At 74.9% G+C, this 55,788-nt stretch carries 50 protein-coding genes (2 of these 50 cut by a window edge); 29 read left to right on the forward strand and 21 right to left on the reverse strand.

What is annotated here, in order from left to right:
* From thiC to ACRB68_RS35645, 3 genes are all read left to right on the forward strand, one after another.
* On the forward strand, window positions 1-1,239 hold the 3' portion of the coding sequence (thiC, locus tag ACRB68_RS35635) for a phosphomethylpyrimidine synthase ThiC (protein WP_153540400.1). 498 nt of this gene lie to the left of the window's left edge; the window shows 1,239 of its 1,737 coding nt (coding positions 499-1,737); its start codon lies beyond the left edge, outside the window; the stop codon is at window positions 1,237-1,239.
* 121 nt (window positions 1,240-1,360) lie between these two features.
* A complete protein-coding gene (locus ACRB68_RS35640; RefSeq protein WP_328595198.1) occupies window positions 1,361-2,590 on the forward strand; it encodes an FxsB family cyclophane-forming radical SAM/SPASM peptide maturase in 1,230 nt (409 codons plus the stop codon).
* Window positions 2,590-3,900 (forward strand): HEXXH motif domain-containing protein, encoded by a 1,311-nt coding sequence (locus ACRB68_RS35645; protein WP_153540402.1) that lies wholly within the window; start codon window positions 2,590-2,592, stop codon window positions 3,898-3,900. Before ACRB68_RS35640 ends, ACRB68_RS35645 begins: the two co-directional genes overlap by 1 nt.
* Window positions 3,901-3,904: 4 nt before the next feature.
* On the opposite strand, the gene fxsT is transcribed toward ACRB68_RS35645, so the two are convergent.
* Entirely contained in the window at window positions 3,905-6,496 is a 2,592-nt protein-coding gene (gene fxsT / locus ACRB68_RS35650) for an FxSxx-COOH system tetratricopeptide repeat protein (RefSeq protein WP_328595199.1), read from the reverse strand.
* Window positions 6,497-6,858: 362 nt separating this feature from the next.
* Between fxsT and fxsA the strand changes: the two genes are divergently transcribed.
* Window positions 6,859-7,095 (forward strand): FxSxx-COOH cyclophane-containing RiPP peptide, encoded by a 237-nt coding sequence (fxsA, locus tag ACRB68_RS35655; protein ID WP_153540403.1) that lies wholly within the window; start codon window positions 6,859-6,861, stop codon window positions 7,093-7,095.
* A 177-nt stretch (window positions 7,096-7,272) separates the two neighbouring features.
* On the forward strand, window positions 7,273-9,234 hold the full coding sequence (locus tag ACRB68_RS35660; protein WP_153540405.1) for a tetratricopeptide repeat protein: 1,962 nt from the start codon (window positions 7,273-7,275) through the stop codon (window positions 9,232-9,234).
* Here the strand turns inward: ACRB68_RS35660 and ACRB68_RS35665 are convergent.
* Window positions 9,186-9,854, reverse strand: coding sequence for a hypothetical protein (locus tag ACRB68_RS35665; protein ID WP_153540407.1), 669 nt, complete (start codon window positions 9,852-9,854; stop codon window positions 9,186-9,188). The genes ACRB68_RS35660 and ACRB68_RS35665 overlap by 49 nt on opposite strands.
* 44 nt (window positions 9,855-9,898) lie before the next feature.
* Window positions 9,899-10,963 carry an ROK family transcriptional regulator gene (locus ACRB68_RS35670; RefSeq protein WP_328595200.1) on the reverse strand — a complete coding sequence of 355 codons (1,065 nt, stop codon included), beginning with the start codon at window positions 10,961-10,963 and terminating at the stop codon, window positions 9,899-9,901.
* 74 nt (window positions 10,964-11,037) lie between these two features.
* Between ACRB68_RS35670 and ACRB68_RS35675 the strand changes: the two genes are divergently transcribed.
* Both ACRB68_RS35675 and ACRB68_RS35680 read left to right on the forward strand, forming a co-directional pair.
* Window positions 11,038-12,231 carry an MFS transporter gene (locus ACRB68_RS35675; RefSeq protein WP_235960689.1) on the forward strand — a complete coding sequence of 398 codons (1,194 nt, stop codon included), beginning with the start codon at window positions 11,038-11,040 and terminating at the stop codon, window positions 12,229-12,231.
* Between the two features lie 52 nt (window positions 12,232-12,283).
* A complete protein-coding gene (locus ACRB68_RS35680; protein ID WP_153540413.1) occupies window positions 12,284-12,556 on the forward strand; it encodes a GlsB/YeaQ/YmgE family stress response membrane protein in 273 nt (90 codons plus the stop codon).
* Window positions 12,557-12,626: 70 nt separating this feature from the next.
* On the opposite strand, the gene ACRB68_RS35685 is transcribed toward ACRB68_RS35680, so the two are convergent.
* A complete protein-coding gene (locus ACRB68_RS35685) occupies window positions 12,627-13,292 on the reverse strand; it encodes an ArsR/SmtB family transcription factor (RefSeq protein ID WP_194293569.1) in 666 nt (221 codons plus the stop codon).
* Between the two features lie 36 nt (window positions 13,293-13,328).
* Here ACRB68_RS35685 and ACRB68_RS35690 point away from each other — a divergent pair, with 36 nt between their 5' ends.
* Complete coding sequence (locus ACRB68_RS35690; RefSeq protein ID WP_153540417.1) at window positions 13,329-14,558, forward strand: MFS transporter; 1,230 nt, start codon at window positions 13,329-13,331, stop codon at window positions 14,556-14,558.
* A 10-nt stretch (window positions 14,559-14,568) separates the two neighbouring features.
* On the opposite strand, the gene ACRB68_RS35695 is transcribed toward ACRB68_RS35690, so the two are convergent.
* Window positions 14,569-15,438 (reverse strand): NAD(P)H-binding protein, encoded by an 870-nt coding sequence (locus ACRB68_RS35695; protein WP_153540419.1) that lies wholly within the window; start codon window positions 15,436-15,438, stop codon window positions 14,569-14,571.
* An 82-nt stretch (window positions 15,439-15,520) separates the two neighbouring features.
* Here ACRB68_RS35695 and ACRB68_RS35700 point away from each other — a divergent pair, with 82 nt between their 5' ends.
* The 5 genes from ACRB68_RS35700 to ACRB68_RS35720 all read left to right on the forward strand — a co-directional run bounded on the left by ACRB68_RS35700 (window position 15,521) and on the right by ACRB68_RS35720 (window position 18,493).
* Window positions 15,521-16,450 (forward strand): AraC family transcriptional regulator, encoded by a 930-nt coding sequence (locus tag ACRB68_RS35700; RefSeq protein WP_153540421.1) that lies wholly within the window; start codon window positions 15,521-15,523, stop codon window positions 16,448-16,450.
* A gap of 94 nt (window positions 16,451-16,544) precedes the next feature.
* Window positions 16,545-16,775 (forward strand): EF-hand domain-containing protein, encoded by a 231-nt coding sequence (locus tag ACRB68_RS35705; protein ID WP_153540423.1) that lies wholly within the window; start codon window positions 16,545-16,547, stop codon window positions 16,773-16,775.
* 13 nt (window positions 16,776-16,788) lie between these two features.
* Window positions 16,789-17,139: a hypothetical protein gene (locus tag ACRB68_RS35710; protein WP_153540425.1), complete on the forward strand. Its 351-nt coding sequence runs from the start codon at window positions 16,789-16,791 to the stop codon at window positions 17,137-17,139.
* Between the two features lie 89 nt (window positions 17,140-17,228).
* Window positions 17,229-17,492, forward strand: coding sequence for a DUF4235 domain-containing protein (locus ACRB68_RS35715; RefSeq protein WP_153540427.1), 264 nt, complete (start codon window positions 17,229-17,231; stop codon window positions 17,490-17,492).
* An 11-nt stretch (window positions 17,493-17,503) separates the two neighbouring features.
* On the forward strand, window positions 17,504-18,493 hold the full coding sequence (locus ACRB68_RS35720) for a YihY/virulence factor BrkB family protein (protein ID WP_153540429.1): 990 nt from the start codon (window positions 17,504-17,506) through the stop codon (window positions 18,491-18,493).
* A 16-nt stretch (window positions 18,494-18,509) separates the two neighbouring features.
* On the opposite strand, the gene pgi is transcribed toward ACRB68_RS35720, so the two are convergent.
* Entirely contained in the window at window positions 18,510-20,153 is a 1,644-nt protein-coding gene (pgi, locus tag ACRB68_RS35725; RefSeq protein ID WP_153540431.1) for a glucose-6-phosphate isomerase, read from the reverse strand.
* 223 nt (window positions 20,154-20,376) lie between these two features.
* Between pgi and ACRB68_RS35730 the strand changes: the two genes are divergently transcribed.
* Window positions 20,377-21,369: a lactonase family protein gene (locus ACRB68_RS35730; protein WP_153540433.1), complete on the forward strand. Its 993-nt coding sequence runs from the start codon at window positions 20,377-20,379 to the stop codon at window positions 21,367-21,369.
* A 73-nt stretch (window positions 21,370-21,442) separates the two neighbouring features.
* A complete protein-coding gene (locus ACRB68_RS35735; RefSeq protein ID WP_153540435.1) occupies window positions 21,443-22,819 on the forward strand; it encodes an NADP-dependent succinic semialdehyde dehydrogenase in 1,377 nt (458 codons plus the stop codon).
* On the opposite strand, the gene ACRB68_RS35740 is transcribed toward ACRB68_RS35735, so the two are convergent.
* Window positions 22,816-24,321, reverse strand: a complete 1,506-nt coding sequence (locus ACRB68_RS35740) for a serine/threonine-protein kinase (protein ID WP_194293570.1) — start codon at window positions 24,319-24,321, stop codon at window positions 22,816-22,818. The two genes, ACRB68_RS35735 and ACRB68_RS35740, sit on opposite strands and share 4 nt — an antisense overlap.
* 121 nt (window positions 24,322-24,442) lie before the next feature.
* A complete protein-coding gene (locus tag ACRB68_RS35745; RefSeq protein WP_153540438.1) occupies window positions 24,443-24,640 on the reverse strand; it encodes a hypothetical protein in 198 nt (65 codons plus the stop codon).
* A 171-nt stretch (window positions 24,641-24,811) separates the two neighbouring features.
* Between ACRB68_RS35745 and ACRB68_RS35750 the strand changes: the two genes are divergently transcribed.
* Window positions 24,812-26,326: a N,N-dimethylformamidase beta subunit family domain-containing protein gene (locus ACRB68_RS35750; RefSeq protein ID WP_194293571.1), complete on the forward strand. Its 1,515-nt coding sequence runs from the start codon at window positions 24,812-24,814 to the stop codon at window positions 26,324-26,326.
* 15 nt (window positions 26,327-26,341) lie between these two features.
* On the opposite strand, the gene ACRB68_RS35755 is transcribed toward ACRB68_RS35750, so the two are convergent.
* Window positions 26,342-26,836, reverse strand: a complete 495-nt coding sequence (locus tag ACRB68_RS35755; RefSeq protein ID WP_153540440.1) for a hypothetical protein — start codon at window positions 26,834-26,836, stop codon at window positions 26,342-26,344.
* Window positions 26,837-26,980: 144 nt separating this feature from the next.
* Here ACRB68_RS35755 and ACRB68_RS35760 point away from each other — a divergent pair, with 144 nt between their 5' ends.
* Entirely contained in the window at window positions 26,981-27,406 is a 426-nt protein-coding gene (locus ACRB68_RS35760) for a hypothetical protein (RefSeq protein WP_328595201.1), read from the forward strand.
* A gap of 4 nt (window positions 27,407-27,410) precedes the next feature.
* Here the strand turns inward: ACRB68_RS35760 and ACRB68_RS35765 are convergent, their stop codons facing one another.
* Entirely contained in the window at window positions 27,411-30,620 is a 3,210-nt protein-coding gene (locus tag ACRB68_RS35765; protein WP_153540442.1) for a HEAT repeat domain-containing protein, read from the reverse strand.
* Between the two features lie 135 nt (window positions 30,621-30,755).
* Between ACRB68_RS35765 and ACRB68_RS35770 the strand changes: the two genes are divergently transcribed.
* From ACRB68_RS35770 to mgrA, 3 genes are read left to right on the forward strand one after another with little or no spacing between them, the layout of a single operon-like run.
* Complete coding sequence (locus tag ACRB68_RS35770) at window positions 30,756-31,226, forward strand: hypothetical protein (protein ID WP_153540444.1); 471 nt, start codon at window positions 30,756-30,758, stop codon at window positions 31,224-31,226.
* Complete coding sequence (locus tag ACRB68_RS35775; RefSeq protein ID WP_153540446.1) at window positions 31,223-31,630, forward strand: hypothetical protein; 408 nt, start codon at window positions 31,223-31,225, stop codon at window positions 31,628-31,630. Before ACRB68_RS35770 ends, ACRB68_RS35775 begins: the two co-directional genes overlap by 4 nt.
* A complete protein-coding gene (mgrA, locus tag ACRB68_RS35780; protein ID WP_153540448.1) occupies window positions 31,627-32,652 on the forward strand; it encodes an L-glyceraldehyde 3-phosphate reductase in 1,026 nt (341 codons plus the stop codon). The genes ACRB68_RS35775 and mgrA overlap by 4 nt, the downstream gene beginning before the upstream one ends.
* A 7-nt stretch (window positions 32,653-32,659) precedes the next feature.
* Here mgrA and ACRB68_RS35785 read toward each other — a convergent pair whose 3' ends face one another.
* Window positions 32,660-33,526: a helix-turn-helix transcriptional regulator gene (locus tag ACRB68_RS35785; protein WP_328595202.1), complete on the reverse strand. Its 867-nt coding sequence runs from the start codon at window positions 33,524-33,526 to the stop codon at window positions 32,660-32,662.
* Between the two features lie 102 nt (window positions 33,527-33,628).
* On the opposite strand from ACRB68_RS35785, the gene ACRB68_RS35790 reads away from it, so the two are divergent.
* Entirely contained in the window at window positions 33,629-35,041 is a 1,413-nt protein-coding gene (locus ACRB68_RS35790; protein ID WP_207709939.1) for an MFS transporter, read from the forward strand.
* A 26-nt stretch (window positions 35,042-35,067) separates the two neighbouring features.
* The gene (locus tag ACRB68_RS35795) at window positions 35,068-36,042 is read left to right on the forward strand and encodes a Gfo/Idh/MocA family protein (protein WP_153540451.1); all 975 of its coding nucleotides are present in this window, start codon (window positions 35,068-35,070) and stop codon (window positions 36,040-36,042) included.
* A 26-nt stretch (window positions 36,043-36,068) separates the two neighbouring features.
* Here ACRB68_RS35795 and glpK read toward each other — a convergent pair whose 3' ends face one another.
* Window positions 36,069-37,586, reverse strand: a complete 1,518-nt coding sequence (glpK, locus tag ACRB68_RS35800; protein ID WP_153540453.1) for a glycerol kinase GlpK — start codon at window positions 37,584-37,586, stop codon at window positions 36,069-36,071.
* A 36-nt stretch (window positions 37,587-37,622) separates the two neighbouring features.
* Window positions 37,623-38,471, reverse strand: coding sequence for an MIP/aquaporin family protein (locus ACRB68_RS35805; protein ID WP_153540455.1), 849 nt, complete (start codon window positions 38,469-38,471; stop codon window positions 37,623-37,625).
* A 124-nt stretch (window positions 38,472-38,595) separates the two neighbouring features.
* On the opposite strand from ACRB68_RS35805, the gene ACRB68_RS35810 reads away from it, so the two are divergent.
* Window positions 38,596-39,528, forward strand: a complete 933-nt coding sequence (locus tag ACRB68_RS35810) for a tellurite resistance/C4-dicarboxylate transporter family protein (protein ID WP_328595203.1) — start codon at window positions 38,596-38,598, stop codon at window positions 39,526-39,528.
* Here ACRB68_RS35810 and narI read toward each other — a convergent pair.
* From narI to ACRB68_RS35830, 4 genes are read right to left on the reverse strand one after another with little or no spacing between them, the layout of a single operon-like run.
* Window positions 39,515-40,243 (reverse strand): respiratory nitrate reductase subunit gamma, encoded by a 729-nt coding sequence (gene narI, locus ACRB68_RS35815; RefSeq protein ID WP_153540457.1) that lies wholly within the window; start codon window positions 40,241-40,243, stop codon window positions 39,515-39,517. The genes ACRB68_RS35810 and narI overlap by 14 nt on opposite strands.
* Window positions 40,240-40,845 (reverse strand): nitrate reductase molybdenum cofactor assembly chaperone, encoded by a 606-nt coding sequence (narJ, locus tag ACRB68_RS35820; RefSeq protein ID WP_328595204.1) that lies wholly within the window; start codon window positions 40,843-40,845, stop codon window positions 40,240-40,242. The genes narI and narJ overlap by 4 nt, the downstream gene beginning before the upstream one ends.
* Window positions 40,842-42,494, reverse strand: coding sequence for a nitrate reductase subunit beta (gene narH / locus ACRB68_RS35825; protein ID WP_153540459.1), 1,653 nt, complete (start codon window positions 42,492-42,494; stop codon window positions 40,842-40,844). The genes narJ and narH overlap by 4 nt, the downstream gene beginning before the upstream one ends.
* A gap of 1 nt (window position 42,495) precedes the next feature.
* Entirely contained in the window at window positions 42,496-46,092 is a 3,597-nt protein-coding gene (locus ACRB68_RS35830; protein WP_153540461.1) for a nitrate reductase subunit alpha, read from the reverse strand.
* A 224-nt stretch (window positions 46,093-46,316) separates the two neighbouring features.
* Here ACRB68_RS35830 and ACRB68_RS35835 point away from each other — a divergent pair, with 224 nt between their 5' ends.
* Window positions 46,317-47,456 carry a serine hydrolase domain-containing protein gene (locus ACRB68_RS35835; RefSeq protein WP_153540463.1) on the forward strand — a complete coding sequence of 380 codons (1,140 nt, stop codon included), beginning with the start codon at window positions 46,317-46,319 and terminating at the stop codon, window positions 47,454-47,456.
* 35 nt (window positions 47,457-47,491) lie between these two features.
* Window positions 47,492-48,340 (forward strand): siderophore-interacting protein, encoded by an 849-nt coding sequence (locus tag ACRB68_RS35840; RefSeq protein WP_153540465.1) that lies wholly within the window; start codon window positions 47,492-47,494, stop codon window positions 48,338-48,340.
* A 2-nt stretch (window positions 48,341-48,342) separates the two neighbouring features.
* Here the strand turns inward: ACRB68_RS35840 and ACRB68_RS35845 are convergent, their stop codons facing one another.
* Together ACRB68_RS35845 and ACRB68_RS35850 are read right to left on the reverse strand one after the other, a co-directional pair.
* Window positions 48,343-49,185: an alpha/beta fold hydrolase gene (locus ACRB68_RS35845; RefSeq protein WP_153540467.1), complete on the reverse strand. Its 843-nt coding sequence runs from the start codon at window positions 49,183-49,185 to the stop codon at window positions 48,343-48,345.
* Window positions 49,182-49,775 carry a TetR/AcrR family transcriptional regulator gene (locus ACRB68_RS35850; protein ID WP_153540469.1) on the reverse strand — a complete coding sequence of 198 codons (594 nt, stop codon included), beginning with the start codon at window positions 49,773-49,775 and terminating at the stop codon, window positions 49,182-49,184. The genes ACRB68_RS35845 and ACRB68_RS35850 overlap by 4 nt, the downstream gene beginning before the upstream one ends.
* Before the next feature lie 146 nt (window positions 49,776-49,921).
* Here ACRB68_RS35850 and ACRB68_RS35855 point away from each other — a divergent pair, with 146 nt between their 5' ends.
* Genes ACRB68_RS35855 through ACRB68_RS35870 form a run of 4 tightly spaced genes read left to right on the forward strand, consistent with a single transcriptional unit; the run spans window position 49,922 to window position 53,748 of the window.
* Window positions 49,922-50,335, forward strand: a complete 414-nt coding sequence (locus ACRB68_RS35855; protein ID WP_153540471.1) for a hypothetical protein — start codon at window positions 49,922-49,924, stop codon at window positions 50,333-50,335.
* A 46-nt stretch (window positions 50,336-50,381) separates the two neighbouring features.
* On the forward strand, window positions 50,382-51,950 hold the full coding sequence (locus ACRB68_RS35860; RefSeq protein WP_207709940.1) for a carboxylesterase/lipase family protein: 1,569 nt from the start codon (window positions 50,382-50,384) through the stop codon (window positions 51,948-51,950).
* Window positions 51,947-53,086 (forward strand): sensor histidine kinase, encoded by a 1,140-nt coding sequence (locus ACRB68_RS35865; protein WP_153540475.1) that lies wholly within the window; start codon window positions 51,947-51,949, stop codon window positions 53,084-53,086. Before ACRB68_RS35860 ends, ACRB68_RS35865 begins: the two co-directional genes overlap by 4 nt.
* Window positions 53,086-53,748: a response regulator transcription factor gene (locus ACRB68_RS35870; protein ID WP_153540477.1), complete on the forward strand. Its 663-nt coding sequence runs from the start codon at window positions 53,086-53,088 to the stop codon at window positions 53,746-53,748. Before ACRB68_RS35865 ends, ACRB68_RS35870 begins: the two co-directional genes overlap by 1 nt.
* 19 nt (window positions 53,749-53,767) lie before the next feature.
* Here ACRB68_RS35870 and ACRB68_RS35875 read toward each other — a convergent pair whose 3' ends face one another.
* Both ACRB68_RS35875 and lysX read right to left on the reverse strand, forming a co-directional pair.
* Window positions 53,768-55,114 (reverse strand): ABC1 kinase family protein, encoded by a 1,347-nt coding sequence (locus ACRB68_RS35875; protein WP_328595205.1) that lies wholly within the window; start codon window positions 55,112-55,114, stop codon window positions 53,768-53,770.
* Between the two features lie 85 nt (window positions 55,115-55,199).
* Window positions 55,200-55,788 carry the end of a bifunctional lysylphosphatidylglycerol synthetase/lysine--tRNA ligase LysX gene (gene lysX, locus ACRB68_RS35880; protein WP_153540479.1) on the reverse strand. Its footprint extends 2,681 nt past the window's final position, so 589 of the gene's 3,270 nt are visible here — the last part of the coding sequence; the start codon falls outside the window, past its right edge — the gene reads right to left on this strand; the stop codon is at window positions 55,200-55,202.

Raw genomic sequence — 55,788 nt, forward strand, 5'->3', positions numbered from 1 at the left:
ATCGGGCGGAACTTCCTGGTCAAGGTGAACGCCAACATCGGCAACTCGGCGGTCGCCTCCTCGATCGAGGACGAGGTCGACAAGATGACCTGGGCGACCCGCTGGGGCGCCGACACGATCATGGACCTGTCCACCGGCCGCGACATCCACACCACCCGCGAGTGGATCCTGCGCAACTCCCCCGTCCCGGTCGGCACCGTGCCGCTCTACCAGGCGCTGGAGAAGGTCGGCGGGAACCCCGCCGAGCTCACCTTCGAGGTCTTCCGCGACACCGTCGTCGAGCAGGCCGAGCAGGGCGTCGACTACATGACGGTGCACGCGGGCGTGCTGCTGCGCTACGTCCCGCTGACGGCCCGGCGCAAGACCGGCATCGTCTCGCGCGGCGGGTCGATCATGGCGGCGTGGTGCCTGGCGCACCACGAGGAGAACTTCCTCTACACCCGCTTCGACGAGCTGTGCGAGATCTTCGCGGCCTACGACATCACCTGGTCGCTCGGCGACGGGCTGCGCCCCGGCTCCATCGCCGACGCCAACGACGAGGCCCAGTTCGCCGAGCTGCGCACCCAGGGCGAGCTCACCGCGATCGCGGCCCGGCACGGCTGCCAGGTGATGAACGAGGGCCCCGGGCACGTGCCGATGCACAAGATCAAGGAGAACGTGGACCTGCAGCGCGAGTGGTGCGCCGACGCGCCGTTCTACACGCTCGGCCCGCTCACCACCGACATCGCGCCCGGCTACGACCACATCACCTCCGCGATCGGCGCCGCGATGATCGGCTGGTACGGCACCGCGATGCTGTGCTACGTCACGCCGAAGGAGCACCTCGGGCTCCCCGACCGCGACGACGTCAAGGCGGGCGTGATCGCCTACAAGATCGCCGCGCACGCCGCCGACCTGGCCAAGGGCCACCCGGGCGCGCAGGCGTGGGACGACGCCCTGTCGGACGCCCGGTTCGAGTTCCGCTGGGAGGACCAGTTCAACCTGGCCCTCGATCCCGGCACCGCGCGGGCGTTCCACGACGAGACGCTGCCGGCCGAGCCCGCCAAGACCGCGCACTTCTGCTCCATGTGCGGGCCGCACTTCTGCGCCATGAAGATCACCCAGGACGTCCGCCGGTACGCCGGCGAGCAGGGCCTGGACGAGCGGGAGGCCCTCGCCGAGGGCATGCGGGCCAAGTCCGCGCAGTTCCGCGAGTCCGGCGGCCGGGTCTACCTGCCGCTCGCCCCCGCCGAGGAGTGACCGGCCGGGCCGGGGACGCGGCGCGTCCCCGGCCCTTGACCGCCCAGGTGCGCTCTTCTTTACTGTGGCGATAACGGCGAAGCCGGACACGGCGCCGCGATCCGTACGGGGATGATCAAGCGTGACGGTGGACCTCGGTGCGCCCGGCACCGGCGCGGGGGCGGAGTGGCCGCGCACGCTCGACCTGCCGGGGCTGCTCGCCACGGGCTGGCGGCCGGTCCCCTTCCGCGAGTTCGTGCTGAAGATCCACAGCCGCTGCGACCTGGCCTGCGACTACTGCTACGTGTACGAGATGGCCGACCAGAGCTGGCGCGGCCGGCCCCGGGCCATGTCCGGCGCGGTGCTGGACCGCGCCGCCCGCCGCGTCGCCGAGCACGCCGCCGCGCACGGCCTGGAGACGGTCGAGCTGGTCCTGCACGGCGGGGAGCCGCTGCTGGCCGGACCCGGCCTGCTGGCCGACGCGGTCACCGCCGTCCGGCGGGCCGCCCGGGGCGTCCGCGTCGAGGTGACGGTGCAGACCAACGGGGTGCGGCTGGACGAGTCCTTCCTCGCCCTGTTCGAGCGGCTGGGCGTGCGCGTCGGGGTCAGCCTGGACGGCGGCGCGGCCGCGCACGACCGGCACCGGCGCGACGCCGGCGGTCGCGGCAGCCACGCGCGGGTGAGCCGGGCCCTGGAGCTGCTCGCCGGGGACCGCTACCGGCACCTGTTCAACGGCCTGCTCTGCACGGTCGACCTGCGCAACGACCCGCACGCCGTCTATGACGCGCTGATGGCCTGGGAGCCGCCCGCCGTCGACTTCCTGCTGCCGCACGGCAACTGGGCCGCGCCGCCGCCCGGCCGGGAGCCCGGCTCCCCCGCGACGCCCTACGCCGCATGGCTCGTCCCGCTGTTCGACCGCTGGTACCGGGCCGCGCCGGCGGGCCGGGTGCGGCTGTTCGCCGAGCTGGTGCGGCTGCTGCTCGGCGGCGCGTCCGCCTCCGAGGCGGTCGGGCTGTCGCCGGTCGGCACCGTCGTCATCGAGACCGACGGCGCGATCGAGCAGTCCGACCTGCTGAAGTCGGCCTACCCCGGCGCGGCCGAGACGGGCCTGCACGTGGACCGCGACCCGCTGGACGCGGCGCTGCGGCTGCCCTCGGTCGCGGCCCGCCAGCTCGGCGAGCGCGCCCTGGCGCCCGAGTGCCGGGCCTGCGGCGTCCGCGCGGTGTGCGGCGGCGGCCTGTACGCCCACCGGTACCGGCCCGGCCGCGGGTTCGCCAACCCGTCGGTCTACTGCCCCGACCTGTACCGCCTGGTCCACCACGTCCGCGACACCGTCCGGTCCGATCTGGCCGCGCTGCGCCGGGGAGGGTGATGCAGTCCCGCCGTCACCACGTCCCCGCGGAGGACCTGGCCGCCCTCGCCGCCGGCCACGGCGGCGAGGGCGCGGTCCGCCGGCTCGTGGCGATCCAGTACAGCCGGCACGTGCTGCTCGTGCGCGGCGTCGCCGACGCCGCCGCCGAGGCGGGCCACCCCGGCGCGGCGCGGGTCCGCGCCGCCTACGACCTGCTCGCCGGGATCCAGCACCGGGCGCCCGGCGCCGTCGACGCGGTGCTGCGCCATCCCGCCGTCGGGGCGTGGGCGCTGCGGGCGCTGACCGGCGAGGCCGACCCGCTCCTGCTGTCGGGCCTCGCGGCCGCGGCGGCCGTGCGCGGCGGCGTGCCCTGCGCGGTGGAGGTCCCGGTGCGCCGGGGCCGGGTGACGCTGCCCTCGCTCGGGCAGGCCGCGGTGCCGGGCGGCGACGGGACGGCCGAGGTCCGGGTGACCGGTACCGGCGCCGTGGTCGCCGGCACTGTGGTCGTCGGCACTGGGGCCCGCGTCGCCGTCCCCGCCGACCCGCACACCGACGCCCCCGGCTGGCAGGGCCTGCGCCGTCTTTCGGCCGGTACCGGCGACGGCGCGATCGGGCTGCTGATCGACGACCTGGACCCCTGGCGCTTCCCCGGCGCGGGCGTGCGCGGGCGGCTCGGCGCGGCCGAGGCCGCCGCGTGGTCGGCCGCGCTGGAGGACGCCTGGGGGCTGCTCCGCCGCCACCACTGGACCACCGCCGCCGAGGTCCGCACCGCGATCCGGGTGCTGACCCCGCTGACGCCGCCCGCGCGGGACCACATCAGCGCCACCTCGCCGACCGCGTTCGGGTGCACCGCCCTGTCCGACCCCGGCGACGGCCTCACCCTCGCCGGGACGCTCGCGCACGAGGTGCAGCACGCCAAGCTCGCGGCGCTGCTGAACGCCGTCCCGCTGATCCGGCCGGGCGACGACCGCCGGTTCTACGCGCCCTGGCGCGACGACCCGCGCCCCCTGGCCGGCCTCCTGCAGGGCGCCTACGCCTACCTCGGCGTCAGCGGCTTCTGGCGCCGGCAGCGCCACCACGAGACGGGCGGGCGGGCGACGCTCGCGCACGCCGAGTTCGCCCGCTGGCGCGCGGCCGCGTTCCAGGTGACGCGGACGCTGCTGGCCAGCGGCGGCCTCACCCCCGCGGGCGAGGCCTTCGTCGCCCAGATGCGCCGCACCCTGCTCGGCTGGCAGCAGGAGGCGGTGCCGCCCGACGCCGCCGGGCTCGCCCACCGGTCCGCGCAGCGCCACCGGATGCGCTGGCACCGCGACCACGCGCGCCGCCCCTGACCCCCTAGATCGGCGGCGGGTCGAAGTCGAAGTCCAGCCGCCGCTGCCGCCGCGCGGCCTGCGTGTCGGGGTGGTTGCGGCCCACCATGCGGTCGTAGCGGGCGATGGTGTCCTCGAACAGCTTGGCGGCCTGGTCGGCCTCGCCGAGCTCGCGCAGGTCGACCGACAGGTTCGCCGCGCACCCGAGCGTCATCGGATGGTCCTCGCCGAGCAGCAGGCACAGCCGCCGCAGGGTGTCCTCGCCGAGCGCGCGGGCCCGCTCCACGTCGCCCATCTCGTACAGGTCCGAAGCGAGGTTGGTGGCGACGGTGAGCGGATAGTGGTGGTCCTCGCCGAGCGCGGACCGCAGCCCGGCCAGCGCTTCCTCGTTGAGGAAACGGGCTTCGCGCAGGTTGCCGTTGACCCGGCTGAGCAGGGCCAGGTTGCCGACGCAGCCGTGGTTGTAGGGGTGGTCCTCGCCGTACACGCGCGGGTAGCGCTCGACGGTCTCCTGGGCCAGCTCGTACGCCTCGACGATCTTGCCGGTGGTGCGCAGGACGTTGGCCAGGCCCATCGCCGCCGCGAGGGTGTCGGGGTTGCCCGGGCCGTACAGCCGCAGGAACCGCTCGTGCACCTCGCGCGCCAGGACGAGCGCCTCCTCGTACTCGCCGGCCCGGCGCAGCGCGATCGACAGGTCCTTGGCGGTGCGCAGCGTGGTGAGGTGCTCGGGCCGCATGAACCGGCTGCCGTACTCGTAGGCGTCGCGGCCGACGTCGCGGGCCTCCTGGTAGTAGCCGCAGAGCCGCACGGCGCGCGCGAGCCCCGTCCAGGAGCTCAGCACATCGGCGCGGCTGACGCCCCCGGCCGCCTTGCTCTGCGCGTTGAAGGCGAGCTCGTGCAGTTCGCGCGAGGTCTGGTACCCGCTGTTCAGGCCGTGGTCCAGCGCGAGGTTGTTGATGGTGCGCAGGGTGCGCGGATCCTGCTCGCCGAACACCTCGGCGTGGCGCCGCCGGGAGATCTCGTCGTGCTCGAGGGCGCGCGCGAACTCGCCGCGGGCGCGCAGGTCGGCGCCGAAGCTGTTGATGATCGGCAGCATGTCCTGCTCGGACAGGCCCGCGGCCTCCCCGATCCGCCGCACCAGCGCCTCGTCGATCTCGTAGGCGCGGGCGTACTCGCCGCGCTCGCGCAGGATGGAGGCGCGCAGCGCCTCCATCCGCACCACGTCGGCGCGGTCGTCGCCGCCCTCGTCGCGCCGCCAGCGGGCCAGGAACTGGCCGGCGAAGGCCAGGCCGAGCTCGTGGTCGCCGGACCGGTACAGGTAGCGGACGACCCGGCGGGCGAACTCGCGGACCTGCGGGTCGGTGCTGTCCACCACGCGGGCGGGCTCGACGTGCGGGATGAGCTCCTGGAAGCGCGTCCACTCCCGCTCGTCGTCGGGGTCCACCCGGGCCTGCGCGGCGAGCAGCAGGTGCACGTCGCGCCGCAGCCGGTCCGCGGCGTCCTCGTCGACCTCCTCGCGCAGCAGCGCCTGGATCAGCCGGTGCACCTGGATCGTGCGCGCCTGCGGGTCGATCCGGGCGAGGGCGAACCTGCCGAGGGTGCGCTGCGCGCGGGCGCGCAGGATCTGGTCGTCCAGCAGCGCGGCGAGCTCGGCGTCGGCCAGCCGCGCCTCGCGCCGGAACACGTCCACAGGGATCGGCTCGGGCCCGAAGAACGCGCAGGCGCGCAGCAGCACGACCGCCGCAGGCAGGGTGGCCTGCAGCAGCGACACCGACAGCTGCCAGACCGCGGTCATCGACCGCGGATACTCGGCGGGGTTGTTCTCCTGCAGCAGCGCGGCGGGCTGCTCCTTCAGCAGCTGCAGGTACTCGTCCACCGACATGCCGGTCTCGTACTGCAGGGCGCCGGCCTGCTCCAGGGCGAGGGGCAGGTCGCCGAGGCTCTCGGCGAGCCGCACGGCGTCGGCCTCGCTGATGACGTTCAGCACCCGGCGGCCGAGGAACTCCACGCTCTCGGGGCGGTCGAACACGTCGACGGCGATGGTCTCGAAGCGCTGCCGCCACGCCTGGTTGCGCGAGGTGATGATGACGTGCCCGGGACCGCCGGGGACGAGGCCGACCAGATCCTCGGGCTCGTTGGCGTTGTCGTAGACGAGCAGCCAGCGCGCGTAGGGGTCGCCGCGCCGCAGCGCGTCCAGCACGCTCTGCGCGGTGTCGGCGGTGCCGGTCGAGGTCGTGCTGAGCCCGAGCGGCTTGGCGAGCCCGGCGAGCGCCGCGGCCACCAGCTTCGGCTGATCGGCCGGGATCCACCAGATCAGGTCGTAGTCGTCCTGGTAGCGGTGGATGTACTCGATGGCGATCTGGGTCTTACCGACCCCGCCCATGCCCTGCAGCGTCTGCGGGGTGCCGGTGGCGGCCTGCACGTCCGACACGACGGCGGTCACCCCGGAGCCGTCGTCACCGGCGTCGGGCGCGGACCGGTTCAGTTTCTCGTGCAGCTGCGTCAGCTGCTCGTCGCGCCCGGTGAAATCCCGGTTCTGCAGGGGGATGCGGCTTCCCCATACTTGCGGACCACGTCCCGCGGCCGGCCTGCCCTCTGAGGATCGCCCATCCGTCACGTGCCGCCTCCGCGTTCTCGCCGCTTCGCGCTCGCCCACATCCTAATCGCAGAATAGGCCCGCCCTCCGCGCGCCTTACAAGGGCAGGTCCCGATATCCGCCTGGACGTTCCTCGCCCCTCGGCGAACAAGGGACGAACCCGACTCAGCACACACAGAACGGCATTATCGCCCCATTGTCATATTTCCGGATGGGCCGGGTTCCGGGCGCCTTACGGGCGGCCCCGTCCTGTCGACAGGGGCGTACGGTGACAGGTATGACTGTGCGGAGGCAGTCTCCGGCAGCCGCAGGGCGAGGTTGCCCCGCCTGACCCGGGGGAATGCCCCGGTCGAGCAGGACGACGGCAGGCTGAGGAGTAGTGCATGGGCGACGCCACGACGCCGCAGGACGGGCCCCTCGACCTCGGCGGGATCCCGTTGAGCCGGCTCGGCGAACTCGGCGACACCGTGCTCGCCCGGGAACTGCGCAAAGTGCGCGACGAGGCCGGCGCCCCGGTGCAGGCCATCGCCGGTTTCCAGGCGAAACTCGGGCCGCCGCCGGAGATCTCCGGTGCGGCCTCCCCCGGCCCGGAGACCGGCACGGCCGGCGGCGAGGAATGATCGCCATGCGGCCACCGGCGGGCGAATCGACGGCGGCGCACGATAGTGCCGAATTTCCCGCCCGGCCGGAACATCTCCTCACCGGGAATTCCCTCCGACGTTATGGGAACCGGGGTCCGACCGAAAGCGGGAAGCGATGACCATTACCGGCCACTCGCGGCGGATCGGCCTGTTCCCATGACCGTCGACGCCCTCGGGCTCCCGCCACGCGACCGGCCCTTCGCCGGGCCCCGGCCGTTCGGTCCCGGCGACGCCGCGCGCTTCTTCGGCCGGGCGCGGGCGAGCGCGCAGGTCGCCGGGCTGTGGCGGTCGCGGCGCGTCACCGTGCTGTCCGGGCCGTCCGGGGCGGGCCTGACCTCGCTGCTCGGCGCCGGGGTGCTGCCGCTGCTCGCACGGGACGGCGCCGACGTGCTGCCGGTCGGGCGGGTCGCCGCCTCCCCCGCCGTGGTCCCCTTCCTCACGCCCGCGGGCCGCAACCCGCTGGTCACGGCACTGCTGGACTCGTGGACACCGCCGGGAGGGCGCACCGGCCCGGCCGCCGGGCGGACGATCGGCGAGTTCCTGCGCGTTCTCCTGCGCGATCGCGCGGCGGAGGTTCCGCTCCTGGCGGCGATCGACCGGGCCGAGGACCTGCTCGCCGTGCCCGGCGGGCAGCGCGGGCATCTGGGCGACCTGCTGGAGCAGCTGTCCGGCGCGCTGCACGAGCATCCGCGGCTGCACCTGCTGCTCGCGGTGCGCGAGGCGCACCGGCCGGCCCTGCGGCCCCTGGCGGCGCGGCTGTCGGGGGACGAGCCGGCCGAGGCCGGGATCGGCTTCCTGGAACGGGACACGGCGCTGGAGGCCGTCCGCCGCCCGCTGGAGAGCACCGACCGGCAGTTCGCGCGGGGCGCGGCCGAGTACCTGCTCGACGAGCTCGCCGTCCCCCCGGAGGACGGGCTGATCGCCCCGGCGCTCCTGCAGGTCTGCTGCGTGCGGATCTGGAGCCGCGTCCCGGCCGAGGTGCGGTCCATCACGGCCGAGCACATCCACGCCTACGCCGACGTCGGGCGGTCGCTGACCGACTTCGTGGCGCGGGTGCTCGCCGAGACCGCCGCCGAGCACCGGATCGGCGTCGGCGACCTGCGGGCCTGGCTGCAGCGCGCCTTCGCCGGGGAGCACCGCGCCGCGTCGGGGGTCTCCGCGGCCGCCGCGCAGGCCGGCGGCATCCACCCCGGCGTGCTGGCGACGCTGGAGGACCGGCACCTGCTGCGCTCGGCGCACGGGCCCGGCGGCGTCCGGTTCGTCCTGTACCACGAGCGGCTGGCCGGGCCGCTGGCCGAGGTCCCCGGCTCCTTCACCGCGGGCGACTACCTGCGGTCGGCCGAGCTGGCGCTCGCCGCCGGGGAGCTGGAGCTGGCCGACAAGCACGTGGCCGAGGCCGAGGCGGCGGCGCCCGCGGGCGACCGGCGGCTGCGCGCCGACGCCGAGCGGCTGCGCGGCGACATCGCGGCCGAGCGCGGCCGTCCCGAGACCGCCGAGGGCCACTACCTGAGCGCCGCCACGCTGCTGGAGGCGCTGCAGGACACCCCCGGGGTCGGGCTGCTGCTCGCCGCGATCGGCCGGCTCCAGCTCGCCCGCGGCCTGACCGTCGAGGCGTTCGACAAGCTGCGCGCCGCCGCCGACCGGCTGCCCGCCGACCCCGGCGTGCAGATCTCGCTGGCCCGCGCGCTGTGGGGCATGGGCCGGCCGCAGGCGGCGGTGAGCGTGCTCACCGGGCTCCTGTCGGCCAACGGGGACACGCCGGACGCGCTGCGCGCCCGCGGGGAGTTCCTGGCCGACCTCGGCGAGGCGCAGCGGGCGCTGCGCGACCTGGACCGGGTCCCGCGCAACCCCGGCCCGGCGGCGCGGGCCGCCCGCGCCCTCGCGCTCGCCACGCTGCAGGACTGGGACCACGCCCGCGAGGAGATCGACGCGGCGCTCGCCGCGGCCCCGGGCAACGGCCCGGTGCTGCTCTACGCGGCCCGGATCGCCGAGCTGCGCGGCGACCGGGCGGCCGCCGCCGACCGGGCCGGGCGCGCCAAGGACGCCACCGCGCCGCGGCTCCCGCGCCATCAGGGCGAGGAGGCCGACCGGCTCCTCGGCCGGCTCCACGGCCACTGACGCCGGGCGCGGACGGGGCCGGCGAGTGCGCTCTCGTCCGGCGCCTCCTCCTCCGGCGCGTCCCCGCCCGCCAGCACCGGGCCGAGGGCGCGCTGGAGCTCGACCGTCCAGGTGTCCAGCCCGGTGAAGTCGACCTCGCCGTTGACGTTGCCGCCCGCCGCCGGCTCACCGTTCTGCGGCTCGTCCCAGACGATGGCGTTCCCGAGCGCGACGACGAGCCCGGCGGTCGCCGCGGCGACCTGGCGGGCGGCGTGCGCGGCCCGCTCGCCGCCGGGCCCGGCGGCGTACAGCGCGGCGGCCAGCGCCGTCTCCTCGGCCACGGTCACCGCCTCGTCGTGCAGGACCGCCATCCGGGCGCGCAGGTCGGCCCGGTAGCCGTCGCCGAGCATCCGCACGTCGGCCTCGACCCGGGCCGAGGTCTTCAGCACCCGGCTCCACAGGGCGCGCCGCTCGGCGTCCAGCTCGGCGCGCCGGGCGCGGCGCCGGGCGGCCTCCTTCTCCTCCTGCTGCCTGCGCTCGCGCCGGTTCGCCTGCCGGTCGGCCAGGGCGACGGCGCCGAGGGCCGAGCCGGCCGCCCCGGCGGTGGTGACCAGCGTGGTCCACAGGACGACATCGGGCATGGGCGCAGCCTCCCACCGCCGTGCCGGCGGCACCGCGCCACCGGTCACATTTGGACGGCGTCTTCCGGCCCGGAGTTCCGCGGCGGGCCGAAGACGTCGTCGCGGGCGTGGTCGAGCGCGGTCAGCACGGCGCCCTGCAGGACGGCGTTGCCTTCCACGGCGCTCGTGCGGATCTCGGTCGGCGCGGGCGACAGGGCGGCCAGGTGCCCGGCGACGGCGGCGGCGAGGGCCTCGCCGCCGCCGCGCCCGAGGGAGCCGCCGAGCACGACGAGGCCGGGGTCCAGGACGGCGACGAGCGCGAAGACGCCCTTGGTGATCCGGGCGGCGAACTCGGCCTCGCCGAGGAGGCCGGCCGTGCGGGCCTCCAGCGCGTGGCAGAACATCTCGCCGTCGACGTCCAGCAGCCCGACCTCGCCCGCGCCGCCGGACGCGCCGCGCCGCACCCGGCCGCCGAGCACGACGGCCGCGCCGACGCCGTCGTCCAGCCAGAGCAGGGCGAAGTCGGCGCGGCCGGCGGCCGCGCCGGCGCGCTGCTCGGCGACCGCGGCGAGGTTGACCTCGTTGTCCAGCAGCACCCGGACGCCGAGGCGCTCGCGCAGCGCGGCGGCGAGGTCGGGGCGCCAGCCGGGCATGCCGTTGTCGGCCGCCAGGCCGGTCGCGGGGTGGACGAGGCCGGGGGCGCCGAACACGACGGTGTGCAGGTCGCGCCCGCCCGCCGCCTCGCCGACGGCGTCCGACAGCAGCGCGGCCAGGTCGGGCGTCCCGGCGGCGGGCAGGGGGCGCGAGACCGCGCCGACCTCGGCGCCGGTGATGTCGGCGGCCGTCACGTGGACGGCGCCGCGGCGCACGTCGACCCCGGCGACGTGGGCGCGGCCGGCCACCAGGCCGTACAGGCGCGCGTTCGGGCCGCGCCGGTCGGCGCCGGTCTCGCCGGCCGCCTCGACGAGCCCGCCCGCGCAGAGCCGCTCGACCAGGTCCGACACCGTGGGCCGGGACAGGCCGGTGAGCGCGCGCAGCTGGGGCGCGGTCAGCGGGCCGCGCTCCAGCAGCAGGTCCAGCGCGAGCCGGTCGTTGATCGCGCGGGCCAGCGTGGGGGTGGCGGTCTTCACCCCGGCCATATTAGTCAGGGAACCTGCCTGATGCTCTTTTCATCAGGAACCCTGCCTGTTAGTTTCTGGGAACCATGAACCGGCACCATCGCGCCATCACCCTCGTCTTCGCCCTGCACGGCGCCGTCTCCGGCAGCCTCGCCACCCGCGTCCCCTGGCTGCAGGACCATCTCGGCCTCGGCCCGTCGGTGCTCGGCCTCGCCCTGCTCTGCCCGTCGGTGGGGGCGTTCCTCGGCATGCCGACGGCCGCGCGGCTCTCCCACCGGCTCGGCGGCGCGGCCACCACCCGCATCCTGATCGCCCTGTGGTGCGCCGGCCTCGCGCTGCCCGCCCTCGCCCCGGCGCCCGCGTGGCTGTTCGCGGCGTTCCTGCTGTACGGCGCGACGGCCGGCATGTCCGACGTGGTGATGAACGGCCACGCGGTCGACCTGGAACGGCACCTCGGCCGCTCCATCATCTCCGGGCTGCACGGCATGTGGTGCGTCGGCAGCCTCGCGGGCGGCGGCATCGGCATGCTCGCCGCGCACGCGCACCTCGACGCCCGGATCCACCTCGGCGCGATGTCGGCGGCGCTGCTGGCGGCGGGCCTCGCCGCCGGGCGCGGCCTGTTCACCGGCGGCGGTGAGGTCGGCGCGCCGGTGCCGCGCCGCTTCGCGCTGCCGTCACGGGCCGTCCTCGGCATCGGGGTGCTCGGGTTCTGCGGCACCTTCGCCGAGGGGGCGAGCGCGGACTGGGCGGCGGTGTACCTCACCGAGGTCACCGGCGCCGGGCCCGGTCTCGCCGCCGGCGGCTTCCTGGTCTTCGTGCTGTGCATGGCCGCGACGCGCCTCGCGGGCGACCGGCTGATCCGGCGCTTCGGGCCGGTGGCGGTGGTCCGCGGCGGCGGGGCGGCGGCCGTCCTCGGCGGTGCGCTGGTCGTCACCGCCGTCTCCCCCGTGATGGGCGCCGCCGGGTTCGCACTGGTCGGGACGGGCGTCGCGACGGTCGTGCCGCTGGTGTTCGCGGCGGCGGGCGCCAGCGGGCCGGCCGCGAGCGAGGGCGTCGCCGGGGTCGCCACGATCACCTACCTGTCCGGGCTGACCGCGCCCGCGGTCACCGGCTGGGTCGCGGGCGCCGCGTCCTATCCGGCCGCGTTCGCGATGATCACCGCGATGGCCGGGGCGACGGCGCTGCTGGCCGGCGCGCTGCGTCCGCGCCCCGCTCCCCCGGCGGCCCTCGGCACCCCTTGCGAGCAGGGCGAACGCGAAACTTCGCCGCGGGACGTGTAGGCGGCGGCCAGCGCGGTACAGCCAGGACCGCCCCAGAGGAAAGGCGGATCGCATGCACGTCACCGGGATCATCACCGCACTCGTCATCGGCCTGATCATCGGCGCGCTCGGGCGCCTGGTCGTCCCCGGCCGGCAGCACATCCCGATCTGGCTCACGATCGTCATCGGCATCGTCGCCGCGCTGATCGGCACCGCCATCGCGGCGGGCCTCGGCGTGGCCGACACCAACGGGATCGACTGGGTCGAACTGGCCATCCAGGTCGTGCTCGCGGCGGTGGGGGTCTTCGCCGCGGCCGCCCTGTACGCCCGCCGAGGGTCCCACTAGCCCTCGGCCAGGAAAGACGGCCGCCGCCCCACCTCCCGGGGGCGGCGGCCGTCCGCCGTTCCGGGGGCGGCTAGCACCCGGCGATCAGCGCCTCGGCGGCGGGGCCCGGGACCAGGACCCGGTCGGCCGGTCCCGGGCGCAGCAGCCCCCGGGCCGTCAGGGACCGCAGGATCTCGGCGCCGAGCGCGCCGCCGAGGTGCGGTGTCCCGGAGGTGGAGTCCAGGCAGCCGACGGCCGGGCGCCGCCGCCCGGCGTCCGGCGGCGCGACGCCGAGCCGGCCGAGTTCCGCCGCGAGCGCGGGCCCCGGCGCGAGCGGCGACTCGGGGCCGGGACCGGGGACCAGGGCGCCGGCCTCGACGAGACGCCGGTACAGCAGGACGCCGAGCTCGCCGGCGAGATGGTCGTAGCAGGTCCGGGCCCGCGCGAAGCCCGTCGTCGCCGCCGGGGCGGCCCCGCCGTCCCCGGCGAGGGCCTCCACCGCCCGGATCAGGTCGGCGGTCCGCTCGGGGTCGGTCAGCCGGTAGAGCGCGGCGCGGCCGACCCGCCGTGTGGCGACCAGCTCCGCGTCGCGCAGCACGGCCAGGTGGTTGGCGAGGCGCGGTGCGGACACCGCGAAGCGCTCGGCGAGCGCGCTCGCGGGCAGCTCGCGTTCGCGCGCCAGCTGCCGCAGGACGCCGAAGCGCAGCGGGTCGGCGACGGCGGCGAGCAGCCGCTCGGCCCGTCCGGCGCCGTTCACTTGACAATCCGCCCTACATTCATAGTTCATATTAACATGAATCGTGACAGCGGCAGGATCGTCCGGCGGCTGCTGCTGGGCAGCGGGATCAACGGGGTCGGCGGCGGCGTCTGGTTCACGGTGTGGGCGCTGTACCTCACCCGTGACCTCGGCATGCCCCCCGGCCGCGTGGGCCTCGCGCTGATGGCGGCGGGGACGGCCGGCCTCGTGCTCGCGCTGCCGACCGGCGCGCTCGCCGACCGGCACGGCGCGCGCCGCGTGCTGATGCTGCTCCACCTGGTGCGGGCCGCCGCGGCCCTCGCCTACCTGCTGGTGGACGGCCTGGCCGGGCTCATCGCCGTCGCCGCGGTGTTCAACGGCGCGCAGGTCGTCGGCACCGGCGTCAACGGGGCGCTCGTGGCGGGGCTGTTCGAGGGCGCCGGGCGCATCGGCGTGCTGGCCCGGATCCGGGCGGTGGTGCACGGCGGCAACACCCTCGGCGCGGCGGGCGGGGCGCTGGTGCTCACGGTCGACGAGCACTGGGCCTACGTCGCCGCCATCGTCTTCAACGCGGCCACCTTCCTCGCCGCGGCCGCCCTGCTGCGCGGGGTGCCCGAGGCCGCCACCACCGGGCGCACCGCGCGCTGGGCGGGCCTGCGCGGCGCGGCGATCCGCGACCTGCCCTACATCGCGGTGATGGCCCCGGTGGCGGGGCTGTCGCTGTGCTGGGCGATGCTGTCCACCGGCGTCCCGCTGTGGGTGTCGGAGCACACCGCCGCGCGGCCCGCCGTCGCCGCCGGGGCCGTCGTGGTCAGCTCCCTGCTCATCGCCGCGCTGCAGACGCCGGTCAGCGTCCGCGTCCGCGACACCGCCCGCGCGGCCCGCGCGGCGGCGCTCGCCGGGGTGCTGCTGGCGGTCGGCTGCCTGCTGCTGACCGGCGCGTCCGGGACGACCGCCGCCGTCGCCGTGGTGGTCGTCGCGCTGGCGGTGCTGGCGCACGTGGCCGGCGAGCTGCTGTTCGTCGCGGGCCAGTGGCAGCTGTCGCTGGCGCTCATGCGCGAGGACCGCCGGGGCGAGTACCAGGGGCTGAACGCCGCGCTCACCGGCGTCGTGCAGACCTTCGCCCCGGCCCTCGTCGCGGCCCTGGTCGGCGGCCTGGCCGGCGTGGGCTGGGTGCTGCTGGCCGCGGTCTTCCTGGCGTGCGGCGCGCCCGTCGTCCCGCTCGCCCGGCGGGCGGCGCGGTCCCGGCCCGCCGCGGCCGGGGCGCCGCCGGCCCCGGTCGGGTGAGCCGGGCCCGTCAGGCGTTCCAGACGCCGGTCGCCGCGGCCGCCGCGGCGAAGTCGGCGAAGTCGGTGGCCTCGCGGCCGAGGGCGCGCCGGACCCCGTCCTGCGGCTCGGCGTTGCGGCCGTCCAGGACGGTGCCGAACAGGTAGGTCAGGAACCCGACGTACTCCTGCGGCACCTGGTGCTCCTTCAGGACGGCCGCGTAGTCCTCCAGCGGGACCGGCACGTAGGCGATCTCCCGCCCGGCGGCCCGGCCGATCTCGGCGACGGCCTCGGCGAAGGTGAGGGCGCGCGGCCCGGTCAGCTCGTAGACCCGGCCGGCGTGCCCGTCCTCGGTGAGCGCGGCGACCGCGACGTCGGCGATGTCCCCGGCGTCCACGAACGGCTCGGGGACGTCGCCGGCGGGCAGCACGACCTCGCCGCCGAGGACCGGCTCCAGCAGGTAGTCCTCGGTGAAGTTCTGCGCGAACCAGGAGGCCCGCACGATCGTCCACTCCGGGCCCGCCTCGCGGACGATGTCCTCCGACGCCCGGGCCTCCTCCTCGCCGCGGCCCGACAGCAGCACGATCCGGCGCACCCCCGCCGCGACGGCCGCGCCGGTGAAGGCGCGGACGGCCTCGGGCGCGCCGGGCACCGCGAGGTCGGGCACGTAGGCGAGGTAGACGGCCGCGACGCCCTCCAGGGCCGGCGCCCAGGTGGACTCGTCGGTCCAGTCGAAGCCGGTCGCGGCCGAGCGGGAGCCGATCCGCACCGGGACGCCGCGCGCCTCCAGCCGCTCGGCGACGCGGCGGCCGGTCTTGCCGGTCCCGGCGAGCACGAGGGTGAGGCCCGTGGTGGCGACGACGGTGGCGGTGGCGGCGGTGATGTTCTCGTTGTTCGTCATGTCCCCGAGTCAAGCCGCGCAAGATCGTTGAGGACATCGCCGAGAGGCGCGGCCGCATACGCGAGCGTCTACGCTGCCCACCATGGACGCGCTGGCGGATCTGCTCGACGGGCCGAGGGCGCGCGGGGCGTTCCTGCTCCGCTCGGCGCTGTCGCCGCCGTGGTCGGTGCGCGTCCGGGACGAGGCGCCGCTCTGCCTGGTCGCGATGGTCCGGGACGACGCCTGGATCCTGCCCGAGGACGGCGCCCCGGTGCGGCTGCGGCCCGGCGACGTCGCGATCGCCCGCGGGCCCGCGCCGTACACGGTGGCCGACGACCCCGCCACGCCCCCGCAGATCGTGATCCACCCCGGGCAGCGCTGCACGGCCCCGGACGGCACGAGCATGTCGGAGGCGATGGACCTCGGCGTGCGCAGCTGGGGCAACGACCCGGACGGCTCCGCGGTGATGCTGATCGGCGCCTACCAGCTGCGCGGCGCGGTCACCCACCGGCTGCTGGCGGCGCTGCCGCCGCTGCTGGTGGTGCCGGCCGACGCGCTGGAGTCGCCGCTGGTCGCGCTGCTCGGCCAGGAGATCGTCAAGGACGAGCCGGGCCAGGACGTCGTGCTGGACCGGCTGCTGGACCTGCTGCTCATCGCCGTGCTGCGCACCTGGTTCGCCCGGCCCGAGGCGCGGGCGCCCGGCTGGTACCGGGCGCACGGCGACCCGGTCGTCGGCCCGGCGCTGCGGCTGCTGCACGGCGACCCCGCCCGCGGGTGGACGGTCGCCGGCCTGGCCGCCGAGGTCGGGGTGTCGCGGGCGGCGCTCGGCCGGCGGTTCACCGCGCTGGCCGGCGAGCCGCCGATGGCCTATCTGACCGGGCTGCGGCTGGCGCAGGCCGCCGACCTGCTGCGCGAGTCCGACGCCACGCTGGAGGCGATCGCCCGGCGGGTCGGGTACGGGACCGCGTTCGCGCTCAGCACGGCGTTCAAGCGCGCGCACGGCGTCAGCCCGCAGGAGTACCGGGCCGGTTGAGCGCCGGGCGCCGGTCACGTCGGCGTTTCCTGCCTGTCCGGCCGCTTTGCCTGTGACATGATGCGGGACACATCGGACCGACACGAGGAGTGAGATGACCACCAAGCCTGCCGAGGAGGGCGACCTCGCGGCCGTGTTCTCCCGGGCGGACCTCGGCGGAGACGACCGGCTCGACCTGATGGAGTTCACGCTCGTCATGGAGAGCCTCGGCATGACCTGGACGCGGGCCGAGCTCCAGGACAGGTTCGAGAAGGCCGACACCAACCATGACGGCTTCATCTCCTTCCCCGAGTTCCGCGCGCTGATGGACGCCCAGGGCGCGTGACACCGGTGCCCGTGTGACGCTTGAGGTCGCGCGGGGCGGGAACGGCACCGGCATGAACAAGCCGAACGAGGAATCAGTGGCCCCGGAGCCGGCGGAGCCGTCCGAGGCGTACGACATCGGCGGCGGCCGCCGCGGCCGCGGCCGCGAGCACGGCGGCGGGCCCGATGAGGGCCCGTCCGCCCGCGCGGCCGGCGGCCCGGAGACCGAGGCCGGGCGCTCTCCCGCCGAGGAGGTCGTGCAGGAGTCCGGGCAGGGGCCGGACGACGGCGACTTCACCGACGAGTTCCGCCCCGAGCCCGTGCGCCAGCGCCCGTCCGCGGGTCAGGAGGGGCAGGCGGAAGGCCCCCAGGTGGAGCCGGAATAGCACCCGGCGGCCGGCCGGGCCGTTTGCCCTCCTCACCACGGGAAAGGGGAGGCGGACAACGGTCCGGCCGACTCGGGATGTGATCTCCGATGAAACTCTTGTTCAAGCCACTGTCGATGCTGTTCAGCGTGCTCGGCGGCCTCGCCGCCGGCGTGGTCTTCAAGCAGATCTGGAAGCGCGCGGCGGGCCAGGACGACGCGCCCGACGCCGACGACCAGAACTACACCTGGAAGCAGGTGCTGATCGCCGCCGCCGTCCAGGGCGCGATCTTCGGCCTGGTGAAGGCGGCCGTGCAGCGCGCGGGCGCGCAGGGGGTCCGCAAGACCACCGGGCGCTGGCCCGGTGACGACTGAGGCGGCGCCCGATGAGCGACAAGGAACGGACCGCCGAGAAGACCGGGAAGACCGGGGGCGAGGGCGCCGTCGTGGACAGCCCCACCGACCTGCCGGCGGCGTCCTGGACGAGCGCGGTGAAGCGGTCCCTGAAGGAGTTCCAACGGGACGACCTGACCGACTGGGCCGCCGCGCTCACCTACTACAGCGTGCTGTCGATCTTCCCGGCGATGCTGGTGGTGGTGTCGCTGGTCGGGCTCGGCGGAAAGTCGGTCTCCCAGGACCTGATCACCAATGTCGGGCAGCTGGCGCCCGGCTCGGCCAAGCAGGTCCTGACCAACGCGCTGACCGAGCTGCAGCGCGGCCGCGGCGGCGCGGGCTTCGCCGCGGTGATCGGCCTGGTGGGCGCGATCTGGTCGGCGTCGGGGTACGTCGGCGCGTTCATGCGGGCGTCCAACGCCATCTACGACGTGCCCGAGGGGCGGCCGATCTGGAAGACGATGCCGCTGCGGGTCGGGGTGACCCTGCTGACGCTGGTGCTGCTGTCGGTGTCGGCGGTCGCGGTGGTGGTCTCGGGACCGCTGGCGCGCAAGGCCGGGGACATCCTCGGCCTCGGTTCGGCGGCGGTCACCGCCTGGGACATCGCCAAGTGGCCCGTCCTGCTGCTGGTGGTGAGCTTCCTGTTCGCGCTGCTGTACTGGGCGTCGCCGAACGCCAAGCACGGGTTCCGCTGGGTCACCGCCGGCGGGCTGCTCGCCATCGGCCTCTGGCTGGTGGCGTCGGCGGTGTTCGCGTTCTACGTCGCCAACTTCGGGTCCTACAACAAGACCTACGGCAGCCTCGCCGGGGTGATCGTCTTCCTGGTGTGGCTGTGGATCAGCAACCTGGCGATCCTGCTCGGCGCCGAGCTGAACGCCGAGCTGGAGCGGGGGCGCGCCATCGCGGGCGGGCTGCCCGAGAAGCAGGAGCCCTACGTGGAGCCGCGCGACACCCGGGGCTTCGACGACGAGGACCCCGGGTGAGGCGCGGCACCGGACGTCAGGCGCGGCGGCCGCGCAGCTCGCGGTAGCGGCGCACGAGCGCGGCGGTGGAGGGGTCGGGGGCCTCCGCCGCCGGCTCGGCGCCGGTGAGGGCGGGCACCAGGTCCTTGGCCATCACCTTGCCGAGCTCCACGCCCCACTGGTCGAAGGAGTCGATGCCCCAGATCGTGCCCTGGACGAACACGATGTGCTCGTAGAGGGCGACGAGCTGGCCGAGCACCGAGGGGGTCAGCTTCGGCGCCAGGATGGTGCTGGAGGGCCGGTTGCCCGGCATCACCTTGTGCGGCACCAGCGCGGCGGGCGTGCCCTCGGCGGCGATCTCCTCGGCGGACTTGCCGAACGCCAGCGCGGAGGACTGCGCGAACAGGTTGGCGTTCAGCAGGTCCTGCATGCCGGGGCCGTCCGCCGAGGCGTCGGCGAACGGCTCGGCGAAGCCGATGAAGTCGGCCGGGACGAGCCGGGTGCCCTGGTGCAGCAGCTGGTAGAAGGCGTGCTGGCCGTTGGTGCCGGGCTCGCCCCAGTAGATCTCGCCGGTCTGCACGACGACGGGGGCGCCGTCGGCGCGCACCGACTTGCCGTTGGACTCCATGGTGAGCTGCTGCAGATAGGCCGGGAAGCGGGCGAGGCGCTGGCTGTAGGGCAGCACGGCGTGGGTCTGCGCGCCGAAGAAGTCGGTGTACCAGATGCCGAGCAGGCCCATGAGGACCGGCATGTTGGCCTCGAACGGCGCGGTGCGCAGGTGCTCGTCGACGGCGTGGAAGCCCGCCAGCATCTCGCGGAACCCGGCCGGCCCGATCACGATCATCAGGGACAGGCCGATGGCGCCGTCGAAGGAGTAGCGGCCGCCGACCCAGTCCCAGAAGCCGAACATGTTGTCGGTGTCGATGCCGAAGTCCGCGACCCGCTCGGCGTTGGTGGACACCGCGACGAAGTGCCGCGACACGGCCTTGTCGTCGCCGAGCCGCTCCACCAGCCACTGGCGGGCGACCTTGGCGTTGGTGAGGGTCTCCTGCGTGCTGAAGGTCTTGGAGCTGACGACGAACAGGGTCTCCTCGGGGTCCAGGCCGGCCAGCACGCCGAGGATGTCGGCGGGGTCGATGTTGGAGACGAAGCGGGCGCCGATGCCGGCGTCGGCGTAGTCCGCCAGCGCCTCGTAGGCCATGGCGGGCCCGAGGTCGGAGCCGCCGATGCCGATGTTGACCACGGTGCGGATCCGCTTGCCGGTGAACCCGGTCCACTCCCCCGAGCGGACCCGGTCGCTGAAGGCCGACATCTCGTCCAGCACGGCGTGCACGTCGGCGGTGACGTCCTGGCCGTCCACGACGAGCCGCTCGCCGGGCGCGGCGCGCAGCGCGGTGTGCAGGACGGCGCGGTCCTCGCTGACGTTGATGTGCTCGCCGCCGAACATGGCGTCGATGCGCCCGCGCAGCCCGGCGGCGTCGGCGAGCGCGGTGAGCAGCCGGACCGTCTCGGCGGTGACGCGGTGCTTGGAGTAGTCCAGGTAAAGGTCCCCCGCGGTGACCGTCATCCGCTCGGCGCGCCCGGGGTCGTCGGCGAACAGCTCGCGCAGGTGCCGGCCCGCCAGTTCCGCCTGGTGCTCGGCCAGCGCGGCCCATGCCGACGTCTCGGTGATATCAGTCATCGTCCTCTTCTTCTCCTCGCCATGCCAGGCGAGCGCCTTCGGCGCCCCCGGAAGAATTCCCCGCCCCGGTCGTGATCATAAGTTGGCGAACCGTCCCATGGTCGCCAACCCGCGCGGGCCGTCCCGGCTTCCCGCGCCAAGTGGGGGCTTTACCCGATATTTCCGGCCGGGAACGCGCGGCCCCGCCCCCTGTGACGATCTTGAGGAGCGTAGGGTCGGAGGCATGAGCGAGCGCATGCTGTGGCTGGGCGACTACACCGGGGAGCAGGGCACCGGACGGGGTGTGTACCGGATACGGCTGCGCGACGACGGCACGCCCGAGGCGCCCGAGCTCGCGGTCGAGGCGCCGGATCCGTCCTATCTCGCGCTGCACCCGCGCGGGGACGTGCTGTACGCCGTCGGGGAGCTCACCGACGGGCTGATCATGGCGTTCTCCGTCACGGACGGGATGCGGCTCCTCGGCTCGCGCCCGGTGCCGGCCGACCCCTGCCATCTCGCCGTCAGCCCGGACGGGCGACGGCTGCTCGTCGCGTCCTACACCGCGGGCACCGTCGCCCTGCAGCGGCTGGACGCCGCGGGCGCGTTCGACGGCGACCCGGCGATCTTCGCCGGGAGCGGCAGCGGCCCGGTCACCGACCGGCAGGAGGGCCCGCACGCGCACCACGTGCTGTGGGCACCGGACGGCACGGTGCTCAGCACCGACCTCGGCGCCGACCTGATCCGCGCCTTCCGGGCCGAGGACGGCGGACTCCGCCCCGCCGGCGAGACCCGCCTGCCCGCCGGGTACGGGCCGCGGCACATGGCGCTGCACCCGAGCGGCCACCTGTACCTGGTGGCCGAACTGGCGCCGCGCGTGCTGGCGTTCGCGCCGGGCGCCTCGTACGCCGAGCTGAAGCCGCTCGGCGAGTGGTCCCGGCCCGAGGGACTCGGCGCGGCGATCAAGCTGGGCGCCGATGCCGCCCACCTGTACGTCTCCACCCGCGGCGCCGACACGATCAGCACCTACCGGGTGGTGGAGGGCGGCGCCGCGCTGGAGCCGCTCGGCGAGGTCCCCTGCGGCGGGCACTGGCCGCGCGACCTGCACGTGGCCGGGGACCGGCTGTACGTCGCCAACGAGCGCTCGGGGACCGTCACCGCGTTCCGCCTGGACCCGCGGCCGGTGCCGCTCGGCGAGCCCCTCCCGGCCCCCACCCCGGTCTGCCTCATCGCCGGGTGACCTGGGGGTTTCCGGCACGCCGCACCGGGGACGACCGGAGAAGAGCGCCGGAGCGAGCAGAGGGGGACCCGGCATGGCGATCGCCACGATCAATCCCGCGACCGGGAAGACCGAGCAGACCTTCGACGCCCTGACCGACGCCGAGGTGGACCGGCGCATCGAGCGGGCGGCGGCCGCCTTCGCCGGCTACCGCCGTACCGGCATGGCCGAGCGCGCGCGGTGGATGAACGCGGCCGCCGGCGTCCTGGAGGACGAGGCGGACGAGATCGCGGTCATGATGACCACCGAGATGGGCAAGACGGTGAAGGCCGCCCGCGCCGAGGTGCTGAAGTGCGCGCACGCCTGCCGCTACTACGCCGAGCACGCCGCGGGCTTCCTGGCCGACCGGCCCGCCGACGCCGCGGCCGTCAAGGCCGGCCGGGCGTTCACCCGCTACCGGCCGCTCGGGCCGGTGCTCGCGGTGATGCCGTGGAACTTCCCGCTCTGGCAGGTGATCCGGTTCGCCGCGCCCGCGCTGATGGCGGGCAACGTCGGGCTGCTCAAGCACGCCTCCAACGTCCCGCGCACCGCGCTGTTCCTGGAGGAGTTGTTCGCCCGCGCCGGGTTCCCCGAGGGCGCCTTCCAGACGCTGCTGATCGGTTCCGGGCAGGTGGAGGCGGTGCTGCGCGACCCGCGGGTGCGGGCGGCGACGCTCACCGGCAGCGAGCCGGCGGGCCGCTCGGTCGCCTCGATCGCCGGCGACGAGGTCAAGCCGACCGTGCTGGAGCTCGGCGGCAGCGACCCCTTCGTGGTGATGCCGTCGGCCGACCTCGCCCGCGCCGCCGAGACCGCCGCGACCTCGCGGTGCCTGAACCACGGGCAGAGCTGCATCTCGGCCAAGCGCTTCATCGTGGACGAGCGGGCCGCCGGCGAGTTCGAGGAGCTGTTCGTGGCGGCGATGCGGGCGCAGAAGGTCGGCGACCCGAACGACGACGACACCGACATCGGGCCGCTCGCCACCGAGCAGGGCCGCGCCGACGTGGAGGAGCTCGTCCAGGACGCGGTGGAGCACGGCGCGACGGTGCTGTGCGGCGGGCGGCGGCCGGACGGCCCCGGCTGGTACTACCCGCCGACGGTGATCACCGGGATCACCCCCGAGATGCGGATGTTCCGCGAGGAGGTCTTCGGGCCGGTCGCGTCGCTGTACCGGGTCGACGGCATCGACGAGGCGATCGCGCTGGCCAACGCCACCGACTTCGGGCTCGGCGCCAACGCCTGGACCACCGACGAGGGCGAGCAGGAGCGGTTCGCCAACGAGCTGGACGCCGGCCAGGTGTTCGTCAACGGCATGGTCACCTCCTTCCCCGAGCTGCCGTTCGGCGGCGTCAAGCGGTCCGGGTACGGGCGGGAGCTGTCGGATCTGGGCATCCACGCGTTCTGCAACGCCAAGACCATCTGGATCTCCGGCTAAGGGTCGACGCGGAAAGACGCCGTCACCGGCGGCCTGCCGCCGCCCGGCACGAGGGCGCTGATCCGGTGCCTGCCGGGCGGCAGGCCGCCCGGATGGAACTCGCCGCCCTGGTTGACGCCGTAGTTGAAGGTGCCCGCCCGGTCGGCCCACGGGCCGGGCCGCGCCCGGGACGCGTCGAGGCGGAGCGCGACGCGCTCGCCGGGCGGCCAGCCGGTGCCGTGCACCACGAAGACCGTCCGGGCATCGCCGTAGGGCTGGTTGACCGTGATCTCCGGCGGGCCGCCGGGCCGGTCGTGCGCGCCCGACACCGGGCCCGGCGGCGCGGGCGGGCCCTGGCGGGCGGGCCGCGCCTGCGGCTCGGTCCCGCCGCCGGGCCAGAAGGCGCGGCCGATCAGCACGCCGATGCCGACGAGGGCGACCGCCAGGACCGAGGCGAGCCGGTTGCGGGGCTCGCGCAGGAAGACGCCGACCGAGGAGGACGCGGTCCTGGGCGCGGTGGACGCGGGCGCGGGTACGGGCGGGGCCTGCGGGGGCGGCGGCTCCTCCTCCCCCATCGGTTCGGCCGCCACCGGTTCGGCGCCGAGCTCCAGCCGGGGGCCGTCCCGGTACTCCTGGACCAGCTCGAGCGCGACCGCCGGCAGGTAGGCGCGGCCCGGGTCGCCGCCCGCGCCCCGGTCCAGCGCCGGGGAGACGGCGGCCACCAGCTCGGCCGGCCGGGGCCGGTCCCGCGGGTCGCGCTCCAGGCAGGCGCGGACCAGGGCGTCCAGCGCCGGCGGCAGGCCGGCCAGGTCGGGCGGCCGGGTGGCGAGCTGGGCCATCAGCTCCAGCACGCCCTCGCCCGCGTAGGGACCGTGGCCGGTGGCGGCGTACAGCAGCGCCGAGCCGAGCGCGTAGACGTCGCTGGCGGGGGTGACCTCGCGGGCGCCCGCGGCCTGCTCGGGCGCCATGTAGGCGGGGGTGCCGACCGCGACGCGGCTGACGGTGACGCGGGCGCGCTCGCAGGCGTGCGCCAGGCCGAAGTCGATCACGCGCGGCCCGTCCAGCGCGACCAGCACGTTGGAGGGCTTCAGATCGCGGTGCACCAGCCCGGCGGCGTGCACCGACTCCAGCGCCTCGGCGCAGCCGGCCGCGAGCCAGCGCACCGCCGCGACCGGCAGCGGCCCGGCCACCTCGACCAGCCGCTCCAGCGACGGCGCGGGCACGTAGGCGGTGGCGAGCCACGGCGGGTCGGCGTCCGGCGCGGCGGCCACCACCGGGGCGGTGTAGGCGCCGCTCACCCGGCGCGCCGCGGCCGCCTCGTGCCCGAACCGGACCCGGAAGCCGGCGTCGCGCGCCAGCTCGGCGTGGATGGTCTTGACCGCGACGAGCCGGCCGGCGGCGGACCGGCCGAGGTAGACCCGCCCCATGGAGCCCGCGCCGAGCCGGCCGAGCAGCACGAACGGGCCGAGCACCCCCGGATCGCCCGGGACCAGGGCTCCCATCAGGCTCTCACGTCGCCGCATATCGCCTCCCGGGGGAACTATCCTCCACATTCCGGGCGGGCGGGGGCGCAAAGCGCCGTCTACGGGCGGAAACGTCCGGCAGCGGCCACGGGCGGGCCTTGCGGAGGGCCCGCCGCGCGCGTCACTTGCTGGGCTCGGGCGTCTTGCAGGAGATCTTGGGGTTGAGACCGACGTAGTTGAGGGGGCCGGCCACGATCGTGACGAGGATCGTTCCGGTGCGGCTGCAGTCGGTGACCGGCCGGGTGTAGTAGTGGCGCTGGCCCGCCGCGATGGCACCGATGACCAGCCACAGCAGAAGTACGAGCGACCCGATGCGCATGCCTGGACCTTCGTTTCTCTCCCGGCGGGCCCTCGGGGCGGGCCCGCCCGCGATCAGTGGCCAGCTCATCCCCGGTACAGGTCCGAAAAAACACCGCAACCCGGACACGCCGGAATCCGGGCCGGGGCCGGGTGATCGCCCCGGGCCCCATATACGTGAGAATGCATGTTCATGCGGACACTTCGGGGGCGGGGGCCCCTCGCCTTCCTGCTGGCGCTCTCCACCGTGACGGGATGCTCCCCGTCCGCCGCCGGCAAGCGGGAGCCGAGGCCGCCCGTCCCGACCAGGGCGGCGGCGGAGGAGCGGGCCGAGAACGCCAGGCCCGGCACGGCGGACTGGCGGATCGCGCGCAAGGGCGCCGAGCACGAGATCGAGGGCTACGCCGACCGTGTGAGCGTGCTGCCCGGCGAGTCGTTCCGGCTGTTCGTGTCCACCACCAAGGGCGCCTTCACCGCCGAGGCGTTCCGGATGGGCTGGTACGGCGGGAAACAGGCCCGCAAGGTGTGGGGGTCGCCCTCGACGCCCGGCGTCCGGCAGGCGCCCGCGAAGGTGGACGCCAGGACCCGTACCGCGTCCGCGCCCTGGCGGCCGACGCTGACCGTCGCCACCGCGAACTGGCCCGAGGGCAGCTACCTGATCCGGCTGACCGCCTCGTCGGGGGCGCAGCGGTACGTGCCCCTCACCGTCCGGTCCGCGACGACCGCCGGCCGCGTCGTGGTGATGAACGCGACGACGACCTGGCAGGCGTACAACATGTGGGGCGGCTACGACCTGTACAAGGGGCCGTCCGGCGGGGACGGCGACCGCGCCTCGGTGGTGAGCTTCGACCGGCCCTACGACGGCACCGGCGCGGTGAAGTTCATGACCTACGAGCAGCCCGCGATCGCGCTCGCCGAGAAGCAGGGCATCGCGCTCGCCTACACCACCGACAACGACCTGCACTACACGCCCGGCCTGCTGGCGGGCGCCCGCGCCCTGCTCACCCTCGGGCACGACGAGTACTGGTCCACCGCGATGCGGCGGCACACCACGCAGGCCCGCGACCGGGGCGTCAACATCGCCTTCCTCGGCGCCAACGCCGTCAACCGGCACATCCGGTTCGGCGACACCGCCCTCGGCAAGGGCCGCCTGGTCGTCTGCTACAAGGACGCCGGCTCGGACCCCCTGGCCGGCCAGGACCCCGCGGAGACCACGCAGGACTGGCGGCTGCCGCCGAAGCCGCGGCCCGAGAGCGAGCTGATCGGCATCCAGTACAACTGCTTCCCGGCCGAGGGCGCCTACACCGTCCGGCGCCCCGACTTCTGGATGTTCCAGGGCACCGGCGCCCGCAAGGGCTCGCGGTACCCCGGGGTGATCGGCCCGGAGTCGGACGGGATCAACTTCGCCGGTCCGACGCCGCGGCCCATCGAGATCGTCGCGCACTCCCCCATCAGCTGCGGAAACACCACCATGCTCGCCGACTCCTCCTACTACACCGTCAAGAGCGGCGCCGGGGTCTTCGCGGCGGGCACCATGCGGTGGGTGTGCTCGATGCGCGGCCCCGAGTGCGGCCACGGCGTCACCGAGGCGAGCCGCCGGTTCGTGACCAGGGCGACCGAGAACCTGCTCCGGGAACTGGCCGCCGGGCCGCTCGGCCGGTCCCACCCGGCCCGCGACAACCTCGGGGAGTTCGCCGTCGGGCTGTGAGCCCGGCGGCCGGGGTCAGACGCAGCACCAGGAGTACAGGTGCTCGCCCGCGCCCTGCGCGCGGCGGGCCAGCGCGACCAGCTCGCCGAGCAGGCCCGTCAGCTCCTCGGGGTCGGGGTCGTCGCCCAGTTCCCCGATGCCCGCCCAGCGCCCGGCGACGACGGGCAGGTCGGCGTCGGCGATCCCGGCGAGGCCGTCGCGCAGGACGTCGCCGAGCTCCTCGACGGTGACGCCGCTGCTCCACGGGTCGTCCTCGGCGAACCCGCCGTCCTCGTCCGGCTCGGGTTCGCCCTGCGGCCACACCAGGGAGCTCGGCACGAGCCCGGCGTCCCACGGCACGCCGAGGACCTGGGCGAGGAGCTGCCCCAGCACGACGGTGGGGTCGATCCTCTTGGTCTCGACCGAGTCGGCGGCGGTGCCGGGCGCCTCGGGGACCCCCTCGGGGGACTTCAGCAGCCGGAGCGCCGCGCCGCGGTCGGGCGCGCGGAAGTACTCGAAGATCACAGCCATGCCCACTCCTTCGTCCGGCCCGCCCCATGTGATCGTCACCGGGATGCCGCGGGCGTTCTCCCCGGCTACCTGGCAGGTAATCGTTTCTGCGGCGGCATGTCTCTAGCGTCAGGGGTGTCAAAGGGACTCGGAAAGGAAAACACAGTGAGCGCGATCCGTTCCATGAACACCACCGGTCTGCTCTCCGACGGCCGCCGCCTGCTGACCACCGCGCTCCGGCTGGACGCGGTGGTGACCGGCGTCAACGGCCTGGCCTACCTGGCGCTGGCCGGGCCCCTGCACGACCTGCTCGGCCTCGGCGCCGCCACCGGCCGCGGCATCGGCGCGTTCCTGCTGGTCTACGCGGCGGCGGTGTGGGCGGTCTCGCTGCCCGGCCGGGTCCGCCGGGTCGCGGTGTCGGCGATCGTGGAGGCGAACGCGCTGTGGGCGGTGCTGAGCGTCGCCGCCGTCGCCACCGGCTGGCTCTCGCTGAACCTGGCCGGCGGCGTGTGGGCGGTCTTGCAGGCCGCCGTGGTCGCGGGGTTCGGCGCGCTGCAGTACGTCGCGCTCCGCAAGGCCACGGCGGCCTGAGGGGTCAGGACGGCACGACGTCCCAGGCCTCGGCCCGGACCTCGTCGTGCGGGGAGGCGCGCAGCCCGTCCAGGGCGGCGCGCCACGGCTCCGGCCAGCCCGCCTCCGGGCCGCCCTCCTTCAGCAGCGCGAGCGCCAGCAGGTGCGCGGTGAGGTGCCCGAGGTCCAGCAGCAGGCGCACGGCGGGCAGCGGGACGGCCGCCTGGGGGCCGCGGCCCCAGCGGCGGAAGCCGTACGCGTCGAGCAGCCCCTGCTCCGCCAGCCGGGCGGCCGTCAGAGGCCGGTCGCGCAGCAGGTCCGCGAAACGTTCCAGTTCGGCGAGCACCTCGCCCTCGTCCGCCGCGCGATGCTCCTCCCGCCGGACGCGCGACACGGTGAGCAGCAGCTGGGCCGCCATACGGCGGTACAGCGGGTCGGCTGCCAGCACCTCCGTGGCCCGGTGGACGAGCGGCGACGGCCCGTCCAGCCGGTTCACGATCGCGGTGACGCGTTTGCGGGCGGCCTCGCCGGGCCCTGCCGCGAGCAGGCTTTCCAGCACGCCGGGGACCTCGTCGCCGATCCGGCCCGTCCGCAGCAGGGCGAGCAGCGCCGGCAGCTCCCGCTCCCCCGCCGGATCGGCCGCGTCCGCGACCGCCGCGACGATCCCGGCGGTGTCGCCCTCGTACCAGGGTGCCCAGGTCGCGAAGGCGCGTTCGGCGCGGAACCGGACGCCCGGCCCGTCCGCCGCCTGTTCCAGCCGCCGGACGAGCGCGGCGTAGCGGGGGCGGTGGCGGGGCTCGTACTCGTCCGGCCGGGCCTGGAAGAGGCTGCGCAGCATGAGCTCGCCGGTGGCGGTCTCCAGGGCGTCCAGGGCGCGGGGGTCGCCGGGCATCCGGCGGAGCGCGATCGCCACCGCGACCCGCACGTCCCGGTGCAGGCCGGGATCGGTCCAGGCGCGCAGCAGGGTGTCGGCGGCGCCCGGGGGACGGTGGCGCTCCAGGAGACGGGCGGCCTGCTTGCGCGCGGTCACCTTGCCCTCCGCCAGGGCGGCCTTGAGGACGGGCCCGAGCCGTGATGGCGGGACGGCGTCGCAGCAGCGGGCCAGCGCCGCCACCGCGACCCGGGACGCCGGGCCGGACGCGTGGGCGAGCAGGACCGGCAGCGCTGCGGCGGGGTCGTCGCCCGCCGCCATCGCCTCCAGCGCCGTCTCGGCATGCAGGACGTCCGGGCCGTCCGCCCAGGTCTTCAGGGCCGGCAAGGTCCCGGGCAGGCTCCCGAGGGAGCGCAGCGCGTTCAGCCGATCGGGGACCGGGCGGTCCCCGTCCCCGGCGATCACGGTCAGCGTCCGGCGCACCCGGTCCACCTGGGCGGGCGTCCAGCGGCCGGGCATCATGCCGGTGAGCGGCGGGCTCCCGGGCAGCAGGTCGGTGCGCCGTCCCGCGACGATCCGCCACACCTCCGGCACCTCGATGAGGGCCGGGTCGGCGGTGAGCAGCTCCGCCACCCGGCCGGGATCGGCGGCCAGCCAGAGGACGGCGGCCTCGGGGAGCTCGGTGACCGCCGCGCGCAGCGCGTCCTGCAGCTCGCCGAGCCCGTGCGCACGGCGGCCGAGCGACGCCGCCAGCGCCACGGCGAGCTCGTGACCGCCCCGCAGATGCGGGCGCAGCGCGTCGAGCAGATCGCGTTCCCGGCCGCGCCGCAGCACCAGGTCCAGCCGGTGGCCGACCAGCGCGGCGGCGCCCCACCTGGCCACCAGCCTGGCGTAGATGCCGATCCCGGTGGCCGAGTCGTGGTGGTGCAGCAGCCGGTCGGCCAAGGCACGCAGCGCGTCGCGGCCCGCCGGCGAGGTGTCGCGGGCCTGCACGAGCATGTCGGCCAGCTCGTCCAGGAGCGGGGCGGACGCGTCGTCCAGCAGGCCGGGCGGCACCGCCGCCAGGGCGGCGGCGAACCGGTTCCGCAGCGGATCGGGCTCGTTGCGGACGCGCCCGAGCAGGTCCGCCGCCACGTCCCGCAGCAGGCCGGGGTCGCGGGTGCGGGCGGCGGCCTCGACCAGCAGGGTCCGGGCGAGGCCGCGGCGGTCCGGGTCGCCGCCGAGGGCGGCCTCGGTGAGCGGGCCGGCCGCCTCGGCGTACGGGAGGTGGGCGGTGATCCGCAGCGGCAGGTCGGGGTCGTCCAGCCGGCCGCGCGCGGAGTGCCAGACCGAGGCGTGCCAGTCCAGCATCCGCCGCGCCTCGGCCGCCGCCCGGTCGGCGGGCAGCAGGCCGAGCACGGGCAGCGCGCCGATCCCGGCGAACGCGCCCGGCCGGCGCGCCACGACCGCGTCGAACACCGGGAGGCGGCGACCGGGAGGCAACCGCCGCAGCAGTGCCTTCAGGTGGGCCGGCGCCCTGACCGCCTTGTCGATCACCACCTCGTCGGGCCAGAGCCGCAGGCGGACGCCGACCGGGCCCCGCCGGTGCTGGCGTTCGCGCGCGGCCAGCGCGGCCGCCCGCACCGGGTCGACGCGGAAGAACGCCGTGATGGCCGCATCCGACCGCCGCGGCACATTCGGGGCGTACCGCTCCCACCAGTTCAGCGCGGCGGCCGGATCGGCGAGCGCGGCGGCCGTCAGGCCGTGCAGGCGGCGGCGCCACACGGCGAGCTTCATGCCGTGCCCGTCCGCCTCCTGGGCCGCCTGGTCCAGGACCGCGCGGGGGTGCCGGGAGCCCAGCGCGCGCCAGGCGGTGACGGCGTGGGCGAGGTCCGGCAGCAGCTCCGCGACGGTCCGCTCACCGCACGCGGGCAGCAGCGCGGCGGCGTCCCGGTCGCCGTAGGCGGCGCGGAGCCGCGGCAGGAGCCGTTCGGCCAGTTCGGTACGGCGGGAGTGCCGGAGCGTCCGGTAGAAGGCGCGCCGCAGTTCCAGCGGGGCGTCGTCCAGGACGCGGGCGGCGTCCGCGTCGGGTACCGGCAGGGTGCGGACGGCGCGCAGCGCGGCGCGGCGCAGCCCCATGTCGGGACCGGCGAGGACGGCGGCGACGAAGCCGAGATCACGGGCCGCCATGGCCATGTGCAGGGCGGTGCGGCGTTCGTACCGGCCGCGTGCGGACAGTTCCGCGAGCAGCCCGGGGAGTCCGGGGCTCCCGGCGAGGCGCCGGGCGTGCAGGGCCAGCTCCCGCATGCGCTGCGGGTACGGCAGGGGTTCGACGTGCGCGAGCAGGGTGTCGGCCGGTGACGTGACCGGCTCGATGGGGCTCAACGGCCCGGGCGGAGACCGCCCTTCCTGAAGATCATGCCGCCGATGATGGCGCACCGGCCGCCCTCCCGGCAAGCCCGGTCCCTCATGATCGCCTAGCGGTACGATCGGCTCCCCTCCCCCCGATCTGGCAGGACGATGCTCACCGACACCCGTTCACGCGCCGCCCTCGCGGTCCTTTTGGTGGTGGCCGCGGCCACCGGGACCTGGCGGTGGGCGGCCCAGCCCCGGCACGCGGCCACGCCGCCCGCCGGGGCCGCGCCCGAGGCGACCGTCCTCGCCTACTACCAGGCCGTCAAGGTCCGCGACCTGGATGCCGCCGTGCGGCTTTGGGCGCCGGGTTTCTCCCCTGAGGAGGAACTGACCCGCTTGCCCGACTCGCCGTTCGTGAACTGGATCGAGGTCCGCGACGTCAAGGCCGCGCGCGACACCTACCGGGGATTCTGCGCCGAGCTGCCCAGGCCCTGCGTCTCCGTCGTGGCGACCTACACGATGCGGCAGCGCCACTTGTACACGGGCGAGGACGGCAAACTGGCCGCCCGGTTCGCGCTCGTCCCGCACGAGGGCCGCTGGCTGATCCGCGACGAGGTCCCGGAGGGGGCGCCGTGAGCCCCCGCGCGGCGCTGCCGATCGTCCTCTCCTGGGCCGCCTACCTGGCCGTGCTCACCTGGGGCGCCGAGGCGGCGGACCGCCTCCCCTCGCTCACCTGGGGCGGTGACCTGCCGATGGCCGGGCACCTGCCCGCCGTCACGGTGATCGCGCTGGCCGGGGCCGCCGCCGGGGCCTGGCACACCACCTGGCGTGCCCGGCTGCTCGCCGTCCTGCCGCCCGCCGCCGCACTGGCGGCCGTGCTGGCCTGGTCACCGGCCCTCGCGTGCGGCGCGCACGGCGGCTGCATGCTGTCCTGGAAGCCCTGGCTGCTGCTGACCGACGTCGCCGTGGCGGCGCTCCTCGGGCTCGCCGTCGCCTCCTGGGTGGGCGGGCGGCGGGGTTTGGCAGGATTGCGGGCATGACCTATGTCGCCGCGACGGACCGTTACGACCGGATCCAGTACCGCCGGTGCGGGCGCAGCGGGCTGAAGCTGCCCGCCGTGTCGCTCGGGCTCTGGCACAACTTCGGGGACGACCGGCCCCTGGACACGCAGCGGGCCATCCTGCGCCGGGCGTTCGACCTCGGCATCACCCACTTCGACCTCGCCAACAACTACGGGCCGCCCTACGGCTCCGCCGAGACCAATTTCGGGCGGCTGTTCCGGGAGGACTTCGCGCCGTACCGGGACGAGATCGTGCTGTCGACCAAGGCGGGCTACGACATGTGGCCCGGCCCCTACGGTGAATGGGGGTCGCGCAAGTACCTGCTCGCCAGCCTCGACCAGTCGCTGAAGCGGATGGGCGTGGAGTACGTCGACATCTTCTACAGCCACCGGTTCGATCCGGAGACGCCGCTGGAAGAGACGATGGGCGCACTGGACCACGCCGTTCGGTCGGGGAAGGCGCTGTACGCGGGCATCTCGTCGTACTCGCCCGAGCGGACGGCCGAGGCCGCCGCCATCCTGCGCGAGATGGGGACGCCGCTGCTCATCCACCAGCCGTCGTACTCGATGCTGAACCGGTGGATCGAGGGCGGCCTGCTGGACACCCTGGAGGAGGTGGGCGCCGGTTGCATCGCCTTCTCGCCGCTGGCGCAGGGCATGCTGACCGACAAGTACCTCGGTGGCATCCCCGAGGGGTCCCGGGCCGGCCAGGGCAAGTCGCTCTCCCCCGACCTGCTGACCGATGAGACGCTCGGGCACGTGCGGGCGCTGAACGAGATCGCGGCGGCCCGGGGGCAGTCGCTGGCGCAGCTCGCGCTGGCGTGGGCGCTGCGCGACCCGCGCGTCACCTCGGTGCTGATCGGCGCCAGCAGCGTCGCGCAGCTGGAGGACAACGTGGCGGCGCTGGACGGGCCGCCGCTGACCGGTGACGAGCTGGCCGCGATCGACCGGGACGCCGTCGAGGCCGGGATCAACATCTGGGCGGACTCCAGCGCCGGCTGAGCCGGCCTCAGTGCCGGTGGTCGGTCGCGGCCGCGTCCGGGTGCTCCATCAACCAGGCGACGCGGTCGCGGTCGATCTGCTCCACCGGGGCGTAGACGACCATCCGGGCATCGGGCGTGCCCGCCACGTCGAAGGCGTTCGCGCGGGTGCGGATCTCACCGACCGCCGCGTGCCGGAACACCTTCAGCCGCACGGCGGTCAGGGCGACGTCCTGCCTGGCCCACAGCCGTGCGAACAGCGGGCTCGCCTGCTCCAGCCGCCGCACCAGGTCCCGCCAGGCGGGCTCGTTCAGGTGCCGGCTGTAGCGGTGCCGGAACGTCGCGATGTGCAGGGGCGCCTCTTCCTCCATGTTCACGATCGGGTTGCAGCAGTCGGGCAGCGTGAACACCTTCCACATGGTGTTGCGCTCGCCGGGCGGGGCGGCCACCAGGTGCGGGAAGACCGCCGCGTAGGCGGAGTTCCAGGCCAGGACGTCGCAGCGGCCGTTGGCGACCGCCGCCGGCAGCGGGTCCAGGCCGTCCAGGATCTGCTGGATGTCGGGCGGCAGCGGCTCGCCCCCGGGGACCGGTGCGGCCTCGGGCACCTCGGCCAGCCGGTACAGGTGGCCGCGCTCGGCGGCGTCCAGCCGCAGCGTGCGCGCCACCGCGTCCAGCACCTGCGGGCTGGCGTTGATCGGGCGGCCCTGCTCCAGCCAGGTGTACCAGGTGACGCCGACCCCGGCGAGCTGCGCGACCTCCTCGCGGCGCAGCCCCGGGGTGCGCCGGCGCGGGCCCGGCGGCATGCCGACGTCGTCGGGGGTGATGCGCTCGCGGCGGCTGCGCAGGAAGGCCGCCAGGTCGGACCGGCGGCGGGGCCGGACATCGCTGATCGTCACCCGTCCAGTCTGCCCGGTGGCCGCGACCCGATCCAGGTGCTGTCGGTACCCGTATCGGCAGGCTCTCGTTACCGGTACCGGAACGGCCCCACGCTGATGACCATGACACAGACAACCGATCTGCCGAAGGTGCGGGAGACACCCGCCCCCCGGCCGCGGGGCACCACGCTGCTCGCGGTCATCCTGCTCGGGCAGTTCATGGCCATCCTGGACGTCAGCATCGTCAACGTCGCCCTGCCGACCCTGCGCACCGACCTGCACGCCTCCGGCGCCGGCCTGCAGCTGGTCATCGCCGGGTACATCATCTCCTACGCCGTGCTGCTCGTCACCGGCGCGCGCCTCGGCGACCTGGCCGGGCACCGCCGGATGTTCCTGCTCGGCCTCGCGGTCTTCACCGCCGCCTCGCTCGCCTGCGGCCTGGCGCCCGGCAGCGGCTCCCTGATCGGCTTCCGGCTGGTGCAGGGCGCCGGGGCCGCGCTGATGACGCCGCAGGTGATGAGCCTGATCCAGCACCACTTCACCGGGCCCGCGCGGGTCCGCGCGCTCGGGGTCTACTCGTCGGTGATCGCGGGCGGCGTCGTGGCCGGCCAGGTCGCCGGCGGCCTGCTGGTGAGCGCCGACCTGTTCGGCGCGGGCTGGCGCACGGTGTTCCTGGTGAACGTGCCGATCGGGCTGGTGCTGCTCGCCGCCGGGCCGCGGGTGCTGCCGCGCGGCGAGCGGCGGACCGGCGGCGGCCTGGACCTGCCGGGAGTGCTCACGCTGACGCCCGCGGTGCTGCTGTTCGTGGTCCCGCTGGTCCTCGGGCACGAGCTCGGGTGGCCGGCGTGGGGCTGGGCGTCGCTCGCGGCGAGTGTCGTGCTGTTCGCGGCGTTCGTGGTGGTGGAGCGCCGGGTGGCGCGCGGCGGCGGCAGGCCGCTCCTGTCGCCGCGGGTGCTGCGCGCGCCGGGTGTCGCCGCCGCGGCGGCCGGGCTGCTGCTCGGCCCGTGCACCTGGTCGGCGTTCCTGTTCACCACCACCCTGCACCTGCAGGGCGACCTGCGGTTCGGCCCGCTCGGGTCGGGGCTGATGTTCGTGCCGTGCGTCGCCGCGTTCGCGCTGGTCGGGCTGAACTGGCAGCGGCTGCCCGCGCGCTGGCACCGGCGGCTGGTCCCGGCCGGGTTCGCGGTCGCCGCGTCCGGCTACCTGGTCATCGGGCCGGTCGCCGACGGCGGCGTGCTCTACGAGACCGTGACGGCGGTGATCGGGGCCGGTCTCGGCGTGCTGCCGATCGCGATGACGGTGGCGCTGGCGAACGTCCCGGCCGAGGACGCCGCCGACGGCAGCGGCCTGCTGCTCACCGTGATGCAGCTCGGCCAGGTCGCCGGGGTCGCCACGATCGGCACCCTGTTCCTGGTGCTGGCCGAGGGCGGCGGCTCGACCCGCCACGCCGAGTACGGCACCGGCTGGGCGCTCGCCGCGACGGCGCTGGTCGCCTCGGCCGCGACGCTCCTGGCCGTCCGCCGCCGCGCGGCGTGACCGCCGCCCCGGCTAGCATCGGCGTCATGATCGATCGTCCGATCCGCTGGGGCGTGCTCGGTACCGGCGGGATCGCCGCCGTCTTCACCGAGGACCTGCTCGCCCTTCCCGGTCACGAGGTCCGCGCCGTCGGCTCGCGCGCGCAGGGGACCGCCGAGGCGTTCGCCGGACGCCACGGCGTCCCCCGCGCCTACGGCTCCTACGCCGCGCTCGCGGACGACGACGAGATCGACGTCGTCTACGTGGCGACGCCGCACCCCATGCACTACGAGCCGGCGCGCCGCTGCCTGGAGGCGGGGCGGGCGGTGCTGGTGGAGAAGCCGTTCACCACCTCGGCGGCCGACGCCGAGGCCCTCGCAGACCTGGCGCGCGAGCGCGGCCTGTTCGCCATGGAGGCGATGTGGACGCGCTGCAACCCGCTGATCCGGCAGGTGTACGGGCTGGTCCGCGACGGCGCGATCGGCGAGGTGACGTCGGTGCGCGCCGACTTCTCCATCCCCGCCCCCTACGACCCGGCGAGCCGCCTGTGGGCGCCCGAGCTCGGCGGCGGCGCGCTGCTGGACCTCGGCTGCTATGCGTTGTCGTTCACCTGGCCACTGCTCGGCGCCCCGGACACCGTCCAGGCGACGATCACTCCGGCGCCGACCGGCGTGGACGCCAACACCGGCATGCTCCTCGGCTACGACAGCGGCGCCATCGCGCTGCTGCACTGCGGGCTGATGGGCGACTCGCCGCACACCGCCACCGTCGTCGGGACGGCGGGCCGGATCGAGGTCGCCGGCCCGTTCTACCGGCCCGGGTCGTTCCTGCTGGTCCGGCAGGGCGCCGAGCCGGAGACCGTCACCGGCCGGCTCGCCGGGCACGGCTACGGCCCGCAGGCCGAGGAGGTCGCGCGCTGCCTGCGCGCGGGCCTCACCGAGTCGCCGCTGATGCCGCTGGCGGAGTCGGTGGAGATCATGCGCGTCATCGAGCGGGTCCGGGAGGCCGCCGCCCGGAGCTGAGCCCGGACGGCGGCGGACGCCGGCGGTCAGTCCACGTCGACCCAGCCGTAGGTGCGCTCGACGGCCTTGCGCCACCCGGCGTAGCCCTCGGCGCGCCGGTCCTCGTCCCAGGCCGGCTCCCAGCGCCGGTCCTCGTTCCAGTTGCGGCGCAGCTCGTCGGTGTCGTTCCAGAACCCGACGGCGAGGCCCGCGGCGTAGGCGGCGCCGAGCGCGGTGGTCTCGGCCACCACCGGCCGCGAGACCGGCACGCCGAGGATGTCGGCCTGCAGCTGCATGCACAGCTCGTTGGCGGTGACGCCGCCGTCGACCTTCAGCACGTCCAGCGCGACGCCGGAGTCCTCGCGCATCGCCTCCACCACGTCGCGGGACTGGTAGCAGATCGCCTCCAGGGTGGCGCGGGCCAGGTGCGCGTTGGTGTTGTAGCGCGACAGCCCGACGATGGCGCCGCGCGCGTCGCTGCGCCAGTAGGGGGCGAACAGGCCGGAGAAGGCCGGCACGAAGTAGACGCCGCCGTTGTCCTCCACCTGCGCGGCCAGCGCCTCGCTCTGCGCCGCGCCGGAGATGATGCCGAGCTGGTCGCGCAGCCACTGCACCGCCGACCCGGTCACCGCGATCGAGCCCTCCAGCGCGTACACCGGGTCCTGCCCGCCGAAGCTGTAGCACACGGTGGTGAGCATCCCCGCCTTGGAGCGCACCAGCTCGATGCCGGTGTTCAGCAGCAGGAAGTTGCCGGTGCCGTAGGTGTTCTTGGCCTCGCCCGGCGCGAAGCACACCTGCCCGACGGTGGCGGCCTGCTGGTCGCCGAGGATGCCGGTCAGCGGGATCTCGCCGCGCAGCGGCCCGGACGCGCGGGTGACGCCGTAGGGGTCGGGCGCCGACGACGGCCGGATCTCGGGCAACATCGCCCGCGGGATGCCGAAGAACGACAGCAGCTCCTCGTCCCAGTCCAGCGTCTCCAGGTCCATCAGCATGGTGCGGCTGGCGTTGGTCGGGTCGGTGACGTGCACGCCGCCGTCGGTGCCGCCGGTGAGGTTCCACAGCACCCAGGTGTCGATGTTGCCGAAGACCGCCTCGCCGTTCTCGGCGGCCTCGCGGACCCCGTCGACGTTCTCCAGGATCCACTGGATCTTGCCGCCGGAGAAGTAGGTGGCGGGCGGCAGCCCGGCGCGGTGCCGGATCGTGTCGCCCTTGCCCTCGCGCTCCAGCGCGGAGGCGATCCGGTCGGTGCGGGTGTCCTGCCAGACGATCGCGTTGTGGTAGGGGCGGCCGGTGCGCCGGTTCCACACCACGGTCGTCTCGCGCTGGTTGGTGATGCCGAGCGCGGCCAGGTCGCCGCTGGTGAGGTTGGCCTTGGTGAGGGCGCTCTCCACCACCGCGCGGGTGCGCTCCCAGATCTCGGCGGGGTTGTGCTCGACCCAGCCGGCCCGCGGCAGGATCTGCTCGTGCTCCAGCTGGTGCCGGGCGATCTCGTTGCCGCCGTGGTCGAAGATCATGAATCGGGTGCTGGTGGTGCCCTGGTCCAGCGCTCCGACGAAGTCGGCCATCGGGCTCTCGCTTTCTGCTCGCAGGGGACGGCCCGGTCAGGGTGCCACGTCGTACTCGGGTTCGGGTCCGGTGAGCTCGGGTTCACCCGCCTCGGGGAGCGTACGGCCGATGAGGAGGGTGTACAGCCCCGCGCCGAGGACGGCGCCGATCAGCGGCCCGATGATCGGCACCCAGAAGTACAGGTCGCCGTGCTGGTCGCGCCAGGCGCTCCGGTAGCCGGTGAGGAACTGGGCGAGCCGCGGCCCGAAGTCGCGGGCGGGGTTGATGGCGTAGCCGGCGTCGGTGCCCCAGGCCATGCCGATCGCCACCACCAGCAGGCCGATGACGACGGGGCCGAGGTTGGCCAGCGGCGGCCGGTTGCGCCGGTCGGTGACGGCGAGCACGACGAACAGCAGGATCGCGGTGCCGATGACCTGGTCGCGCAGCGCGCCCCAGGTGCCGACGGGCAGCGTGCCGTTGCCCGGCAGGGTGGAGAACACCCCCTGGGTCTTGATGGTGTGGCCGGGATCGGCCTTGGCCAGGACCTCGGTGTAGTTCCAGCGGACGATCAGCGCGGCGATGAAGGCGCCGGCGGTCTGCGCGAGGCAGTACGGGGCGACCTTGCGCCAGGGGAAGCCCTGGAAGACCGCGAGCGCGAACGTCACCGCCGGGTTGATGTGGCCGCCGCTCACCGCGGCCGACACGTAGACCCCGAGGATCACGCCGATCCCCCAGGCCCAGGCGATGCTGTCGTGGTCCCCGATGCCGCCGGCGGCGACCTGCGCGACGACGCCGACGCCGAACAGGATGAGGATCAGGGTGCCGGCGAACTCGGCGGCCAGCTCGCGGGCCAGGCCGCCGGCCGGTCCGCGGGCGGGCCGCGATGTGCTCGGTCGTGCCGCCATGCCTCCTCCTTGAGGGCGGGGTGACGTGCGACATCTCTGCCGTGAAAGTAAGTAATTGCTATGAAACGGTCAAGAGGGCTGAAAGTGAACATCGGCGGCGACTTCCGGCGGGGATGACCCCGTCGTGACAGCGAGGACGGCGGCGCGCGGGCGCACCCGGGAGGCCCCACCGGCGGCGGGCGCCGAGGTGATGGCCACCGGCATCGTCTCGGTCGGGCTGCACCTGGCGGGCGCCGGGTGGCCCTCGGTCGCGCTGCTGGCCGTCGCGGCCGCGCTGTGGGCCGCGCTCGGCGCGGGCTTCGCCCGCCGGCTCGCCCGCGACCGGCGGGGCTGGGCGGACGACGCGGCGACGCCCGCCGCGCTCACCGGCGTCGCGGGCACCTGCGTGCTCGGCGTGCGGCTGTCGCTGCTCGGCTGGGACGCCGCCGCGGCCGTGCTGCTCGGCGGCTCGGCCGTGCTCTGGGCGGTGCTGCTGCCCCGCGTGGTGCGGCGCCTGCACGGCCGGGTGCCGGGCGCGGCGTACCTGGTGTGCGTGTCCACCCAGTCCCTGGTCGTGCTGGCCGGGACGCTTGCGGTGTCGCTCCCGGCCCGGCTGCTTCTGTGGCCTGCCATCGCCTTGTTCGTCCTCGGTCTGGTGCTGTACTGCGCGGTGCTCGCGCAGTTCGACTTCGGGCAGTTGCGCACCGGCGCCGGAGACCACTGGGTGGCGGGCGGCGCGGTGGCCATCTCCGCGCTCGCCGCCGCCAAGCTGACGGCCGCGGCCACCTCCGGCCAGGGCGTGCTGCGCGCGGCGGCCCTGGCGCTGCTGGCGGTCGCGCTCGCCTGGTACGCGGTGCTGGTGTGCTGCGAGATCCGCTGGCCGCGCCCGCACTACGACCTGCGGCGCTGGTCGACGGTGTTCCCGCTCGGCATGACGGCCGTCGCGACGATCACCACCGGCACGGTCGCGCACGCCGGCGCGCTGGTCACCGCGGGCCGGGTGCTGCTCTGGCCCGCCGTCATCGTGTGGGCGGTGGTCGCCGCCGGGGCCGTCCGGCACCGGTTCAGCGGCGGGTGAGCGGTTCCCAGCCGCGCGCGGGGTCGCGGGTGGCGAGCCCCGCGCCGTCCCGGCTCCGGTAGACGATGTAGGGCCGGAACGCGTACCGCCACGGCGCGGCGAACGCGTGGATCAGGCGGGTGAAGGGGAACAGGGCGGTCAGCACCAGGCCGAGCAGCACGTGGAGCTTGTAGAGGACCGGGATGCCGGTCATCAGGTCCGGGTCGGGGCGCAGCAGGAAGATGTCGCGGAACCACGGGGCGACCGTCCTCCGGTAGTCGTAGGGGCCGAGCAGGCCGTTCTCGACGACGGTCACCGCGAGGCCGAGCAGCAGCGACCCGCCGAGCAGCAGGTACATGAGCTTGTCGTTGCGGGTGGTGGCCGAGAACACCGGGCCGGTCGCGCGGCGGCGGTAGATCAGCATCGCCAGTCCGGCCGCCGCGGCGACCCCGGCGACGGTGCCGCCGATCAGCGACCCCGCGTGGTAGGCCGATTCGGACACGCCGGCCGCCTTCGTCCAGCCTTCGGGGATCAGCAGGCCGATGACGTGCCCGAGGATCACGAAGATGAGCCCGTAGTGGAACAGCGGGCTGGCGACGCGCAGCAGCCGTCTCTCGTACAGCTCCGAGGATCGGGTCGTCCACCCGAACCGGTCGTAGCGGTACCGCCAGACGGTCCCGGCGATCAGGGATGCCACCGCCACATACGGCAGGGCCACCCACAGCAGCAGGTTCATCGGGTCGCTCCCCGGGTGATGGGTTCCAGCGCGAAGGGCTCCAGGCCGACGTGCTCGGCGGGCGGGCCGGCGGCGGCGAGCCGCAGCGCCTCGGCGCGGTCGCGCGGCGACGGGCCGGGCAGCGTCGCGCAGACGGCCTGCACCGGCAGCGCGTAGGGCGTCCCCCGGTCCTCCAGCGCCAGCCGCAGCAGCTCCAGCCCGGCGCGGTGCTCGGTGAGCAGGTCCGCGCCGCCGTGCAGCGCGGCGAACTCCAGCACGACCGGCAGGAAGTCGGGCAGTTCGCGGGTGCCGAGCTCGGCGCCCGCCGCGCGGTAGCGGCCCTTCAGCGCGGCCAGCGACCCGCCGCGCCGCCGGGTGTCGCCGTCGCGGTAGTAGGTCAGGTAGAGGCAGCAGCGGCGGCGCAGGTCGAAGGTCTCGACGTAGTGGGCGGCGAGGTCGTCCAGCGGCACGGCGTCCATGTGGTCCAGGAACGCCGTCAGCCGCTCCTCCCCCGCGACGGCCTCGCGCAGCATCGCGCGCCGCCCGTACAGCTCCTCGTCGGGGTAGCCGAGCAGCAGGGACGCGGCCTGCCACACCACAGGGCTCATCACCACGGGGCTCACGACTTCTCCTTCTTCTTCCCCGCCCCCGGGAACATCCCGGCGGGGCGGCCCTTGCCGTCCCAGTTCAGGAGGTTGACGCGTTCCCTGCGGTCGGCGGGGTCCAGCAGCGCGCCGCTGGTCTGCCGCTCGCGCAGCGCGTGGAAGCTCTCCACCGACGCGGGCGCGGGACGGCCCGAGCCCTCGCCGAACGGGCCCGCCTCGCCGCCCTCCCCGTACCCGACGGGGCAGGCCGTCTCCTCCAGCGCCGCCGCCTCGGCCCGCGCCTGCGTCGGGATGACGTAGCGCTCGTCGTACTTGGCGAGGGCGAGCAGCCGGTACATGTCCTCGACGTCGCGGCCGGTCATGCCGGCGACGGCGGCCTTGGCCTCGTCGGGCGGGTCGCCGAGCGCGGTGTCGCGCATGTAGGACCGCATCGCCGCGAGCCGCCGCAGCGCGGCCGTGACGGGCTCCGGGTCGCCCGCGGTGAACAGCTCGGCCAGGTACTCCACCGGGATGCGCAGGGTGTCGATGGCGCCGAACAGGTTGCCCGCGTCCTCGCCGTCGTGGCCGGTGTCGCGCAGCGCCTCCACCACCGGCGACAGCGGCGGGACGTACCAGACCATCGGCATCGTGCGGTACTCCGGGTGCAGCGGCAGCGCCACCTTGAACCGGCTGATCAGCGCGTGCACCGGGGAGCGGCGCGCCGCCTCCAGCCACGGCTCGGGCACCCCGTCGCGGCGCGCCGCCTCGGCCACCCCGGGGTCGGCGGGGTCCAGGAACAGGCCGAGCTGCGCCTCGTACAGGGCGGTGTCGTCCTCGGTCTCGGCGGCCTCGGTGACCCGGTCGGCGTCGTAGAGCAGGACGCCGATGTAGCGAAGCCGCCCGACGCAGGTCTCCGAGCACACCGTCGGGATGCCGACCTCGACGCGCGGGTAGCAGAACGTGCACTTCTCGGCCTTGCCGGTCTTGTGGTTGAAGTAGATCTTCTTGTACGGGCAGCCGGTCACGCACATGCGCCAGCCCCGGCACTGGTCCTGGTCGACCAGCACGATGCCGTCCTCGGCCCGCTTGTAGATCGCGCCGGACGGGCAGGCGGCCATGCAGGTGGGGTTCAGGCAGTGCTCGCAGATCCGCGGCAGGTAGAACATGAACGCGCGCTCGTAGTCCAGCCGGATCGACGCGGAGATCTTCTCCACGACCGGGTCGTGCCGCGCCAGCTCGGGGCCGCCGCCGAGGTCGTCGTCCCAGTTGGCGCTCCACTCCACCTTCGTGGGCTCGCCGGTGATGAGCGAGTAGGGGCGCGCCACCGGGAAGTCGTCCGACAGCGGCGCGCTGGTGAGCGTCTCGTAGTCGTAGGTCCAGGGCTCGTAGTAGTCGCCGATCGACGGCAGCAGCGGGTTGGAGAAGATGCCGAGCAGCCTGCGGGCCCGCCCGCCCGAGCGCGGTTTCAGCCGTCCCTTGCGGTCCAGGGTCCAGCCGCCCTGCCACTGCTCCTGGTCCTCGTAGCGGCGCGGGTAGCCCTGTCCGGGCCGGGTCTCGACGTTGTTGAACCACACGTACTCCACGCCCGAGCGGTTCGTCCACGCCTGCTTGCAGGTGACCGAGCAGGTGTGGCACCCGATGCACTTGTCCAGGTTCATCACCATCGCGAGCTGCGCCATGACCTTCATGTCAGTAGGTCACCTCCTGGGAGCGGCGGCGGATCACGGTGACCTCGTCGCGCTGGTTGCCGGTCGGGCCCAGGTAGTTGAAGGCGTACGACAGCTGGGCGTACCCGCCGATCAGGTGCGTCGGCTTGACCAGCAGCCGGGTCAGCGAGTTGTGGATGCCGCCGCGCCGGCCGGTGCGCTCGGTCTTCGGCATGTCGATGACCCGCTCCTGGGCGTGGTGGTAGTAGACGGTGCCCGCGGGCATCCGGTGCGAGACGACCGCGCGGGCGTCCACGACGCCGTTGCGGTTGGCCATCTCCACCCAGTCGTTGTCGGCGACGCCGATGCGCCCGGCGTCGGCGGCGCTGATCCACACCGTCGGGCCGCCGCGCGACAGCGTGAGCATGAACAGGTTGTCCTGGTACTCCGAGTGGATCGACCACTTGGAGTGCGGGGTGAGGTAGCGGACGGTGAGCCCGGCCCCGTCCCCGGTGCCGGGCCGGGGCTCGCCGAACAGGGCGTGCATGTTCAGCGGCGGCCGGAACACCGGCAGCTGCTCGCCGAGCTCGGCGATCCATGCGTGGTCGAGGAAGAAGTGCATCCGGCCGGTCAGGGTGTGCCAGGGCTTGTGCCGCTCGACGTTGATGGTGAACGGCGAGTAGCGGCGGTCGGGGGCCTCGATGCCCGACCATTCCGGCGACGGCCCGACCGCCGTCGGCCGGGCCTGGGTGTCGGCGAAGGTGATGCGCCGCTCGGCGCCGCCCTCGGCGAGCTCGTCGTAGGACACGCCGGTGCGCTCGGCGAGCTGGGCGAACCCCTGCGCGGCGAGCCGGCCGTTGCTGGTGCCCGACAGCGCCAGGATCGTTTCGCACCACTGCGCGGCGGTGTCGAGGCGCGGGCCGCCCGCCGGGCCGGTGCCCGAGCGGGCGCGCAGCCAGTCCATCTCCTTGTCCGGCGTGAACGTGACGCCCTTGACCGGAAGCCCGGCGGCGGCCGCCTTCGGGCCGAGCTCGGCCATCCGGGCGCCGACGGCGGTGTAGTCGCGCTCGACGACGGCGAACACCGGGCCCGTCCCGCCCGCGGCGCCGTAGGGGGCGCCGCACTCCCCCGGCGTGTCGTGCTGCAGCGGGGAGGCGACCAGGTCCCGGCGGACGCCGAGGCGCCCGGCGGCCAGCTCGCTGAACTTCCGCGCGATGGCCTGGAAGGCGTCCAGGTCGCTGCGCGCCTCCCAGGGCGGGTCGACCGCCGGGTTGAAGGCGTGCACGAACGGGTGCATGTCGGTCGAGGACAGGTCGTGCTTCTCGTACCAGGTCGCGGCGGGCAGCACGACGTCCGACATCAGCGTCGTGGACGTCATCCGGAAGTCCAGCGACAGCAGCAGGTCGAGCTTGCCGCGCGGCGCCTCGTCCCGCCAGGCCACGTCGCGGGGCCGGCGGTCCGGCGGGGTCTCGGCGGCCTGCAGGTTGTCGCCGGTGCCGAGCAGGTGCCGCAGGAAGTACTCGTCGCCCTTGGCCGAGGAGCCGAGCAGGTTGGCGCGCCAGACGGTGAGGACGCGCGGCCAGTTGCGCGGCGCGTCGGGGTCGGCGGCGGCGTGCCTCAGCGTCCCGTCGCGCAGCCGGGCCGCGACGAACTCGCCCGGGTCGCGGTCCCCGGCCTCGTCGGCGAGGTCGAGCGGGTTGCGGTCGAAGAACGGCGCGAACGGCGTCCAGCCGAGCCGGGCGGACTCGGCGACCAGGTCGGCGGTGTGCCGGCCGCCGAACAGCCCCTGGCCGAGCGGCGAGGCGAGCGCGTCCGCGCGGTACCCGTCGTAGCGCCACTGGCCGGTGTGCAGGTACCAGTACGCGGTCGCCGGGATCTGCCGGGCGGGCCGGGTCCAGTCCAGGCCGAACGCCAGCTGCGCCCAGCCGGTGAACGGGCGGACCTTCTCCTGCCCGACGTAGTGCGCCCAGCCGCCGCCGTTCACGCCCTGGCAGCCGGTCAGCATCAGCAGCGACAGGAACGTGCGGTAGATGGTGTCGGAGTGGAACCAGTGGTTGGCGCCCGCACCCATGATGATCATGCAGCGGCCGCCGGACTTCTCCGCCGTCGCGGCGAACTCGCGGGCGATGCGGACCGCGGTCGCCGCCGGCACCGAGGTGATCTCCTCCTGCCAGGCCGGGGTGCCGGGCGCGGCGGCGTCGTCGTAGGAGGCCGGCCAGTCGCCCGGCAGCCCCGGGCGGGCCACGCCGTACTGGGCGAGCATCAGGTCGTGGACGGTGGTGACCTCGTGCCCGCCGACCCGGCGGACCGGCACCCCGCGCCGGACGACCCCGGCGGCGCCGTCCGGCGCGTCGAAGCGCGGCAGCAGCACCTCGGCGGTCCCCGCGCCATCGCCGTGCACGCTGAGCAGCGGGTCGACGCCCTCCAGCAGCAGGTTCCAGCGCCCCTTGCCCGCCTCGCCCCAGCGGAAGCCGAGGGAGCCGTTCGGCACGGCGGGCGCGCCGGTCGCGGCGTCCAGCAGCACCGTCTTCCACGCCGCCTCCTCCCCCGGCTCGCCGAGGTCGGCGGCGGTGAGGAAGCGGCCCGGGACGCGGGCGCCGTCGCGCTCCTCCAGGGTGACCAGGAACGGCAGGTCGGTGTGGCGCTTGACGTAGTCGGTGAAGTACGGCACCCGCCGGTCGGCGAAGCACTCCTTGAGGATCACGTGCCCCATCGCCATGCCGAGCGCGCCGTCGGTGCCCGGGTGCGGGGCGACCCACTCGTCGGCGAACTTGGTGGCGTCGGAGTAGTCCGGCGACATCACCACGACCTTCTGGCCCCGGTAGCGGGCCTCGGCCATCCAGTGCGCGTCGGGGGTGCGGGTGACCGGGACGTTGGAGCCCCACAGGATCAGGTAGGCCGCGTCCCACCAGTCGGCCGACTCGGGCACGTCGGTCTGGTCGCCGAACACCTGCGGCGCGGCCACCGGCAGGTCGGCGTACCAGTCGTAGAACGACAGCATCGCGCCGCCGAGCAGCGACACGAACCGGGACCCGGCCGCGTGCGACACCATCGACATCGCCGGGATCGGCGAGAACCCCGCGATCCGGTCCGGGCCGTACTCGGCGATGGTGTGCACGTGCGCGGCGGCGATCATCTCGACCGCCTCGTCCCAGGACGCCCGCACCAGGCCGCCCCTGCCCCGCGCGGACTGGTAGCGCCGCCGCTGCTCCGGGTCGGCGGTGATCTCGGCCCACGCCGCGACCGGGTCGCCGAGCCGCTCGCGCGCCTCCCGGTACATCCGCAGCAGCACGCCGCGTATGTAGGGGTGGCGGACGCGGGTCGGCGAGTAGGTGTACCAGGAGAACGCCGCACCGCGCGGGCAGCCCCGCGGCTCGTACTCGGGACGGTCCGGCCCCACCGACGGGTAGTCGGTCTCCTGGGCCTCCCAGGTGATGATGCCGTCCTTGACGTACACCTTCCACGAGCACGACCCGGTGCAGTTCACCCCGTGCGTCGACCGCACCACCTTGTCGTGCGCCCACCGGTCCCGGTAGAAGGCGTCGCCCTCACGGCCGCCCTTCAGATAGCGGGCGCGCAGGTCCGGCGAGGTCTCCGCCCTGGAGAAGAACCGGCCCGTGCGCAGCAGCGCGTCGCTCATCACACCCCCCGAAGATCACGTTCGTGACCTTTCCCAGCACGGTGCGCAGGTAAGCCGCCACGCAGGGTGGTCTTCTCCCGGGGGGCGCGCCGGCCGCTCCCTGTGCCTGATCACAGACAAGCCCCGCAGATTCGGTACTTGTCTCCATATACGCGGTGGCCCTCGAGGGCTGACCATCTGTGCGACCCCCATCACCCCGTGTCCTTCCACCCCTCGGAGATGCGATGCGCCGCACCGCCCTCGCCACCGGCACCGCCCTCACGGTGCTGGTCCTGGCGCCAGGCTCGCCCCCCGCCCACGCCGCGCCGACCCCGCCGCCGACGCCGTCCGCCCCGCGGCAGTCCACGACCGAGCGCTCGACCGGGTTCGACCCGCTGCCGCCCTCGTCCGACCCGGTCAAGCTGCGCACCGCCCTCCGCTCGCTCAAGGTGAGCTACACCTACAAGGGGCAGAAGCACACACTGGACGACTACCTCGCGCGCACCGGCACGCAGGGCTTCGTCGTGCTGGACGGCCAGGACGTGGTGTTCGAGCGCTACTCCTTCGCCGCCCGCGACACCCTCTTCCAGTCGTGGTCGATGGCCAAGTCCTTCACCTCGGCCGCGTTCGGCATCGCGCTCGGCGACGGCAAGATCTCCTCCATCGACGACACCGTCACCAAGTACGTGCCCGAGCTGCGCGGCTCGGGCTACGACGGGGTGTCGCTGCGCGACCTGCTGCGCATGTCGTCGGGCATCGAGTGGAACGAGCCGACCAGCATCCCGCCGGTGCACGTCGCCGCCAGCCTCGGCGTGCCGATCACCCGCTTCGCGGCGGAGGCCAAGCGCGGCTGGGAGCCCGGCAGCCGGTTCGAGTACACCTCGATGAACTCCTTCGTGCTGTCCTGGGTGATCGCCCGCGCGACCGGCGTGCCCTACCACCGCTACGTCGCCGAGCGGCTGTGGCAGCCCGCCGGGATGGAGTCGCGCGCCTACCTCGGCAACGACTCCAACGGCAACAGCCTCGGGTACTGCTGCTACTACGCCACCGACCGCGACTTCGCCCGCTTCGGGCTGCTGTACCTGCGCGGCGGCGTCGCCAACGGCCGCCAGGTCGTGCCGCGCTCGTGGGTGACCGAGTCGACCAGGCCGTCGGCGCCGTTCAACAAGGGGTACGGGCTGCAGTGGTGGCTCGGCGAGGACGGCGACTACGAGGCCAACGGCCTGGCCGGGCAGCACATCTTCGTCTCGCCGCGCACCGGCGTGGTCATCGTCAAGTCCACGCTGGCCACGCTGGTCGGCGAGGAGGAGACCGACACCGCCTTCCGCGCCGTCGCCGCCGAGGTCGCGCGCACCCGGGAACAGCCGCCCGGCAAAGCGGGTTAGGGTTACCTAACACCCCTTTCCGCATCGGAGGACGCATGGCGACGGAACCGGCCCGCCAGGGACCCCAGGCCACCAAGGGCGTGGTGCTGCGCACCGAGCGCGTCACCCCGCACATGATCCGGGTCGTCCTCGGCGGCCCCGGCCTCGCCGGGTTCGGCGCGGGCGCCTTCACCGACCACTACGTGAAGCTGCTGTTCCCCAAGCCGGGCGTCGCCTACCCCGAGCCGTTCGACATGGGCGCGATCCGCGCCGCGCTGCCCCGCGACCAGTGGCCGGTCACCCGCACCTACACCGTGCGGGCCTTCGACGCCGCGGCCGGCGAGCTCACCCTGGACTTCGTGCACCACGGGGACAAGGGCCTCGCCGGCCCGTGGGCCGCCCGCGCCGAGCCCGGCGACGAGATCATGTTCCTCGGCCCCGGCGGCGGCTACGCGCCGGACGCCGGCGCCGGCTGGCACCTGCTGGCCGGGGACGAGAGCGCCCTGCCGGCCATCGCCGCGTCGCTGGAGCGCCTGCCCGAGGGCGCGCCCGCGCGGGTGTTCGTCGAGGTCGAGGGCCCGGCCGAGGAGCAGGTCCTCACCTCCCCCGGCAAGCCCGAGATCGTGTGGCTGCACCGCGGCGGCCGCCCGGTCGGCGAGGCCCTCGTCGCCGCCGTGCGCGGCCTGGACTTCCCCGGCGGCACCGTGCAGGCGTTCGTGCACGGCGAGGCCGGGTTCGTCAAGGAGCTCCGCCGCCACCTGCGGATCGAGCGCGGGCTGCCGCTGGAGCAGCTGTCGATCTCGGGCTACTGGCGCCTCGGCCGCGACGAGGACGGCTGGCAGTCCTCCAAGCGCGACTGGAACCGCGAGGTCGAGGCCGAGGAGCAGGCCGCCCTCGCCACCTGATCTCAGGCGCGCAGGGCCTCGGCCAGGCGCTCGCCGAACTCGGCGGGGTGCGTGGTCAGGCCGGTGTGCCCGCCGGGGAAGTGCAGGAGCGGCGTGCCGAACCGCTCGGCCAGCAAGGCGGCCGGGCGGTAGGGCAGCTCGCCGCGCGAGTCCTCGCCGCAGGCGAGCACGAGCCGGTCCGTCAGCTCCCCCAGCCGCCGGACGTCGGGCGCGTAGGACATGAAGCTCGGCACGATGCGCCCGACGAAGTAGGGCAGGCCGGCCATCGTCTGCTCGGCCCGCGCCGCCGCCTGCGGGGGAAGCCTCAGCTCGGGCTCGGTTTTCGGCTCGGCGGCGTCGCCGTCCTTCTTCAGGCCGGCGGCGAACACCGCCATCGCCGGCATGAGCCCCTGCGTGCGGAACGTCTCCCGCACGCGCGCGATGAGCGCGCGGTGCTCGGCGGCGTCCGGCAGGACCTCCACGACCGGCGGTTCGTGCGCCACCAGGCGCGCGACGCGCTCGGGACGGGCGGTGAGCAGGTGCAGGGCGGCGATCGCGCCCGAGCTGGTGCCGAAGACCCGGGCGGGCCGGTCCGGCGACAGCAGGTCCAGCAGCCGCAGCGCGTCGCCGGCGTGCTCGGCCACGTGCTGCTCGGCCTCGGGGTCGTCCAGCGTGCTGCGGCCGAGACCGCGCGGGTCGTAGGTCGCGACGGTGTACTCGGCGGCCAGGCCATCGGCGATCTCGTCGAAGGCGGCCGCGCCGCCGGTGCCGCCGGGGATCAGCAGCAGGAGCGGTCCTTGGCCGCGCACCTGGTAGTGCAGGGTCGCGCCGTCGACGGGCAGGCCGCCCGCGGTCATGGTGGTCATCGGGGGTCTCCTTCGGGGGCCGGCGGCCAGTTCTCCAGCAGGACGTGCAGGGCGTCCAGGGCGCGCTCCCAGGAGTGCTGCGGCGAGCGGTCGGCACCGAACCCGTCCGCGGCCTCCAGGGACACGTATCCGTGGAAGGTGCTGCGCAGCAGCCGGACCGCGTCGGTCAGGTCGGGTTCGGCCAGCCCGTAGCCGCGCAGCATGCCGTAGGTCAGCTCGACCGCGCGCCGCGGGCCGGTCGCCTTCGCGGCCAGCTCCGGGTCGATCCGGCTCGGGACCTGGGTCGCGGTGTAGCGGCCCGGATGCTCGCGGGCGTACCGGCGCCAGGCGTTCGCGTACGCCACCAGCGCGTCCTTGCGCGCCAGCCCGGCGGTCGCCTCCGCGATGGCGGTGGTCTTCTCGTCCGCCGCCAGCAGCGCGATCCGCCCGCGCAGGTCCTCCAGGTTCCGGACGTGGCCGTACAGGCTCGCGTCCTTCACGCCCAGCCGCCGCGCCACCCGCGCCATGGTCACCTGATCGAGCCCGATCTCGTCCGCCAGCTCGGCACCCGCGACCGTCACCCGCTCGGCCGTCAGCCCGGCCCGCACCATACGCCCTCCATTCCTAGGGCCCCTAGTTATAGCCTAGGACCCCTAGGAACGCAACGCGCTTCACCGGCTTCCGGCCGACCAAAGTCGATCGCATCGCCTTCTTTCGGAGGCTGTGGGCGTACCGGGCATGGCGGGAGGCTGGGCTGGTGAGCGAATCGAAGATTCCCCTTGCGACGGGCTCGTACGCCGGTTCCCCGGCTGAGGAGCTCGCCGGGCGCAGGCGAGGTCACCGCATCGCCGCGGGGGTGGACCAGCGGGTGCTGTTCCCGCGGACCGGACGGCTGGAGCTCCATCCCGACCGCCTCGTGATCGGCGGCTGGCATGGCGGGGCCGATCTCGTGCTGCGGCCGGAGGAGGTGAGATCGGTGGCCAATGAGTACACCGGCCTGTACGGACGGTTCGTCGGCGGGCTGCTGAACTCGGGCAGGCCTCTCATCGTGGAGACGGCCACGGCCGGCGAGATCTACCTGATGGTGGATCACAGGACGTTCCTGGAGACCACCGCCAACCGCAAGTGGGCCCGCCTGCTGAAGACCTGGCTGGTGTCGGGCGATGGGTGAGCCGGTCCTGGGGCGAAGGCGGCGAACGGCCGGGCCGGTATGGGCCGTGACGGCCCTGGTGACGTGCTGCCTGAGCGTCCCGGCGGTCGGCGCGTCGGTCACGACGGGCGGGGCGGACCCGGTGGCGCGCACCGATCTGGGTCCGGTGCGCGGAGTCGCGACGGGACACACGGAGCTTTATCAGGGCATTCCCTACGCTCAGCCGCCGACCGGGTCCAGGCGCTGGCGCCCGCCGGTCCGTCCCCGCCCCTGGACGGCGGTACGGGACGCGAGCAAGCCCGGACCGGCATGCGCGCAACTGGACGAGACCGGTGGCGTCGCGGCTCATTCCTCCGAGGACTGCCTCTACCTCAACGTCACCGCTCCCCGCGGGAACCGTTCCGAGCGCCGGCCGGTCGTGGTGTACCTGCACGGCGGAGCCTTCAGTTCGGGCTCGGGCAGCGACTTCGACGCCCGCCGCATGGCCGCCACGGGCGGCGTCGTGGTGGTCACCGTCAACTCCCGGCTCGGCGTGTTCGGGTTCTTCGGCCATCCCCGGATGGCCGGGTCGGGCACCTACGCGCTGGCCGACCAGCAGGCCGCGTTGCGCTGGGTACGGGCCAACGCGCAGGCGTTCGGCGGCGATCCGGGTAACGTCACGCTGATGGGAGAGTCCTCGGGCGGGGCGAGCGTCTGCGCCCAACTGGTCTCGCCTCCGGCGGCCGGACTCTTCCACCGCGCGATCATCCAGAGCGGGTCCTGCCTGCAGAGCTGGCCCAAGAACATGATGGCCCCCGGGCTCGACGCCATCTCCTATTGGGCACCCCGAACGGCCGTGCAGGCCCGAGGCGCCGCGGCGGCGGCGAAGCTGGGTTGCACGGGACCGGACGGACCGGCATGCCTGCGCCGGACGGACACCGGGAAGCTCCTGGCGTTGAACGGCCGGTTCGTCACGCCGGCGTTCGGGACCCGGGCGCTGCCCACCGACCCGGTCAAGGCACTGCGGACCGGCGCCTTCCAACGGGTCCCGGTGCTGCAGGGCAACACCCGGGACGAACACCGGCTGTTCGGGAGCCTCTTCGAGGCGGAGAAACCCATCGACGACGCCCGTTACCGGGCTCTGCTGGCGACGTCCTTCGGAGAGCGCACGGCCCGTCGCGTCTACGTCCGGTATCCGCCCCGGGCGTACTCCGGCCGGTCGGGATCCCCGGCCGCGCTGGCCTGGGCCGCGGTCGGCACCGACGTCGGATGGGTGTGCCCGACCCTTGCCGCCGACCGGCTCCTGGCCCGGCACGTGCCCGTCTTCAGTTTCGAGTTCGCCGAGCCGAACGTCCCGGACTTCCTCGGCGTCTTCCCCAAGGGCTACCCGCCCGGCGCCTTCCACGGCTCGGAGCTCCCCATGTTCTTCGACATCGCGGGCACGTCCGTGCCGCTCGGTCCCGCGCAGCGGAAGCTGTCCGAATCAATGATCATGTATTGGGCCGCGTTCGCCGCCCAGGGCGATCCGAACCGGGCCGGGCTGCCCCGCTGGCCGAGGTTCCCGGCCACCCAGGCGCTGGACTCAGCGCGCGCCGGGATCTCCCGGACCGATCTGGCCGCCGGGCACCACTGCCGCTTCTGGGCGGCACGGCCATGAGGATCGCATGGTGGCCGGCCCCCGTGGTCGACGCCGTCGCCATCGCCGTCGCGGTGCTGATCGGCGTGCTGAACCTCTGGCCTCGTTACGCGCAGGAAGCGGGCACGCTCGCCAAGGCCGACCTGGCGGCCGGGCTCGCCTGCTGCCCGGCCCTGGTGATGCGCCGCCGCCGGCCGGCCGGGCTGGCACTGGTCGTCACGGCGGTCTCGGCCGTGTCCCTGGTGGCCGGCGGCGCGGCGTTCGTGGCGACGCTGTCGGTCGCCGTGCGGCGGCCCTGGCCCGTGGCGGCGGGGATCGGCGCGCTCGGCGTGCTGACCGGGATGATCGCCGTGGCGCTGCGTCCCCCTCCCGAGCTGCCCTACGCGGCGAACGTCGCGATCATCGCCCTGCTGACCGCCGCGACGGTCGGCTGGGGACAGGCGGTCCGCGCGCGGCGCCAGCTCCTGGCCTCCCTCGCCGAGCGGGCCCGCCGCGCCGAGAGCGACCGCCACCTCCGGGAGGCCGAGGCCAGGCGGCTGGAACGGGTGCGGATCGCTCGCGAGATGCACGACGTGCTCGCCCACCGCATGTCCTTGCTCAGCGTGCACGCCGGCGCGCTGGAGTTCCGCCCGGACGCCTCGCCGGAGGAGATCTCGCGCGCCGCCGGGGTGATCCGCAGCGGCGTCCACCAGATGCTCGTCGACCTGCGCGAGGTCATCGGGCTGCTGCGCGAGGACCCGGCCGACGGCGGGGACGCCCCGCCGCCCTCGCTCGCCGGCGTGGCCGGGCTCGTCGAGGAGTCCCGGCGCGCGGGCGCACAGGTCGCCTTGGAGCTGGACGTCGGGAACATGGCGATGGTGCCCACCCTGGCCGGGCGCACCGCCTACCGGGTCGTCCAGGAGGGGCTGACGAACGCGCGCAAGCACGCGCCGGGCATGCCGGTCACCGTCACCGTGCGGGGCGGGGCCGGGCACGGGCTGGAGGTCCAGGTCCGCCAGCCGCTGCCCGGTCCCGATCGCGGGCGCCCGGCGATCCCGGGGACCGGCACCGGCCTGACCGGGCTGTCCGAGCGCGCCACGCTGGCCGGCGGGCGGCTGGAGCACGGCCCGGTGGCGGGCGCCCATCTGCTGCGCGCGTGGCTGCCCTGGGAGGCGTGATGCCGGAACCGATCAGGGTGCTGCTGGTCGACGACGAATGGCTGGTGCGGGCGGGCCTGGCCACCATGCTCGGCGGCGCCCAGGGGATCGAGATCGCCGGCGAGGCCGCCGACGGCGCCGCGGTGCCCGCGGCGGTGCGCACCACCGGCGCCGACGTCGTCCTCATGGACATCCGGATGCCGGGGACCGACGGCCTGACCGCGACCCGCCTGCTGCGCGCCGCCGCCGGCGCCCCCCAGGTCATCGTCTTGACCACCTTCGACACCGACGAGCACGTGCTGCGCGCCCTGCGCGCGGGCGCCGGCGGATTCCTGCTCAAGGACACCCCGCCCGCCGAGATCGTGACGGCGATCCGCCGGGTGGCCGCCGGCGAGCCCATGCTCTCCCCGTCGGTCACCCGCAGGCTCATCACCCACGTCACCGGCCACGACCAGCAGGATCGCACGACCGCCCGCACCACCGCCCGCGCCCGGCTGGCCCGCCTCACCGGCAGCGAACGCCGGGTGGCCGAGGCCGTCGGCCGCGGCCTGTCCAACGCCGAGGCCGCCGCCGAGCTGTACATGAGCGTCACCACCGTCAAGACGTACGTGTCACGCATCATGCGCAAGCTCGACTTGAACAATCGCGTCCAGATCGCCCTGCTCGCCCACGACGCCGAGTGAGCGCCTCGCCGCGGGGCGGTCAGGCGGTCTCGGCCGCGCCCGGGTCCTCGCCGCCGGCGAAGCCGGGCAGCCACCGCTCGGCCTCGGCGCGGAACGGCCCCTCGGCCTCCAGCTGGCAGAGCACCCCGCCGCAGCCCGACAGCGCCCGGCTGACCGCCAGGTACTGCGGCGGCAGCCGCAGCTGGCGGGCCAGGCCGCCGGGCCGCAGGTCGGTGGCGAGGCCGATGCCGCGCTGGGTCTCGCGGCGCATCCACTCGCGGCTGTACTTGAAGGTCTCCTGGGTGAAGGGGACGGCGTGCGGGGTGACGATCGCCGCGACCTGCTCGGGGTCCACCTCGGCGTCGGGCGCGAGGAACCCCTCCTCCTTGGCCGCCGCGACCATCGCCTCGCCGCTGCCGAGGGTGCCGATGCGCAGCATCCGGCCGATCGCCCACTGCAGCTCGGCCGGGACGCGGGCGGCGCCGCCGAAGTCCATGACGCCGAGGCGGCCGTCGTCCAGCAGCCGGAAGTTGCCCGGGTGCGGGTCGATGTGGATCATCTGGCAGCGGGCCGGGCCCGACAGCAGGAACCGGAACAGCAGCAGGCCCGCGCGGTCGCGCCGGTCCTGCGGCCCCTCGGCGATCACCTTGGCCAGCGGGGTGCCCTCCAGCCACTCGGTGACCAGCACGTTGCCCGACTGGGCGACCACGGCCGGGACCACGAAGTCGGGGTCATCGGCGTAGGCGTCGTGGAAGGCGGTCTGCGCGCGGGCCTCGTCGAGGTAGTCCAGCTCCTTCTCCAGCCGCCGCTTCAGGTCGGCGATCACCGGCTTGACCTCGATGCCGGGGAACAGCGGCGTGAACAGCCGGCTGAGTCGGGAGATCTGGTTGAAGTCGCTCATCAGCGCCTGCCGGGCGCCGGGGTACTGCACCTTGACCGCGACGGTCCGGCCGTCGTGCCAGACGGCCTTGTGCACCTGGCCGATGGACGCCGCGGCGGCCGGCTTGTCGTCGAACTCGGCGAACAGGTTGCGCCAGCCCGGCCCGAGGCCCTCGGCGAGGACGCGGTGGGTGGTCGCGGCCGGCAGCGGCGGCGCCGCCTCCTGCAGCCGGGTGAGGCTGGCCCGGAACGGCCCGGCCACCTCCTCCGGCAGCCCCGCCTCGAAGATCGACAGCAGCTGGCCGACCTTCATCGCGCCGCCCTTCAGCTCGCCGAGCACGGCGAACAGCTGCTCGGCGGTGCGCCGCTGGACCTCCAGCGCGACGGCCTCGGCGGGCCGGCCGATGGTGCGCTTGCCGAGGCCGAGCGCGGTGCGGCCGGCGAAGCCGAGGGGCAGCGAGGCCAGCTTGGCCGTCCGGGTGACCGCCCGGCGGGGGATCTCGCTCACGGGTGACCGTCCCTCCTTGCGCCCTGGGGGTGGGCGGCGTCCTGCGGGGCGCGGCGTGCGCCGCGCCCCGTCCCATCCTGCCCGCTCAGCGTCCGGGTCGCACCAGGGGGAAGGCGACGGTTTCGCGGATCGACCGGCCGGTGAGGGCGATCAGCAGCCGGTCGACGCCCATGCCCATGCCGCCGGCCGGCGGCATGCCGTACTCCAGGGCGCGCAGGAAGTCCTCGTCCAGCTCCATCGCCTCGGGATCGCCGCCCGCGGCGAGCAGCGACTGCTCGGTGAGGCGCTGGCGCTGCAGGACGGGGTCGATCAGCTCGGAGTAGGCGGTGCCGAGCTCCATGCCGAACACGATCAGGTCCCACTTCTCGGCCAGGCGCGGGTCGGCGCGGTGCGGGCGGGTGAGCGGGGAGGTCTCGGCCGGGTAGTCGCGGACGAACGTGGGCGCGGTCAGGTGCTCCTCGACCAGCGCCTCGTACAGCTCCTGGACGATCCGGCCCTGCCCCCACTCGGGCGCGGCCTCGATGCCGAGCCGCCCGGCGTGCCCGGCGACGACCTCCGCCGGGGTGCCGGGGGTGACCTCCTCGCCGAGCGCCCGCGACACCGACCCGTAGACGGTGATCTCCTGCCACGGCTCGGCCAGGTCGTACTCGGCGCCGCCCCGGACCACGACGGTC

It is taken from the genome of Actinomadura macrotermitis, from assembly GCF_009604375.1.
GTDB classification, from domain to species: Bacteria; Actinomycetota; Actinomycetes; order Streptosporangiales; family Streptosporangiaceae; genus Spirillospora; species Spirillospora macrotermitis.

Bases quoted from the DNA above. Each gene is read 5' to 3' on its own strand.
- ACRB68_RS35790 (WP_207709939.1), top strand. From the start codon at position 33,629: ATGACACAGACAACCGATCTGCCGAAGGTGCGGGAGACACCCGCCCCC.
- ACRB68_RS35830 (WP_153540461.1), bottom strand. From the start codon at position 46,092: ATGAGCGACGCGCTGCTGCGCACGGGCCGGTTCTTCTCCAGGGCGGAG.
- ACRB68_RS35805 (WP_153540455.1), bottom strand. From the start codon at position 38,471: ATGGCGGCACGACCGAGCACATCGCGGCCCGCCCGCGGACCGGCCGGC.
- ACRB68_RS35845 (WP_153540467.1), bottom strand. From the start codon at position 49,185: ATGACCACCATGACCGCGGGCGGCCTGCCCGTCGACGGCGCGACCCTG.
- ACRB68_RS35835 (WP_153540463.1), top strand. From the start codon at position 46,317: ATGCGCCGCACCGCCCTCGCCACCGGCACCGCCCTCACGGTGCTGGTC.
- ACRB68_RS35660 (WP_153540405.1), top strand. From the start codon at position 7,273: ATGACCGTCGACGCCCTCGGGCTCCCGCCACGCGACCGGCCCTTCGCC.
- ACRB68_RS35700 (WP_153540421.1), top strand. From the start codon at position 15,521: ATGGACGCGCTGGCGGATCTGCTCGACGGGCCGAGGGCGCGCGGGGCG.
- ACRB68_RS35695 (WP_153540419.1), bottom strand. From the start codon at position 15,438: ATGACGAACAACGAGAACATCACCGCCGCCACCGCCACCGTCGTCGCC.
- ACRB68_RS35680 (WP_153540413.1), top strand. From the start codon at position 12,284: ATGCACGTCACCGGGATCATCACCGCACTCGTCATCGGCCTGATCATC.
- ACRB68_RS35675 (WP_235960689.1), top strand. From the start codon at position 11,038: ATGAACCGGCACCATCGCGCCATCACCCTCGTCTTCGCCCTGCACGGC.
- ACRB68_RS35715 (WP_153540427.1), top strand. From the start codon at position 17,229: ATGAAACTCTTGTTCAAGCCACTGTCGATGCTGTTCAGCGTGCTCGGC.
- ACRB68_RS35690 (WP_153540417.1), top strand. From the start codon at position 13,329: ATGAATCGTGACAGCGGCAGGATCGTCCGGCGGCTGCTGCTGGGCAGC.
- ACRB68_RS35770 (WP_153540444.1), top strand. From the start codon at position 30,756: ATGCTCACCGACACCCGTTCACGCGCCGCCCTCGCGGTCCTTTTGGTG.
- narH (WP_153540459.1), bottom strand. From the start codon at position 42,494: ATGAAGGTCATGGCGCAGCTCGCGATGGTGATGAACCTGGACAAGTGC.
- ACRB68_RS35750 (WP_194293571.1), top strand. From the start codon at position 24,812: ATGCGGACACTTCGGGGGCGGGGGCCCCTCGCCTTCCTGCTGGCGCTC.
- ACRB68_RS35720 (WP_153540429.1), top strand. From the start codon at position 17,504: ATGAGCGACAAGGAACGGACCGCCGAGAAGACCGGGAAGACCGGGGGC.
- ACRB68_RS35665 (WP_153540407.1), bottom strand. From the start codon at position 9,854: ATGCCCGATGTCGTCCTGTGGACCACGCTGGTCACCACCGCCGGGGCG.
- mgrA (WP_153540448.1), top strand. From the start codon at position 31,627: ATGACCTATGTCGCCGCGACGGACCGTTACGACCGGATCCAGTACCGC.
- ACRB68_RS35735 (WP_153540435.1), top strand. From the start codon at position 21,443: ATGGCGATCGCCACGATCAATCCCGCGACCGGGAAGACCGAGCAGACC.
- ACRB68_RS35645 (WP_153540402.1), top strand. From the start codon at position 2,590: ATGCAGTCCCGCCGTCACCACGTCCCCGCGGAGGACCTGGCCGCCCTC.
- ACRB68_RS35730 (WP_153540433.1), top strand. From the start codon at position 20,377: ATGAGCGAGCGCATGCTGTGGCTGGGCGACTACACCGGGGAGCAGGGC.
- ACRB68_RS35840 (WP_153540465.1), top strand. From the start codon at position 47,492: ATGGCGACGGAACCGGCCCGCCAGGGACCCCAGGCCACCAAGGGCGTG.
- ACRB68_RS35740 (WP_194293570.1), bottom strand. From the start codon at position 24,321: ATGCGGCGACGTGAGAGCCTGATGGGAGCCCTGGTCCCGGGCGATCCG.
- ACRB68_RS35850 (WP_153540469.1), bottom strand. From the start codon at position 49,775: ATGGTGCGGGCCGGGCTGACGGCCGAGCGGGTGACGGTCGCGGGTGCC.
- ACRB68_RS35705 (WP_153540423.1), top strand. From the start codon at position 16,545: ATGACCACCAAGCCTGCCGAGGAGGGCGACCTCGCGGCCGTGTTCTCC.
- ACRB68_RS35865 (WP_153540475.1), top strand. From the start codon at position 51,947: ATGAGGATCGCATGGTGGCCGGCCCCCGTGGTCGACGCCGTCGCCATC.
- ACRB68_RS35795 (WP_153540451.1), top strand. From the start codon at position 35,068: ATGATCGATCGTCCGATCCGCTGGGGCGTGCTCGGTACCGGCGGGATC.
- ACRB68_RS35870 (WP_153540477.1), top strand. From the start codon at position 53,086: ATGCCGGAACCGATCAGGGTGCTGCTGGTCGACGACGAATGGCTGGTG.
- glpK (WP_153540453.1), bottom strand. From the start codon at position 37,586: ATGGCCGACTTCGTCGGAGCGCTGGACCAGGGCACCACCAGCACCCGA.
- fxsA (WP_153540403.1), top strand. From the start codon at position 6,859: ATGGGCGACGCCACGACGCCGCAGGACGGGCCCCTCGACCTCGGCGGG.
- ACRB68_RS35745 (WP_153540438.1), bottom strand. From the start codon at position 24,640: ATGCGCATCGGGTCGCTCGTACTTCTGCTGTGGCTGGTCATCGGTGCC.
- ACRB68_RS35755 (WP_153540440.1), bottom strand. From the start codon at position 26,836: ATGGCTGTGATCTTCGAGTACTTCCGCGCGCCCGACCGCGGCGCGGCG.
- narI (WP_153540457.1), bottom strand. From the start codon at position 40,243: ATGAACCTGCTGCTGTGGGTGGCCCTGCCGTATGTGGCGGTGGCATCC.
- pgi (WP_153540431.1), bottom strand. From the start codon at position 20,153: ATGACTGATATCACCGAGACGTCGGCATGGGCCGCGCTGGCCGAGCAC.